Genomic DNA, 57,671 nt, shown 5'->3' with positions numbered 1-57,671 from the left:
CCCGGTCAGGCGCCCCGGGGTGAACTCACCGGCATGGCCGAGACCGAGTCCCGGGACCTCGAGGATGCCCCGGCCGCGCACCGGGCCGATGCCGTCAACCGGCATCGACTCGGCGTCCGCGTCCGTCCCCGGATGGGCGTCGTGTGCCGAGGACATCAGCGATTCCGACCCTGGACCCAAGCTTCGACCTCGGCGCGGGTGCGTGGGAAGTCCGCGGAGAGATTCTCCACACCCTCGGCAGTCACGAGGACATCGTCCTCGATGCGCACACCGATGCCGCGGAACTCCTCGGGCAGAAGCAGGTCGTCGGCCTTGAAGTACAGACCGGGTTCGATCGTGAAGACCATGCCCGGTTCGATCGTGGCATCGAGGTACATCTCGGCTCGCGCCTGCGCACAGTCGTGGACGTCGAGTCCGAGGTGGTGGCTGGTGCCGTGGACCATCCAGCGGCGGTGCTGCTGCCCCTCGGGGGAGAGCGACTCGGCGGCCGAGACCGGCAGGACTCCGAAGCGCTCGAGACGTTCGGCAATGACTTCCATTGCCGCCTCGTGGACCTCACGGAATCTCACGGGACGGTTGACGTGATCGGCGGCGACGGCGAATGCCGCGTCCGAGGCCGCGAGCACGGCATCATAGATCTTCGCCTGCACCTCGGTGAAGGTCCCCGACACCGGCAGGGTGCGGGTGATGTCAGCGGTGTAGAGCGAATCGGCTTCGGCACCGGCGTCGACGAGGACGAGGTCGCCGTCTCTGACCTGACCGTCGTTGCGGATCCAGTGCAGGGTGCAGGCATTGTTGCCCGATGCTGCGATCGTGTCATAGCCGACCCCATTGCCGTCGGAACGTGCCGCGGTCTCGAAAGCGGTTTCGATGACGCGCTCACCGCGTCGGTGTCCCAGGGCCTGCGGCAGCGCGCCGACGACATTGTCGAAGCCGGCTCGCGTGATCGCGACGGCCTCGCGGAGGGCCGCGACCTCATGGTCATCCTTGATCAGTCGCAGCTCGGAGAGCAGCTGAGCCAGTTCCGCATCGCCGGCCTCGGAGGTCTCGAGATCGGCCTGGACCTGGGTGCGGGCGAGGTCGATGACTGCGTCGATGCGGGTGTCGGCCTGGCGCACGAGACGTACGGAGATCGCCCCGAGGTCCTTCGTGATGACGTCATCGACGATGGCGGAGTTCGCCGTGGCGATGCCGGTCATCGTCGACATGGCCTCGAGGTCTGCGCGAGGACCGACCCAGTATTCGCCGTAGCGGGAGTCGGAGAAGAACTCTTCCGTGTCCGCACCGGCGCGGGGACGGAAGTACAGGGTCACCTCATGACCATCGTCCTCGGGCTCGAAGACGAGGACGGCATCGGGTTCCGAATCGGTCTCCAACCCGGTGAGGTGGATGAACGCCGAGTGCGCACGGAAGCGGTAGTCGGTGTCGTTCGAGCGGACCTTGAGTCCGCCGGCAGGGACGACGAGGCGCTCACCGGGGAAAGCGGCCGAGACCTGTGCCCGGCGTGCTGGGGTGAAGCCCGCAGCGGCCAACGCCTCGGCGTCGAGCGGGGTGCGGTCCCAGCCGGAGGCGACGAAATCGCGGAAGGCCTGGGAATTGGGGCGATGCGAGCGGTTGTTGACGCGGTCGGAAAGGGCCTGAGACGTGTCTGGTGAATCTGAATTCTGCTCTGTCATGCCACCCAGTCTATGCGTCGGGGCTGACATCGTCGGCACATGTGGAAGAGGGAACGACAGTTGCAGATAGACTGTGATCATGGTCATCGATCTCCATGTGCACACCGCATTCTCGGACGGGACCCAAACTCCTTCCGAACTCATCTCCGAAGCCTCGATGGAGGGCATCGACGTCGTCGGCATCACCGACCACGACACCACCGCGGGCTGGACCCTGGCCGAGGACGCCGCACGCGTCTACGGGCTCGGGCTGGTTCGGGGAATGGAGATCTCCTGTCGTTACGAAGGCATCAGTGTGCACCTGCTGTCCTACCTTCATGACCCGTACAACACAGGACTGGCCGAAGTCGTGCAGGAGACCAGGCGGGCACGTCTGCACCGCACGCACCTCATCATCGAGCGCCTTGCCGAGGACTATCCCATCGACATGGACGCAGTCCTCTCGGTCTCCGGCGAAGACGCGACGATCGGGCGACCGCACATCGCCGATGCCCTCGTGGCCGCCGGTGTCGTGGAGAACCGCACTGAAGCGTTCTCCTCCATCCTGTCCAGCCGCGGCAAATACCATGTGGCGCTGCCGACGATCGACCCGATCACCGCGATCGGTCTCATCCGCGAAGCCGGAGGAGTCTCGGTCTTCGCCCATCCTCGTGCCGCCATGCGCGGACGGGTCGTGCCCGATTCAGCGATGACCGAGTTCATCGCCGCCGGTCTCGACGGGCTCGAAGTCGACCATCGGGACAACCCGCCTCAGGAACGGGAGGCGATGCGTCGACTCGCCCATGAGAACGACCTCATCATCACCGGGTCGAGCGACTACCACGGCACGGGCAAACCCAACCGCCTCGGCGAACACGTCACCTCCGACCACATGCTCACCAGACTCCTCGACCGCGCCGCCTCACGACCCGGCGGCGTCGACTACATCCAAGGCTGAGCTCAGCCGAGGATTCGCCGCAGCCGCAGCCGTCCCCACGCAAAGCTCAGCGCATAGGACACGGCGGCCATGGCGGCAAGGAAACCGAGGTACTGGATGACGAGGACGACCGGTCCGGCCTCGACATCGTAGAGGCGTTCGAAGAAGAGTTCGAGGAAGAACACATGGACGAGGAACGCGCCGAACGACGCTGACGCCAGACGCGCGAAGATCTTCTTCGTGCGGGTGCCGAGGCGCAAGCGGGAGACGAGGAGGATCACGCTGATCGCCAGCCCCACGATGAGCGGATTCGCGTTCTCGATCGGATAGGACTTCTGCGACTCCCACCAGAGGACACCGAGCGCCGAGGCGGCGAAGAGCAGACACAGCGTCCAGATCGGCGGACGCAGCTCCCCGGCGTGCTGGATGACGAAGGCACCGATGACGAAGTAGACGACCTGATAGGTGGCGAATCCCCATTTCCAGGCGTCCTGATCGGAGCCGACGAGGTCGAGCAGAAACGGCGCCCACACCGTCGATCCGGCCAGCACCAGGGCGAGAGCCGCGAGCCTCCACGGGCGCTCGTTCCTCCAGAACAGGACGAGCGTGCCGAAGACGAGGATGAGCGGAATGTACGCGTAGAGATACCACAGGTGGAAGCCGGGGCGACCGGCTTCGAGGAAGCTGCGCACGAGGTCATGGCGGACATTCACCTCGTCGGTGTCGAAGAGGTTGAATCCCAGGACGAAGATGACCGACCACGAGGCGAGGGGAACCAGGTGGCGCACGATCCGGTCCCACATCTTGGCTTCTGTGCGCGGGGGCGCACCGGCGAGCACGGCCCACCCGGCGATCATGAAGAACATGGGCACGGCCCAGGGATTGACAGCCTCGGCGAGATGACCGAGCCACCAGGCGTCGGAGCCTTCCTCGCTGCGGCCGATGAGCACACCGCCGGAGTGGCCGATCATCACGGTCAGTCCGGCGAGGACGCGCATGACATCGACATCGTGCCGGTGGCGCCTGCCGGTGCGGGTGCCGGGGGAGGTGGCCGCGTCCGAGGCGCGGTCGGACGCTGACGACTCGGAAGCCGGGTCCAGACCGGCCGCGAGCTCCTGACTCTTCGGGGAGAGATCGGAGACCCCGGCAGGTGCTGCGGGGGAGGGGGCATCCACACGGCGTGAACTGAACAATGAATCGCTCTCGTTCGTCATCGGAGACAGGGCGTCAGAACAGTCTTGACCACCGAATTGAACGCCTTCGGAGATCAGGTTGAACGCAGAGTGAACGAGGCTCCGTGATCCGGACACGGGACGGCGAAGGGGCCCCAACCGAGCACGGTTGGGGCCCCTTCAACGAAGTCTGTGCGCCGTCGCCGGCGTCAGTTCAGTCCTCGCTGGCGTCGGTGGCCGAGTGCCCACCCTGGCCGGCATGGCCGCGGTTGACCGGTTTGCCGCCGCGGGTGCGCCGACGATTGCGCTGGCGGCGCGGCTTGCGGCCTTCCTCACCGGCACCGGAAGAGGAGCCGCGACGGTCGGAGGAGCCGCCTCGGCGGTCATCGGAGCCGCCACGGCCGGAGCCGCGACGGTCGGACCCGCGACGCTCGGACCCGCGGTTCTTCTCCCCGCCGGTCTCGTCCTCACCTTCGGGGTGCTGGCGCGGCAGGCGACCCTTGGTGCCCTTCGGGATGTCGAGGTCGGCGAAGAAGTGCGGAGACGTCGAATAAGTCTCGGCCGGTTCGTCGAAGTCGAGGCCGAGGGCCTTGTTGATCAGTCGCCAACGGGGCATGTCGTCCCAGTCGACAAGGGTCACGGCCACACCCGAGTGACCCGCGCGGCCGGTGCGACCGATGCGGTGGACGTAGGTCTTCTCGTCTTCGGGGCACTGGTAGTTGACAACATGGGTGACATCGTCGATGTCGATTCCGCGGGCGGCGACATCGGTGGCCACGAGCACATCGACCTTGCCGTCGCGGAAGGACTTCAGCGCCTTCTCCCGCTGCGACTGACCGAGGTCGCCGTGCAGAGCCTTGACGTCGAAGCCGCGGTCGCCGAGTTCGGCCGCGAGCTTGTCGGCGGTCCGTTTGGTGCGGGTGAAGATGATCGTGCGGCCCCGGCCCTCGGCCTGGAGCATGCGAGCGACGAGTTCGGACTTGTCCATCGAATGGGCGCGATAGACGAACTGAGTCGTGTTCTTGCCCAGCATGGACAGGTCCTCGTGGTCCTGGGCCCGGATGTGCGTGGGCTGGCTCATGTACCGACGGGCCAGTGTGATGACGGCACCCGGCATGGTCGCCGAGAACAACATCGTCTGCCGGTGTGCGGGCACGGCGTTGATGATCTTCTCCACATCGGGCAGGAACCCGAGGTCGAGCATCTCATCGGCCTCGTCGAGGACGACGGTGCGCACGCGGTGAAGGCGGAGGATCTTGCGTCCGTAGAGGTCGAGGAGGCGGCCGGGGGTGCCGACGACGACATCGACACCGGCCTTGAGCCGGTTGATCTGCGGGTCGAAGTCCATGCCGCCGTAGATCGTCATGATGTCGATGTCACGCTGCACCGAGGCGGTCACGAGATCGGCTGCGACCTGCTTGGCCAGTTCACGGGTGGGCACGACGACGAGGGCCTGCGGCAGACGCGGTTCCTTGGAGTCGTTGACGCTGTCGGGAGTCGCCTCGGGGTGGGTGGTCACCGAGGAGTCCTCGGTCTTGCCGACGACGCGCTGGAGCAGGGGGATTCCGAATCCCAGGGTCTTTCCGGTGCCCGTCTTGGCCTGTCCGATGATGTCGGCACCTGACAGCGCCACGGGCAGCGTCAGTGCCTGAATCGGGAAGGGGTGGGTGATTCCTGCTGAGGCCAGTGAGGCCACGATCGGTCCGGCGACTCCCAGCTCTGCGAAATCCGGTTCTGTCTCCGCCATATTCCAAACTCCTTTTAGCGCATTCGCGCTTGTCATGGCCCAGAACCGGTAGTCTTGAACTATGCCCGATTCTGTCCCATTGGCCGGTAATGATGCTGCAACGCTCGCTCTTCTTGCGTTCGGCGAGCTGACCGGTTTCGAACGTATGGCCACCAACGCGACGACCGCAGCGGATCTGGATGACAAGGTCATCCTGGCGCGGTTGGCCTCTCAGTCCTTCGCGAACTTCGAGCAGCTCTCACAGCACATCGATCAGATGGGCCAGGATGTGATCGAGCTCTGTCAGCACTTCGAGCCGACCTTCAACACGCTGGCTGAAAGGACTCGTCCTCGCGACTGGTACGAAAGCCTCATGAAGGGATTCGTCTTCGACGGAATCATGAATGATTTCTACCGCACGGCGGTGGACGAACTCGCGGAGCCCGGATACAGCCTGGCTATTGCAATTCTCGATGATACACGTGCCAGTGAATATGCGCGCAATCGTCTGACATCCGAAGTGGCCGTCGACACGCAGTTGGCGTCGCGTTTGGCGCTGTGGGGCCGCAAGCTCGTCGCCGAGACCCTCGGGCGGGCACGCAGCCTGCTCACCGATCCCTTCCTCGGCCTCGACGAGGACATGGTCGTCGAGCTGATCCCGGCGGTGACCTCGAACCATTCGAAGCGGATGTCCGCGCTCGGCCTCGTCGCCTGAGAGAGTGAATGCGGATGGGCCCCGGTCATTGCGACCGGGGCCCATCTGTCAGTTCCGCATTCATGCGCTTCAGTGTGCTCAGGCGCTGAAGCCCACGCGGCGCGCGGTTTCCGTGCCGAGTTCGAGGTAGCCCAGCGAAGCGGCGGGAACGAAGATCTGGCGACCCTTCGTGTCCGTGAACGTCAGCAGTCCATCGGACTGGATCTTCTCCTCGACGCGGGCGGCCAGCGCCTTCGAGTCTTCGTCGGTTTCGAGGGTGATCTCGCGCTGGGTCTGCTTGACGCCGATCTTGATTTCCATAGTGCTCCTTGTGCCGATCTGGGTGGCGGATGATGGATTGGACTGTGTCCAGCTTAACGTCAGCGGGGGAGGGTTTCTTCCCGCCGGATTCCGCTGTGGGCTGACGAACCGTGAGGCGCGAGCCGCTGTGCCCGTACCCGGTGTCCGGATGCCCGGTGCCTGAGCGTAACGGTCAGCGTTCGGCGAACGACTTCAAGCCTCCCCAGCTCATCTGCGTGAGCAGAGAGACGGCGGAATCGACGTCGATGCCGCGCTGGGAGTCGAGCTGTTTGACGACGACCTCGGCGGTGCCGATGAGAGCACGACACAGGAATCGCGCTTCATCATCGCGCAGCCGGGCGAAATCCTGCAGTGCGGCGACGACGCGGGAGGCCGAACTCTCACGAAGGGCGCGAAGCTTCTGCTCCGCCTTCGGCTCGTAGACATCCGAATTGAAGATGATGACGAACTCTTCGCGGTGCGAAACGACGAAGTCGAAGTAGGCGCGGTAGGTGGCCCGGATCTTCTCATGCGGGTCGTTCGTCGATTCCAGCGCTGCAGCGAGCCGGGAATCCAGGTGCGCGGCCGAGGAGTCGATGAGCGCGAGGTAGAGGTCCTGCTTCGAGTCGAAGTGCTGGTAGAGCACGGGCTTGGACACCCCGGCAGCCTCGGCGATCATGTCCATGGAGGTCGTTCGGTATCCACGGGTGGCGAAGACGGAGCGTGCGACACCTACCAATTGGTCGCGGCGTTGGTCACGGGGCAATCTCTGTTGTGGACTCGACATTCTTCAATGCTACGCGAAGTCCACCCTCTCCCCAGGCATCAGGTCGGCATCGGCGACGCGCGAGCCGCCCGTTCGGCGACGCGCCGGTTCCAGCTTCGGGAACCTCGTGTCAGCGGCTCGTGATGGAATACGAGTATGGATGAGATGACCCAGCAGATGGGCGGCGCTCTGCTCTCGGGCCGCTGCCTGAACATCATCGGCCGACCGGGCACCGGGAAGACGACGCTGCTCGAATCCGTCTACGCGGATCTGGTCACACGGATCGACCCGGCCGCGGTCCTCGTCCTCACCCCCGACCGCGATCACGCCGATGTTCTGCGCAACCGGCTGCAGCCGCCCGCCGATGCGGTCCTCACCGGCGCCGCCGCCCGCAGCCTCGCCTCCTACGCCTACGGAATCGCCCGTGCCGCACACACGACACGCACAGGCGAAGACCTCGAGTTCATCTCCGGAGCCGACCAGGACGTGTTCCTGGCCGACCTGCTGGCAGGGCATGAGCTCGGTCACTCCCGTGGACCGCTGTGGCCCTCGGAACTCACCGCCGAGGTGCGCTCGACCTCGGCTTTCCGCACCGAGGTCCGCGATGCACTCAACCGAGTGATGGAGTTCGACTTCGGGATCCGCACGCCCGAACCGTCATCGACCGTCACCGGCCCGAGCGAGCACATCTTCGACTTCGGTCGCACCGCTCTCGGCCGCGTCCTCGCCCGGTGCCCCGATCCGCGGTGGGAAGCGATCGCCGAGATCCTCGACGAATACCTCGGCATCCTGTCGATGCCCGGTTACGGCGGTGTCGATTCCGCCACCGTGCTCGCTCTGGCGGCGTTCGAGATCTTCCGTGAACCCGCCGAGGCGACCGCCGGCAGAACATGGTCGTTCGCTCCCGATCGGGTGCCGACGGTGGTCCTCGCCGATGGTGTGCAGGATTTCCCGGCGGCCAGCTGGGGCATCCTCGAACAGCTGCGTGACCGCGGCAGCGCGATCGCCCTGTTCGGAACTCCGGAGACGGTGACCGGGCGCTTCCACGGTGCGGACGCCTCGATCATCGACCGGGCCACCGCGGACACGGGATTCGACACCATCGTCCTCAACGAACTGTGGGACGTCGACCCCGCTCTGGCCGAGACCATCGACGGCTTCGGTGCCCGAATCACGACCCGGTGGTCACTGGGCCATATGCCCCGACCACGCCCCACAGCAGCACCCGCCGCCGATTCCTCCGCGGACTCGTCCTTCGACTCCGCTGGTGGTTTGGGCGACGAGTCGGCGGCGAACACACGAGCACCTGCCGAGGTCCCCGCGGAGTCGGTGTCTCCGGAGACGGCACTGGACGCGCATCTGGAGACTCACGTGTTCGAGGGCAGCGCTTCGGGCACCCGGTATCTGGCCCGGCGGATCACGAACTTCGTCGAAGATGGACACTCCTGGTCGGATGTGGCCCTCATCTGCAGAAACGCGAACAGCGCGCGGTCGATCGCCAATGAGCTGCGGGCCTCCGGTGTCTCCATCGCCACTCTGATGCAGCCGCTCAACGTCGACCCGGCCACAGCTCCGCTCCTGGAGCTGCTGTCGACGACGCCTGATTTCGACGACGATGAGTCCATCGCCGAACTCGCCCTGTCCCTGGCCGGCAGCATCTACGTTCGGCTCGACCCCGTGCAGATCCGCCGCTTCCGCCGCACCGTGCGCCGCCGGTTCCCCGCGCCCAGCAGCACCGCCTCTCTCGCGCTGGCGCTGCGCAGCCCCATCGACGATTCGTCCCCGCAGGCACTGGCGACGATCTCGCGCATGCTCCACGCCGCCGCTGCGGTCGGCACCGACGACCCCCACCAAGCACTGTGGACGATCTGGGAAGCCGCCGGTGTCGCGCAGAAGTGGCAGAACGAAGCCCTGCAGGACCCCGAGTCCGTGACCAACGGCTACCTCGACTCGGTGCTGCGCCTGTTCGCGTTGGCCGAGAAGATCGCCGACCGCGGCGGCTTCACCGCACGATCCTTCGCGGGGATCGTCGCCGAACAGGACATCGCTCAGGACTCCCTGGCCGACACTGCGGGATTCGCCGACCATGTTCGCGTCGGCACGCCCTCATCGTTGGCTCATGTGCGCGTGCCGCTGGTCATCATCGCCGAAGTCAACGAGGGAGTGTGGCCGAACCCGAAGCTGCGCGGCGGCATCCTCGGACTGACCGACCTCGCGTCCGTGCTGACGAGCGGAGAGACCGTGACAGCCGACCCTGGATATCACGCTCATGCGAAGAAGACGAACCTGCGGGAAGAGGGCGAGCTCTTCTACACCGCGCTCAGCCGTGCCCAGCAGAAGGTCATCGTCACCGCAGTCACCGATGCCGAGACCGAACCCTCCCCTTTCTTCGACGTGCTGGCGGCGGGAACCGCCAAGGGCACCGAGGTCGCCGACGGCTATGCGATCACCCATGAAGACGAGCTGCCGCCGCTGACTCTGCCGGAGATGGCAGCACACGCCCGAGCCCATCTGCTGCAGACCGCGGCAGCCCAGCAGGCAGACGCTCCGGATTCCGAGACCCTGAGCTGGGCGCAGCTGATGCGGGCGTTCTCCGCGGCCAGCCCGGCAGTCGAAGACCCGAGCCGCTGGCGTGAATCCGAAGACATCACTTCGTTCGATCCGCTGTACACCGATTCCGACACTGTCCGTGTCTCGCCGTCCCAGGTCGAAGCCTTCACCGATTGCTCTCTGCGCTGGTTCCTCACTCGCAATGGCGGCGATCGCGCGAGTTCGACCGCACAGAACCTGGGCACCATCATCCACGCAGCCGCCGAGAACTACCCCGAAGGACCGACCTCAGCGATCCGCGACTTCGTCGCAGGCGAATTCTCCTCTCTCGAATTCGATGCCGAGTGGGAACGCGAACGGGAACTCGATGTGGCGATGAAGATGGCCGACCGCCTCGGCGAATACATTGAGAACGCTCCCGGCAGCCTCATCGGAGTCGAAGCGCAGGTCTATGCCGCCGGCGTCGATGACGCAGGGCGCCGGTGGAAGGTGACCGGTCGCCTCGATCGGGTCGAGGAGGTCTCCGGGGGACTGCGCATCGTCGACTTCAAAACCGGCCGCAACGTCGTCGCCGGAAAGGAGATGGACCGCCACGCGCAACTCGGGGTGTATCAGGAGGCGATCAACTCCGGCACCATCCGGATCGGCGAGGATGAGGAACTCGACGCTGAAGCCTTCGGGGCCGAGCTCGTCTTCCTCCGCAAGTCCTCCCGCACCGTCCGGGAGCAGCCGGCACTCGAGATCGACGAGAACCCGAAGTGGGCACGCGAGCTCATCGACGACGTGTCCGGCCGGATGCGGGCGGCGAGCTTCCCTGCCCGAGTCGAGCAGCAGAAATGCAAGTCCTGCCCCGTGCGATCGTCCTGCCCGGCGATCGGTCCGAAGATGTTGGAGGATGACTGATGCGCTACAGCGCCGAGCAGCTGGCCCGTCTGACCGCGGCCGAGCCCGCGCAGGCTTTCCCACCGAGCCCCGAGCAGCGGGTCATCATCGAAGCCGACCCGGCGCAGTCGATGAAAGTCACTGCCGGTGCCGGATCGGGCAAGACCACGGTCATCTCCCAACGTGTGGTGTGGCTCGTGGCCAACGGCCACGTGTCCCCGGAGGAGATCCTCGGCCTCACCTTCACCCGCAAGGCCGTCGGCGAGCTCGGCGGCCGCATCCGGGTCCTCCTGTCCCGACTGCGTCACAACCTCGGCATGGGACAGGAGCTCTCCCTGCCGGGACTGGACAATCCGACGGTGTCGACCTACAACTCCTACGCCGCCTCAATCGTCAGCGAACACGCAGTGAGCATCGGCATCGAACCCGAAACAGTGCTCCTCGACGATGCCACCGCACACACCATCGCCGGAGACCTCATCGACGCCACCCCGCCGGATGAGATCCCCGGAAACTTCTCCCGCGAGACGATGATCTCCGATGTCATCGCATTCGCCGGCGCGATGAACGACCACGGTCGCGATGTCGGTGAAGTCACCGAATACCTCGAACAGTGTCTGGCCGCCCTCGTGTCGAGCAAAGGCAGACCTGTCGACCCCAACGGGCGACGGGCGAAGCTCGAAGCGAAGATCCGGACAGCGCGACTGGCCGACGCCTATATGCGCGAGAAACGACGCAACCTGGCGATGGACTTCTCCGACCAGGTGCGGTTCGCCCAACGCATCATCGATCAGGTGCCGGCAGCGGCCGCCGCCGAACGGGCGCGGTGGAAGATCGTCCTCCTCGACGAATTCCAAGACACCTCGGTCGCCCAGCTCACACTGCTGCGCGACCTCTTCCACTCCACCGCTGTGACCGCGGTCGGCGATCCGAGGCAGGCCATCTACGGCTGGCGCGGCGCCAGTGCCGACAATATGATCCGCTTCTCCTCCGACTTCCACAACGTCGAATCGCTGACCCTGAGCACAAGTTGGAGGAACGACCGAACCATTCTCCAGGTTGCCAACCGCATCGCCGACGGGCTCACCGACAGCAGCGAACCCCCACTGTCGGCCAGGGACGGGGCCGGCGATGGTGAGGTGAGTGTCGAGGTCAGCTCGGGCGCTCATGACCCGGACTATCTGACCAACGGTCTGAGAGCAGTCACCGACTGGTTCGCCACCATCCCCGAGGGTGCGACGAAGGCCGTGCTGTGCCGAAAACGCGCACACTTCGCGCCGGTGGCCGCCGCGCTCGAAGCCGCCGGGTTCGCCGTCCACGTGCATGGATCCTCCGGGCTCCTCAGTGACCCCTTCGTCGCCGACCTGCGGTCGGTGCTCACCGCCGCGATCGATCCCATGGCCGGAGACGAACTCATGCGGCTCATCAGCGGCCGCATGCTCGGCCTCGGCGCCGCCGACATCGCCGGGCTGCAGGCCTTCACCCGCCGGCAGACCGAACGACGCCAGGCAGAGCGCGCCGAGACCGCTGCCGATCCCGCCGAGGTCATCGTCGAAGCCATCGATCAGGCGACGATCGTCGAAGGTCTCGACGAACTCGTCGAAGTGGACCGAGCACTCGACCACGGTCCGCGCTCGGCGACCGACAAAGCGCTGCTGTCTGACTACCGCAGCTCTGGTCTGAGCACCGAAGCGCTGCAGCGGCTGGTCCGTCTTGCCCGTGCCCTGCGCACCACTCGATCAGGCACCGGCACGATCTCCTCGATCATCCGAACCGCTATGACGGAGACCGGAATCGACTCCGACGTCTGGGGGTTGAGCGATTCGCTGCGCAATCTGCATCGGTCGGCCCTCGATGCGTTCCTGTCCGCAGCCAGCCAGTATTCGGCCGCCGACGACCGCCCTTCGATTCCCGGGTTCCTGTCATGGCTGAGCCTCATGGAGGCCCATGATGCGCTGAGCACGGCCGAACCGACGGCCGCCGCTGAGGCGATCAACATCATGACCGTTCACGCTTCGAAGGGGCTCGAATTCGATGCTGTGGCCGTGCCGTCGCTGGTGGTCAAGGACTTCCCGACCGAACCGCGTGACAAGGAGGGGTGGATGGACCGCACCGCACTGCCGTATCCGCTGCGCGGAGACCGCGCACACCTCGTCGACTTCGACCTGCGGGAAGCACAGTTCGACACGAAGAAGGCACTCGACGAATGGATCGGAGACTTCATCCGCCCACATATCGCCGATGCACATGTGGCCGAAGAGAGACGGCTGGCATATGTCGCCTTCACTCGTGCCAAACGCCACCTGTGGCTCGGCGCGGAACTGATGGGATCGCGGACGGAACCCGACGAGCTGTCCCCATTCCTCACCGAAGCGGTCGAAGCGTTGGGACTGACGGTCGACATTCCAGAGCCGGCCGATGAATCCGGAGAAGACAGGATCGAGACCACCGAATGGCCGGTGCCGCGCACCCGGCAGGTCGCCGCGGCGCAACAGGCAGCATCATGGGTCGAAGCCAGTCCCGAGGTGAGTCTGGAGACGCTGGCTGACGTTCACGGGGACGTCGGCCGGTACGCCGCTCAAGCACTGCGGGTCGGTGCCCGGCCGGGGGCGGCAGCGACGGCCGGCATGCCCGACCGCCTGTCCGCAACCGCTCTCGTCTCGTGGCGACGGGATCCGCAGGGATTCCGCACACAGGTGCTGCGACCGATTCCGACGCCACCGAGTCGGGCGGCTGAGATCGGCACGAACTTCCACTCCTGGGTCGAACAGCACTTCGGCCAGTCGAGCATCGACATCGGCGAGGACGAAGCCGTCCGCCCGATCGATGCCGCCACGATCAAACGGCTGCAGTCGACCTTCCTCGCCTCAGAGTTCGCCACCCGACGGGCCGACCATGTCGAGATGTCGTTCGAGCTCGTCCTCGGTCGGTTCCGGGTGCCCGGAAAGATCGATGCGGTCTTCATCACCGACGGCCATGCCGAGGTCGTCGACTGGAAGACGTCGAAGAAGCCCGACACTCAGGTGCTCGAGGTGATGAAGTGGCAGCTGGCGCTGTACCGATTCGCGATTCTGCGTGCACATCCGGAGATCACCGAGGTTACGGGCACGTTCTACTTCGTCGGCAGCGACGAGGTCGTCCGCTTCACGGAACTGCCCGACGAGGACGACGTCATCCAGTGGCTCGACGCCAACGACCTCGGCTGAACGCCTCTGTTCCACCGATCGCCCGCGTGGCGCCCCGGGCAGGTTCGATTCGCTTCAGGGGCGGATCGGAAGCCTGGGGGCAGAACCCGTGAGTTCAGGGACGATCCGGCCGTGAGATCGGACCGGTTTCGTCACCGTCGACCGCGTCCGGAGTGGGTTCGGTGGTGACACCGGATCCGGGTTCGGAATCGAGGTCGGAAGTGCCGTCGGACGCAGTGTCGGTCGGCCGTGCCCGGGGAATGAACACATCGGAGGGATCGTTCTCGGTGATGGCGGCTTCGACGTCCGGTTCTGCCCTGTCACCGGCCGATTGCGACGCTTCGGCAGGGTTCGAGTTCCCAGTGTCCGCTTCAGCAGAGGCCGCCGAAGCCTGATCCGTCTGTGCATCGGCGGAGCCGGCGAAGAGCACGTCGTTGAACGAGGTCAGCAGATCGGCGGCATCGTTGATCGCAGATTCGTCGCCGGAGTCGACGGCTTCGAGCAGCCAGTCGACGACCGCGAATTCGGCGAGCAGCTCGGCACGTGCAATGACGTGCTCATCGGCTCGGGGGCGCGCGCTGCGGTATTCCTCGTAGAACGTCGGCAGCGCGGCCGGATCGATGAGCGCCGAGGCTGCGGCCAGATCGATGGCAGGATCGGCGACACGCAGTCTGCCGATCTCGGACAGGGCCAGCACTCGCTCCTGATCGGTGTAGACGCTGGTCTCATCGATGGACCCATGGATCGGCGTGGCGAGGAAATGCCAGAGAGCGACCTTCTCGAACTCCTCTTCCCAATGCTGGAGCAGCGCTGAGGGCACCCGTCCGGTGCTCGCTGCCTGATCGAGTCGTTCGAGGATGAGGAACTGGGATCGGGACGGGTCTTCGACGGGGAACCCGGCTTCGGACACCGGTTCGGGGGCTGCCGAATGCACGGTTGCCAGCGCCTGCGCGAAGGAACTGGCCCGGGCCGTATCGGCGATGGGCACATCGCCGAGCGGTGCACCCGGCAGGGGATCGACCAGGGTGACCGCCGTCGGCGTGGAGGTCTCGAAGTACTCGGCATCCACCTCGGTGATGGCGCGCAGATGCGGCCAGGTGAAGTCCGCGTGCGGGTACATGGAATCGTAGATCCGACCCGCCTCGGCAGCGGATCCGATGTCCGCGGTGCGATCGAGCTGGGTCTGGGCCGTCGCGACAAGCTCCTGCCGGTCATCGCCGAGAAGTACTCGGACTCCGGCGTCGAGGGGCGGCAGGGGTGTCCATTTCGTCGGTGCGAAGCCGTCGAGCATCGTCGCCGCGATCGCAGTCAACTTGAGCGCCTTGGTATCCACCTTCCCCAATCTACCGTCTGCCTTGCGCTGAGACACGGGACTCGCCGTCGAGCGTGTCTGGAGGCTGCCTCGCTCGGGCCCGCCTGCGTCAGGGGCTTAAGTTATCGTGGAAGACATGAAGCCATTGCCTCCCGTGCAGCCGATCAGTCTCGCCCGTCATGGAATCGATCGTGACCATCTCACCCGTGGTCAGGACGGCGACCTGTCTGAGATCTGGGCCGCGGGGGCCGTGCCTGTCTTCGAACATCGCGGGACGCTGCTCGTCTCCGCCGGCGGTCTCTTCCTCAGCGATCGCAGTCTGGTGCCGGACGGGCAGACGGAGATCTATCTCGGTCGGGATCGTCTGGGCACCCGGTACATCGGAGTCTCCCTCGATGACGAGGGGCGCAGCCACCTCGATTCCGCTCTCGACGTCTCCCGCGCACGTGATGCCAGCGATCTGCTCACCGCTCCGGGGGAGGGCATCGAAAGCTCCGAACCCGTTTGGCTGCCGCTGCGGCATTTGGCCGAGGCTCTCGACGATGTGCAGGTGTCGCTTGCTGTCGAAGTCGTCGGCGTCGGGAACTGGCACCGGGCCCACCGGTTCTCTCCGCGTACCGGAGCTCCGACCACACCGGTTCTCGGCGGGTGGGTGCGCCGCGACCCGGAGACCGGCAGCGAGCACTTTCCCCGCACGGACCCCGCCGTCATCGTCGTCATCGTCAACACGGATGAGGACGGAGTCGAACGCGTGCTGCTGGGCAACAACGCCGCTTGGGAAGCCGACCGGTATTCCCTTCTGGCCGGATTCGTCGAACCGGGCGAGACTCTCGAACATGCGGTGATCCGCGAGATCTGGGAGGAAGCCCACCTCGAGGTCACGAACCCGCAGTACCTCGGTTCCCAACCCTGGCCCTTCCCCTGTTCGCTCATGCTGGGGTTCTCTGCAGAGGCACCGAACCGGGAATTCGCCGCGGACAGGTCCGAGATCGCTTCACTGCGCTGGTTCACCCGCGACGAGCTTCGCACAGCCATAGCCGAGAAGGCCGTTCGCGCCCCGTCGACGATCTCGATCGCCGGTCAGCTTCTCTGCAGCTGGTTGGACAACGCGTGAACGCTTCGGCCACGGCCCTGCTGGAGGCCCTGGACGAGGAGCAGCGCGAAGTCGCGACTCACTTCGACTCCCCGGTGATCGTCCTCGCCGGAGCCGGCACCGGCAAGACACGCGCCATGACACACCGCATCGCCTATGGAATCGCCACCGAAGTGTTTCCTCCCAACCATGTTCTGGCCCTGACATTCACTGCAAAGGCGGCCGGTGAGATGCGGTCGCGGCTGCGGGGCCTCGGCGTGCCCGCCGTGCAGGCTCGGACCTTCCACTCGGCGGCTCTGCGCCAGCTGCGCTTCTTCTGGGACCGATTCGCCGAAGGCGATTTTCCCCGCATCATCGAGAACAAGGCCGGAATCATCGGATCGGTCATGCAGAGTCTCGGTCTGGAGACCAGCCGGGAGCTGACCCGAGACGTCGCCTCGGAGATCGAATTCGCCGCTGCCTCGCTGCTCGGCGTCGACGACTATGCGACGAAGGCGGCGGCGCGTGATCTGCCCGGACAGTTGGGTGTCGATGACATGGTCCGCATCTTCGAAGCCTATGGGGAGGCGAAGACACGCGGGCGCCTGCTCGACTTCGACGATGTGCTGCTCGTGCTCTCGGGCGTCCTCGCCGAATACCCGGCCATCGCTGCAGAGATCCGCGAACAGTACCGACACTTCGTCGTCGACGAGTTCCAGGACGTCTCTCCGCTGCAGTTCGATGTGCTCTCTCGGTGGCTGGGCCCACGCGACAATCTCTGCGTCGTCGGCGACCCCGCACAGACCATCTACTCCTTCGCCGGAGCCGACGCGAGTCTGCTCGGTTCTCTGGGCACTGCGATGCCCGAAGCCAGAACGGTCCGGCTGGTGCGCAACTACAGGTCTTCGCAGTCGATCGTGACCACAGCGAACAATCTGCTCCGGTACACGGCAAAGACCGCCTTGACCCTGCGTACCGACAATGCCGAAGGCAAGCCCCCGAGCATGGCCGAATACCCGAGCGACGAAGCAGAGGCGAACGGTGTCGTCCAAGCGATCTCGGCTGAGATCCGGGCGGGGCGTCGTCCCCGCAACATTGCGGTGCTCTTCCGCACGAACGGGCAGAGTCCCGCCTATGAGCAGGCACTGGCCGCTGCGGGGATCCCTTATGTGCTGCGTGGGGGTGAACGCTTCTTCGCACGCAAGGAGGTCAAGGAAGCGGTCCTCATGCTCAAGGCTGCGCGTGCGACCTCGAGCGGGCAGCGGCTGCCCGATGCCGTGATGGAGGTGCTCGGGTCTCTCGGCTTCACACGCGAACCGCCCGGTCCCGGAGCAAGCCGGCAGCGGTGGGAATCGCTCAAAGCGCTCGTGGACCTCGCCGAGGAGCATCAAACGGGTCAGGAACTGCCTGTGCCGATGGGAGCCTTCCTCGATGATCTGGCCGACCGGGCCGAACACCAGTTCGCTCCCGACATCGAAGGTGTCACCTTGGCGTCGTTCCACGCTGCCAAAGGTCTGGAATGGGACAGCGTCCATCTTGTGGGCCTGAGCGAAGGACTCCTGCCGATCAGCTATGCGCAGACGCCCCGCGCGATTGCCGAAGAACGGCGCCTGTTCTACGTTGCGCTGACCCGTGCCGGCAAGGAGCTGGCGATGAGCTGGTCGCTGGCCCGCTTCGAGTCGAAGCAGAAACCACGCAAGGCTTCCCGGTTCCTCTCGGAACTCGGACAGGTCGGCCACGCGAGGGGCGGAGGGCGAAAGCCTGCGAATACGGCGAGCCTCAACCGCTGTCGCGGATGCGGACGAGCGTTGGTCTCGCAAGTCGACAGGGCTGTGGGGCGCTGCTCCGAATGCCCCGCAGACATCGACTTCGATCTCCTCGACCGACTTCGGCGTTGGAGGGTTCGAGTAGGTATGGAACAGGGGCTTCCGCCCTACCTGGTGCTCACCGACACGTCCCTGTCCGTCATCGCCGAGGTCCGTCCACGTGATTTCGAGGAGCTTGCACGCGTGCCCGGGGTCGGGGCGACGAAGCTCGAGCTGTACGGAAAGAGTCTATTGAGCCTGCTCTCCGAGTGAACCGAAATCGGGCACGGGCGCCCGACATCGACATCGCTCGTGGAAGGTCGGCCCGTGGTCGTCCACACCTCCTGACTCGAGCGAGATGCTCCGGGCGACGAGAGCGAGTTCGGGACGCAGGAGAGCCTGCCGGAGCAGCTGAGCGACATGTGCCGAGCCGAGGATGCGCGCGGCGGGATCGCACAGAGTCTCGCGATCGGCAAGGGCCCGCAGGCGAGGATACTGCTCGAGCCATCCGGAATCGCTGTCCTTGCGATGCAGGCACTGACACATCGTGCACGGAGTCCGCCCGGGACGGATGAGCCCTGTGATCTCCACGGCATGTTCACCGAGCACCACCTGGCAATGGTCGATCTCACGGTCGTTCAGCCATATGGCCGCATGCAGGTCCGGAACCAGATGGGAACTCGCAACGACGATGGGAGCGCTCATCAGGTTCAGCTCGTCAATGCGACGGGCTGAGGAGATCGCAAAGCCGAGTGCAGCGAGCTGCCCTTCTGCCTGCGCCCGCAGCGGACCGGTGACCAGCACGGGACGAGCACCGAGGATCTGTGAGACTCGGTCGGGAGCCAGACCGAAGGAACGTGCGGCGGCGAAGACGGGCGAGCCTTTCCGAACGGCTCCCGAGTCCGGACCTTCAGGAACCAGCACGCCGGCCTCGCCGAGCAGCGTGATGAGGGAGCTGGCCCGACTGAGATCTGCCCCGAGCTCCTGAGCGCGCGCATAGAACTGGGAAGAGCCGATGCCCAGCCGCAGATCCTCGATGAGACTGACATCGGCCGGAAGCAGCCCGTCGATGAGCACAGGATCATCGGCACCGAACTGGACGCACGACGACGAACGCCATGTGATGGGAACACTGGGAAAGATCCTGAACATCTCGGCACCTTCGCCTCGGCAGCTCTGAGACTTCCACGGTAGTGAACCGGAGGGCGAATAGCCATGGGCCGCAGCGAACTGTGGATAACCCTGTGGGAAACGGTTGAGGACAAGCCGGAAGACATGTTCGGGCTTGCCCTCAACCGCATCATGCCCCAGGCGCTCGCGAAGACTCGTGCGGCTTCCCCTTCCGCACGTATCTCCGGGTTTTCCGGGGTCAAGCATAGAACTTATTCCGCATTCGCCGCCGCGTCAATGCACCGTCATGCACAGACACGTCAACAGCCTGTGGATAAGCTGTGGGAATCGCTGGTAGGGCTGTGGAGGGAAGGCGGCTCGTACGCGGTCGAATCTGTTGATAAGCCATCCATCAGTCGGTGCCAACACCACTTCGAGGCGGTTTCCGATCGCCGAGGCGGCTGTGGACGACCGGATCGAGGACGAAAGAACCGTGATACTCAGGAAACTCACAAGTTGGGGAGCGGTGATGGAGATCTCCCGGCGATGTCAGTGCCGTTTCCTATGATGGTGCAGTGACCAGAGGACAGCGGTGGACCGAAGAGGAAGTGCTGCGAGCGATCGCCCGCGGTGAGATCGAAGTGCGCCGATCGGCCAGGCGGAAGAAGACCGTGGCCGTGTCGAAGGAGATTGAGACCTATGTCCTGCGCACACCTGTGCGTTACAGCGTCGAGCACAACATCAGGTCGCTGACAGATCTGTTCAATCGTCTCTCCGCCCGCGATCATTCCTCCGCCGCCGATCTCGTCGAACTGGCCGAGGAGATGAGCCGCCGCTATTTCGCTGGGCGGCTGTGCCCTGCCTCGATCAGGTGGGTGACGAACCAGAACCTCAGCAGGTGGGCGTCGACGACGACCTCGACGGGCGACATCCGCATCTCCCACCGGCTTCAGGCCGTCCCCCGGTGGGTGCTTGAGACAGTGGTCGTCCATGAACTCGTTCATCTGCAGATCGGCCCGCATTCGAAGGAATTCCACGCCTTGGCGAACCGGCACCCCAGGCAGGCGGATGCGAAGCTCTACCTCGAAGGCTTCAGTGATGGTGAGCGGTTCGGCCGGGGGAGCTGACTGACCGGAGGGCGTCGGTTGCGGGTGTTGAGAGCCCGGAGCCCGTCAGCGATGAGCATCGGACGAGCGGAGAGCTGCAGCGTAGAGCCCCGGCAGGCGTGCCGGCAGGTCCGGCATGAGCGCTGCGGGCAGATCTCGCATCGAAAACCACGCCACGTCGAGTGATTCCGCGGATACGCTCGGCGATTCCGTCACCGAGGCGTAGGCCGCGAACACGACGTCGAAGTGCCGCGTGCAGCTGCCGAACGACGATGACAGGTCATGCACGTGCAGGTCGACGGGGGCGGGGGAGACGTGGAGGAGCTGCATGCCGCTCTCCTCCTCGGCCTCTCTGCGGGCGGCAGCATGCAGAGAGAGGTCCTCGGGTTCGAGATGACCGCCGAACTGCCCCCACAGTCCGGCTTTGCGATGGTGATTGAGCAGGACCGACTCCGTATCGGGGTCGACGACCAGACAGCTCGCGGTGACGTGGTGAGCTCCGCCGTCACGTCGCAGAGAATCCGCTCCCTGCAGGCCGAAGAGTTCGACGAAGTCCTCGAGGAACGGTCCGGCAGGGGCCAGGTCGATCTCCCGACGGGCCGTTTCGAGCTCGATCATTCAGCGATCGTCACTCGCGTCCGTGTCATCCTCGTCCGAGTCCGAGTCCGAGTCCGAGTCCGAGTCCGAGTCCGAGTCCGTCGAGGCGTCGGCGGAGGAGTCTGCGTCGGAGTCCGAAGCCTGAGGAGTTTCGTCTCCGGTGCCGCCGGCGCCGTCGAGTCCTTCAGCGAGGATGCGGCTGAGGGCCTCGTCGATGCTCGATTCGTTGGTCCATTCGGCCTGACGGCGCTCCGAATATCCGAGTGGGTCATCGAGGTCCTGAGTCGTCGGCAGCAGGTCTGGGTGAGAGAACACCTGGTCCCTGGCTTCGGCCCCGCCCTGCGTCTCGAGGTAAGCGAACAGTGCAGCGGCATCGCGCAGGCGGCGCGGGTTGAGCTGCAGGCCGACCAGCGTGGAGAAGGTCTTCTCGGCCGGTCCAGCAGTCGCTCGGCGACGGCGCAGCGCTTCACGAACCTGGTCGCGACCGGGCAGATGTTTGCATGCCTCGTAGACGACGACGTCGGCCCAGCCTGCGATGACGGCGAGAAGGTTCTCCAGGGATGTCAGAGCCTGCTTCTGGTCGTCCGTCGTCGGGGGGTTGAACAGGCCTTGACGGATGTTGTCGCTGAGGTCGGAGATGTTCGACGGATCGATATTCGACGCCATGTCCTCGATCTGCGAGGTGTCGACCTTGAGCCCCTGGGCATAGCGGGTCAGAGCGGTCTCGACCTGGGCGCTCAGCCACGGTGCACGTTCGAACAGTGCGAGATGGGCGAGCTCCTGAGCGGCAAGGTAGATCCGGACCTCGGAGGCGTCGATATCGATATCGGCGGCGAAGGACTCCACATTCGTCTCCACCAGGACGGCAGAGTCGTGGGGGAGCAGGGGAAGTCCGACCTCGGTGCCGGTGAGGACGCTTTCCGACAGCGCGCCCACGGCCTGGCCGATCTGCATGGCGAACATCGAATCGCTCATTGATCCGAACATCGACGATGCTCCCGCGAGGATGCCCTTCATCTCCGCCGGCACCTGTGACTCGAGCGTCTCGGTCAGCGCCGTCGACATGTTCTCCTTGATGGGCAGAACGAACTTCTGCCACCCGGGCATCGTCTCCTTCACCCAGTCGGTGCGGCGCAGCGGACGCGCAGAGCGATTGGCCACGGAGAATTCCGTCGCTTCGGCGAGCCACAGCTCCGCCAGACGGAAAGCATCGGTCGTCGCACGTTCGGCTTCATCGGTGACTGCGGGGTCAGGGGTCGGCACGGCCTTCTGCGCGATCGACACAGCCTGAGCCTGCGGATCGGCGCCCTGCCCGAACAGCCCCTGCATCTGGTTCATGATCGTCGCCATCATCGATGGATCGATCTGAAAACCCTGCGGCATGCCGGACTCGTTTTTGTCCTCGCCCTCACCGGAACCGGGGCCATTGGCGCCGAAGAGCATCCCAAAGATCTGCTCGAACGGATTCTGCTCATTGTTGTTGTCATCGGTCATTGTTCTACAGCCCCCAAGAATCGGTTTGACTCCCACGTTAACGGTTCCGAATGTGGGAAGCTTCCCAATTCGCCGAGGTTTCGCAGGATGTTCGCACCGGGCGAAAGGAGTCTGTGAAGCGGAGCCTCAGCTTTCAACTAGACTGGTGGGGCGGTGCAGCGAAAGGAATACATGACAGAGAACGCCCCTCGGGCCGTGCCGGTGTCTGCGGAACCACGTCGCGACACCAGACGCCGACAGACTCCGCGTCTGGCCACGACTTCGGGTGTCCTCACCTACGTCTTCATCGCGTTGGCCGTACTTCTGCCGGTCCCTTATATGCTTCAGCTGCCGGGACCGGTTTTCAACACCCTCGGTGATTACCAGGGCGACTCGATGATCAGTGTCTCCGGGGCGAAGACGTATCCCACCGACGGGCGCATCGACATGCTCACCGTCGCCGTCAGCGGCGGGCCCGGGCGTGATGTCTACGCTTCGCAGGCCTTGGGCGCGGTGCTCAACGGCAAGGAGACGGTGGTCCCGACCGAGGCCTACTACCCGCTGGACACGACTCGCGAAGACGTGACCGCGTCGAACGCCGTCGAGATGTCTTCGAGTCAGGACGTCGCGGTGGCCGCGGCCATGGGGCAGCTCGACAAACCCTATTCGGTGCACCTGCTCGTCGATGAGATCGTGGCGAAGTCGCCGTCCGAGGGCAAGCTGCGCAAAGGTGATCGTCTCACGTCGGTCAACGGCAAGAAGCTCGACTCCGATCCGGACGCCGCCCAGACCATGAGCGAAACGGTGCAGTCGACAAACGAAGTCGACCTCGTCGTCGACCGTGATGGGAAGTCCGAGGACATCACCCTGACCCCGGCCGACATCGACGGTCGCAAGGCCATCGGCATCACGATGAAGCAGGACTTCGAATTCCCCGTCGACGTGAAGTTCAACGTCGACGGCGTCGGAGGGCCTTCGGCAGGAACGATGTTCGCCCTCGCTATCGTCGACGAACTGACCCCAGGAGCCATGACCGGCGGCAAACACGTCGCCGGCACCGGAGAGATCACTCCATCGGGTACGGTTCGACCCATCGGCGGTGCCCGCCAGAAGGTGGCGGCAGCGACCGAGAACGGTGCAACGCTGTTCCTCTCGCCTGCAGACAACTGCGCCGAGGTCCTGACCGCTGCAGACCAGTCCAAGATCACGGTGGCGCGCATCGATACCCTCGATGACGCGCGGACCGCCGTGGAGCAGTACGCCGCCGGCAACACTTCCGATCTGCCGAAGTGTTCCGCCGACGGTGCCGACAACAATGAGAAAGGGCAGTAGTGAGCTCTTCGTCCTCACCCACCTCCGCACGCATGCCGGCGAATCGGCCCAGACGTTCGCCGCTGCTGCTCACCCTCGTATCCGTGGCGATTCTGCTGATCGCCTTCATCGCCTTCACCCAGGTCTATACCGAGGTGCTGTGGTTCCGTCAGATCGAGGCCGCCCAGGTCTTCCGCACCATGTGGGTCACTCGCGGACTGGCATTCATCGGCGGGTTCATCCTCATGGCCGTGCCCGTCTGGCTGAGCCTGCATCTGGCCTACCGCAATCGCCCGGTCTATGCTCCGACGACACCGCGCCAGGAGAACCTCGACCGCTACCGTGAGGCCATCGAACCTCTGCGCAAGGTCGCCACGATCGCGATTCCCGCTGTCGTCGGTGCGCTTGCCGGCATCACCGCCTCGGCGAATTGGAACACGATCCTCGAATGGATCAACTCCACGTCCTTCGGCTCGACCGATCCGCAGTTCGGACTCGACAACTCCTTCTTCGTCTTCGTTCTGCCGGGACTGCGTCTCATCGGCAACCAGCTCGGCATGGTCCTGCTGCTTTCGCTCATCGCCGCGCTCGTCGCTCACTATCTCTTCGGCGGAATCCGCCCGGGGGAGCAGAAGGGCGTGATCCTGACGAAGACGGCGCAGTGGCAGCTGGGCATCACGGTGGCCCTGCTCGTCATCGTTCAGGCGGGACGCCTCTGGCTGGCCCGCTACGATCGGCTGACCGCGACCGGAGGAGTCGTTCCCGGCGTCACTTACGTTGACGACCGTGCAGCACTTCCGGCGATGGCGATCGTCGCGATCGCGGCTGTGCTCGTGGCACTGCTGTTCGTGTACACCGCGTGGAAGGGCAACTGGCGGATCTCGATCATCGCGACCCTCACGCTCATCGTCCTCGGCGGAGTCTCGATCATCGCCTACCCGGCGATGATCCAGCAGTTCCAGGTCAATCCCTCGCAGCAGAGCCTGGAGTCGAAGTACATCCAGCACAACATCGACGCGACCCGCGATGCCTTCGACTTCGACGACATCGAGGTGACTCCCTATGAGCCGAGCACCAGCGGTAAGAAGGGCGCCCTGCGCAAGGACGCCGAGACCGCTGCCTCGATCCGCCTGCTCGACCCGAATCTCGTCTCCGACACGTTCCGGCAGCTGCAGCAGGTGCGACCCTACTACTCGTTCGTGCAGAAGCTCGATGTCGATCGCTACGACATCGACGGCGACATGCGCGACACCGTCATCGCGGTGCGTGAGCTGGCTCCGAGCTCGGTGAATAACCAGAGCTGGTTCAACCGGGCGATCGTCTACACTCACGGTTTCGGTGTGGTGGCCGCCAACGGCAACCAGCGCAATTCCGACGGCGAACCGACGTTCATGGAGTCGGACATCCCTCCGAAGGGCGAGTTCCCGGAGTACGAACCGCGTATCTACTTCGGCGAGTCCTCTCCTGACTATTCGATCGTCGGTGCCCCGAAGGGAGCGACCCCGCGCGAGCTCGATTATCCCTCGGATGAGAAGGGCGGCGCCGGCCAGGTCAACAACACCTTCACCGGTGACGGCGGGCCCTCGGTGGGCGGTGTGTTCAATCGCCTGGCCTACGCACTGAAATTCCAGGACGAGCAGATCCTGCTCTCCGATGCGCTCAATGAGAAGTCGCAGATCCTCTACGAGCGCCACCCGCGTGAGCGCGTGGAGAAGCTCGCTCCGTTCCTCAAGATCGACGGTGATCCGTACCCGGCCGTCGTCGATGGGAAGATCAAGTGGATTCTCGACGGCTACACCACCGCCGAGGACTATCCCTATTCGACACCGCAGCCGCTGCAGCAGGCCACCGAGGACTCGACTACGGCGACTGCCCCGAACGCTGTGGCGACACTGCCGGATGATGAGGTCAACTACATCCGGAACTCCGTGAAGATCACCGTCGATGCCTATGACGGTTCGGTCGACATGTATCAGTGGGACAAGGACGACCCGGTCCTCAAGACCTGGATGAAGGTCTTCCCAGGACTCATCAAATCCTCCTCGGAGATGTCCGGTGACCTGATGAGCCACGTCCGCTACCCGGAGGACATGTTCAAGGTTCAGCGCGACCTGCTCGCGAAGTATCACGTGAGCACGGCCAGCGAGTTCTATACCGGACAGGACTTCTGGACCCTGCCGACGGACCCGACGAAGAAGGCCAGCAGCGGACTGACGCAGCCTCCCTTCTACATGACGCTGCAGATGCCCGGTCAGGAGTCACCGTCGTTCTCGTTGACGAGCTCGTACATCCCGGCTCGGTCGTCTGAGGGACAATCGCGCAACAACCTCACCGGATTCCTCTCGGCCGATGCCGACGCAGGCAGCAAGAAGGGCGAGACTGCCGAAGGCTACGGCAAGCTCCGGCTGCTGCAGCTGCCGCGCAACACGACCGTGCCCGGACCGGGTCAGGCGCAGAACAACTTCAACACCGCGCCCGACGTCCAGCGCAGCCTGAACCTGCTGCGTCAGGGTGAGTCCGAGGTGGAGAACGGCAACCTGCTGACTCTGCCCATCGGCGGCGGTCTGCTCTACGTGCAGCCGGTCTACGTCCGGTCCGCCGGCGAGACCTCCTACCCGCTGCTCCAGCACGTGCTCGTGGCCTTCGGCGAGGACATCGGCTTCGCGCCGACCCTCGACGAGGCTCTCGACCAGGTGTTCGGCGGCGACTCCGGTGCGACCGCGGGAGACGCCGGCACCGAGGAGAGTGAAGAGGGCCAGTCCGGTTCCTCGTCCGGTTCGGACGACGACTCGAAGCCCGCTTCGCCGGACAAGGCGCTCAACGATGCGCTGCAGCAGGCGAAGAAGGCCATGGAAGACTCCGACGCTGCGCTGAAGAAGGGTGACTTCGAGGAGTACGGAAAGGCTCAGGACCGCCTGAAGAACGCGATTGAGGATGCGGTGGCCGCCGATCCTTCGATCGCGGAGGACGGAGCGAAGAGCGATTCCTCCGCCCCGGCTTCGGAGCCTGCCGACAGTGGAGGCGACTCGGGCAATTGAGTCCCGCCGCCTGACGCGAACGCCGCGAGGATCGATCGGCGGGTTCACGTGCTCGTCGCAACCTCTCATCGAGAGTGTTGTGACGAGCCGTGAACCCGCCTTTTTTGGTGGGCAGGGGCTTCTACGAGGTTGAGCAAGCAGCGCGATGCTTCGGTGCTCGACGGATTCCTCAGCGAGGACCGGACGAGCACCGGTGACGGCTAGGGGAATCGTTTTTGTCCTTGAGGATTGAAGGGATCTCATCCGCCACGAGCTCTCTCAGTCTTCTGGGCGGTTCCCGCGTTTGACCAGGGCCCGGTCCGTGTCGATGTCAGCGCAACCCGCTGCCGCAAAGCCCGCTGAACGGCGCAGACTTCCCCACAGCCACCGCAATCTGGCAATTCTGGCTCAAGACCACAGATAGCTTTGTCGGGTATGCCTTTTGGCAGGACAGGCGATAGCCGCGCAGCAGTCGTCGTGTCGAGACGGATATCGGGGCGCTGGAGAAGGAGTCGAATGAGCAGAAGGAGTGCGTATGGGCGTGGTTGGGGCCCGATTCTATGAGCAGAGGGTACACGGTAGTCGCCGCTCGCCGATCAGGACGGATTCACGACGTTCTTCTGCGTGAGTCTGCGACGAGTTCAGGCGCGCCCGATCTCGATATGTATCTGTCCGTCGACTCGGATGGGCCGTTGGAACATCTGGAGTACTGCTTCGGTGCTGAATTCAGATACGCGGAGGTGCCCGAGCGGCGAAGATCTCAATTCAATGTCCGGGTCAGATGGATGCTGTCATCTCTCACCCGTGACAAGGAGGACCTCGTCACCGTCCTCAACGAGACGCTCAGCCTGCCCAACGTCAGTGATCTGGATCTGGTCTCTGTGCTCGACTGGTCGGTGGAAGGTGCGAGAAATGCTCTTGGCAGCGTCCACCAGCACAGATCCCGTGTCCCCGGCGACCAGATCGAGCGAGCGAAGACATTCCCTGTACGACCTCGCTCCGGGGCATTGGCGACGCAATCACTCGTCGACGACCTGACTCGAGTTGTCAGAAGTCATCCGGCATACAGATCCGCCACCGTCATCATCGGTGGGCCGGATTCACTCGGTGAAGTGCCCAACCTGCGCACACGGCTCGCCCGTGGTCTGGCCGCAGCGACGGGAAAGGACCTGGTGATTCTCCAATGGCCCGCGTGGCGGATCGCCGGGGGAGCGCTGAGGGCCAGTGCCCTTGAACGGCGTCTTCACGGCCCCTGCCTCGTCGTTGACGATATCTGGACCGACGGGGCGACGATGACGGCGATCGCCCGACTTGCTCGAGCCTCGGGAGCCGACCGTGTCTACGGACTTGCGGCCACCATGTCGCACCGAGATGAAGACGGCGTCTGATTCGTCTTCGTCCGCCTCATTACCAAGATCCTGCCTCATGACTGCCGTCATGGGTGCCGAATGAAGGAGTCAGAACATGCCACAGGAAGCAGCAATCACTGGAATCTGGGAGATCGACCCAGCGCATTCGCGGGTCGGGTTCTCAACCCGCCATGCCATGGTCTCGCGCGTTCGCGGGGCATTCAGCGATGTGTCGGGGGAGGCTCTGATCGACGGCGGAGACGTGGCTTCGTCGACAGTGAGCGTGGTGATCGGAACGGCCAGTGTCGACACCCGCAATGAGGGCAGAGACGAGCACCTGCGCAGCGCTGATTTCTTCAACGTCGAGGAATACCCGGAGATGCGATTCGAGGCCACGGGGATCGATGAAGTCGACGAGAACTCGTTCGTCGTCACCGGCCCTCTCACCATCCGCGGAGTGACGAAGACAGTGTCGCTGCCGCTTGAGCTCATCGGGATCAACACTGACCACATGGGGATGCTGCGTGCGGGTCTGGAGGGCACTCGACGCATTGACCGCAAGGACTGGGAGGTGTCGTGGAACAAGGCACTGGACTCGAGCGGCCTGCTCGTCAGCGACAAGATCACATTGGAGTTCGAACTCTCGCTCATCAAGTCGCAGGACCCGGAGGTACCGTCGAAATCGTCGCAGGACAAGCGGAGCAGCTGAGAAGGGCGGCCATGCTGGCCGGACCGAGCGAAGGATCAGTGATCGTCAGTCAAGCTTCGATTTTCGGCTCAGGTAGCTGGGCATCACGGCAGGTGACTCTGGGTGAAGGAGCCAGTGCTTTACGTAGGGCCACGTGGCCGTAGGGCCATGTGGCCGAGACCGCAGCATCATCGGCGTTGCCCAGTGTTACCCCAAAGTGAGCGATGTCGTGCACCAGCGCTTGTCCGGCTTCGACATTCCACTCATAGAGCTTCGAGTGCCCGCGCTGGGTCTTCGCCACAGTCGTCGACGTATCGTTGGAAACGAGGGGTTATGCGCCAGCAAGCTCGTCAAGAACGGCAGGACCAGCTCAGGCCGCACCAGGTGGCGTTGTAAAAGGCCTCGACGACCCAGTCCAAGACAGATATCACTCGGAAATCGCTGTTCCAGGCGTTTCTGAACTGGCTGCTCGGCAGCCATCGCCTGGCCGAACAGGCCCAGTCGATCGCGACGTTTCCTCGCCGCACCCGGTGATGCTGGAACGTGACTCCAAAGTGGCCCCCACCGAGGAGATCCATGACCAGATCACCGCGTCCTGGATCCAACGGTTGCCGAAAGTCACGACTCTCGACGAGGCCGCGGCGCGAGCGACGAGTGCCTTGGAAGGAGGCGCGGACAAAGCGATCAAGGACTTCCTCCGTGCTCATCGGGGCCCGTCGATCGAACACGCCCGCCGTGGTATCGATTGGTTGCTGTACCTGCAGACCCAGGCTCCCAGGAAACCGTGGTCTTTCGTCACCCCGCAGGCATGGGACAACGACCGTCAACGCCCCGCCATAGTCGATTCCGGAACAGGCAGAGACGAAACGAACCGACTGTATGGGACCGGGTTCAGCATCGAGGTCGGCAACGGAATCCAAAAGGGCTGGGGCGGTCGATCACGATGACATCAGTGTCCGTGACACGCCGCTGCTGTACACACATTTTGGCCTATAACCCTTAACCCCGGAGTCCCGAGGCCGAGGTGTGTGAATGAGAAGAACCCCCAGTCAGTTCAACTGACTGGGGGTTCTGCCACCTTGGTGGCGGGGGGAGGATTTGAACCTCCGACCTCCGGGTTATGAGCCCGGCGAGCTACCGAACTGCTCCACCCCGCGGCGTGTTCTTAACTCTACACGAGGGGTCACCTGGCGGCCAAACCGAGTACAGGTGACCTCCGACACATGGCCACTTGCCATTCACCCGAGGGGCTTGCGCATGATTGAAAGTTGAACTAAAGTCAGTCTTGTACTTCAAATTTCAACCAAAAGGAGACATGATGACTGCACTTCCTCAGGGACTCACCGCCGGAACCTGGAACATCGATCCCATCCACTCGGAGTTCACGTTCACCGCCCGCCACGCTGGCGTTTCGAAGGTCCGTGGCCTGTTCGAAGAGATCGGCGGCAGCGTCGATGTCGGCGAGACTCTCGAGAACAGCTCGGTCTCCGCCGAGGCACTCGTCGATTCGATCTCCACCCGCCAGGAGCAGCGCGACGGCCACCTCAAGAGCGGTGACTTCTTCCTTGCCGAAGAACATCCGAAACTGACCTTCACGTCCACCGCGATCAAGGCCTCTGACTCTGAAGAGTTCGAGACCGTCGGCGAGCTGACCATGCGCGGCGTGACCAAGGAGGTCGCCTTCAAGACAGAGTTCGGCGGCGCTGCCACCGATCCCAACGGAAACCAGGTCGCCGGTCTGTCGGCGACTGCCACGGTCAATCGCAAGGACTTCGGAATGTCCTTCGAAGCCGTGCTCGGCGGCGGCGAGCTCCTCGTCTCCGATAAGGTCAAGATCGAACTCGAACTCGAGCTCGTCAAGGCCTGATTCGGCCTTCACCATCGGCCCGGCAACAAGCTGGTATCGAGCAGAGAAGTCTCAGCGCCGGCCCGATCGGGCACTGACGATGGGAGGGGCGAACCGCTCAAAAGCGGTTCGCCCCTCCCATCGTTTTCGCAGCTGCTTCCTCAGGGCGCAGCCGAAAGGCTGCGGGAACGGATCAGCGTGAGCGGCGAAGCGCGTCGGGATGCTCCCGGAGGTGGGTGCCGAGTGCAATGAACAGCTGGGCTCCCTGGTCGACATCGGCAACCGACTTGCAGAACGAATACCGGATCGACGATCGGTAAGCGCTGTAGGCAGAACTGCCGGGTCGGCACAGGGCCGGAACGGGAATTCCGACCAGGCCGAACTCGCGGCCCAGCAGATCATTGAGCGCGAAGGCATCGAGCTCGGTCAGCGCCGAGAAATCCATCACGGTGAAGTACCCGGCCTGCGGTGTCGACACCATCGCTCCGGCAACGCTGCGACAAGCCGGGACGAGCACATCTGCGCGGGCACGCAGTGATGCGCGGTTCTCCGCGACGAACGTGGAGTTGCCTGAGAGCAGCTCGGCCATACCGATCTGCATCGGCCCACCGGCGGTGAAGGTGAGGAACTGTTTGACCGTCTGAATGGCTTTCAGGACAGTGGGCGAGGCGATGACCCAACCGATCTTCCATCCGGTCGTGTTCCAGGACTTGCCTGCCGAAGAGACCGTGACGACCCGCTCCGCATCCTCGATGGCCACAGCCGGTGGAATGTGTGCGGCCCCGGTGAGGACGAGCTGTTCGTAGACCTCATCGGTGATGATCCAGGCATCGACCGACTCGGCCGCGCGACCGATATGGGCGAGCTCTTCGGCAGAGAAGATGTGCCCGGTCGGATTGTGCGGGGTGTTGACAAGGATGATCGTCGGCCGCACCTGCGCGATCACGGAATCGAATTCCGCCCAGTCGGGCGCAAAGCCGCCCTGACCGTCGGGCAGAATCGCCACGGTGTGCAGGTTGCCGCCGGCCGCTGTGATCGCTGCCGGATAGGAGTCGTAAAACGGTTCGAATGACACGACTGTTCCGCCGCGGGGAAGGAGGGCGAGGATCGCGGCGGTCAGCCCTTCGGTGGCACCGGCGGTGTAGAACACCTCGGCGGGATCGACCCGTTGGCCGAAGTCGCGTTGCCGCTGCGCCGCAACAGCCTCCAGCAGCTGCGGGAAGCCCTGACCGGGAGCGTACTGGTTGAAACCGGCGCGCATCGCTTCCGCGGTGGCAGTGATGAGCTCATCGGGCGGTTCTGTCCCGGGCGCGCCCTGTCCGAGGTTGACGGCACCGAGGTCGGCGGCCAGCTTCGTCATCTGCCCGTAGATGGTCTCACCGATCGTTCCGTCGGGGTTGGTCAGTCCTGCGGCCTCGGCCATGTCATGCCACAGTCGGCTGCCTTGGATGTCCGGCATCATGCGATCGCCTCGGGGGAGACCCGACCGAAGTGATCGAGTGCGGTTTCGTGGAGATGGGAATTGCTGGCCACGGCATTGCCGCCGAAGGGGCCGGGGACTCCCGCGGTGTTGGTGAAGGTTCCTCCGGCTTCGAGCACGATCGGCACGAGCGCGCCCATGTCATAGAGAGCGAGCTCGGGCTCGCAGGCGAGATCGACAGCACCTTCGGCCACGAGCATGTACGAGTAGAAGTCGCCGTAGCCGCGTGTGCGCCACAGGGATTCGCAGAGTCCGAGGAATTCGTCGAGGATCCCCAGATCCTTCCACCCCATCAGTGAAGAATACGACAGCGATGCATCGGCGAGGCTCGCGACCTCGGACACGGAGATCGGCTTCGCCGGAGCCCCCAGCGCCGCGGCGAACGCCCCCTTGCCCGTCTCGGCCCACCAGCGTCGTCCGAGCGCCGGTGCCGAGACCATCCCGAGCAGCGGAGCCTCGCCGTCATAGAGGGAGATCAGGGTTGCCCACACAGGCACTCCGCGCACGAAGTTCTTCGTCCCGTCGATGGGATCGATGATCCATCGGCGGGAGGATTCGCCGTGGGAGCCGAACTCCTCACCGAGAACGCTGTCATCCGGGCGCACCTCGCCGAGGCGGTCCACGATCGCCCTCTCCACCGCACGGTCGCATTCGGTGACGGGAGTGAGATCCGGTTTGGTTTCGACGGAGAAATCCTGGTCCCGGAAGCGAGGATGGCTGATGGAATCGGCGAGATCGGCGAGCTCTCTCGCCAAGTCGAGGTCGTTCATGCTCCCAGCCTATCCAGTCGTGGGCAGCAGCCTGCGCAGCGACTCCAGACGTGAGATTCCGCCGGGGCCGCCTTTGCCTTCCGCGACCCAGTCGTCGAGGCGACAGCCGGGGGAATCGGCGAGGTGAGTGCATCCTCGAGGGCAGTCGGCTGTGGCGTCGACGAGTTCGGGGAACGCGGAGATGAGATTCTCCCGGTCGACATGCGCGAGACCGAAGCTGCGCACACCGGGGGTGTCGATGAGCCATCCGTCGTGTTCCAGCGGCAGGCAGACCGCGGAGGAGGAGGTGTGCCTGCCACGTCCCGTGACATCGTTGACGTGCCCGGTGGCGCGCTCGGCGGCGGGGACGAGGGCATTGGTCAGTGTGGATTTGCCGACGCCCGAATGTCCGACGAGGACGCTGATGCGCCCGCCGAGGCGGTCGAGGATCTCCGCATCCGACTCCACGGTGTCTGCATCCGGGTCGATCGCCGATTCGACGATGTCGACCCCGCTGGCGGAGAACCGCTGCCGGATCTCCGTGGCCGGATGCAGATCGGTCTTGGTGACGATGAGCAGGGCAGTGATCCCGGCATCGAAGGCCGCGACGAGAGCACGGTCGATGAGCCCGAAGGAGGGGTCCGGGTCGATCGTGGCCGTGACGATTCCGAGGACGTCGACGTTGGCGACGATGACGCGTTCGGTCGGGTCGGTGTCATCGGCGCTGCGTCTGAGCAAGGTCTTGCGGTCGGTGATCTCGACCAGTCGAGCCAGTGTCCCCTCATCGCCCGAGGTGTCTCCGACGAGTCTGACGACGTCGCCGGGTACGATCGCCTGACGGCGCAGATGAGAGGCCCGCACGGCCGTGACCGAGGCGGCCCGACGCCCCGATTTCCCCGCCGTCTTCTGCCGGTGGGCCGAAGACGGGAACTTCCCGTCGTCATCGGCGAGGATGACTCGGTACCGTCCTCGATCGACCTCGGTGACCAGTCCGGACACAGCGTCCTTGTGGTCGGGGCGGTTCTTCGTCCGGGGACGCGAGCCGCGTCGGTTCGGTCGGGGACGGTAGTCCTCGTCGCGGTAGATCTTCCCCATCTCAGGTTCCGGGTGTGAGCATGGCTTCCCACAGCTGAGTGAAGGCCGGCAGAGTCTTGGCCACGGTGCCTGCGTTTTCGATGATCATCCCATCGTTGCACGAGGCGAGGATGGCTCCGGCCATGACCATGCGGTGGTCGTGGTACGTGTGCCACAGTGCCGGACGCAGTTCGCGGGTGCCCGTGATCGTCAGGGCCTCGGCGTGCTCGACGACGTCGACGCCGAGGGCTGTGTACTCCCGGGTGAGGGCGGCCAGTCGGTCGGTTTCGTGACCACGCAGATGTCCGATGCCGCGCAGCTGCGAGGTGCCGTTCGCCAGGGCAGCCAGTGCCGAGACCACCGGTGTCAGCTCGCCGACGGCCGAGAGGTCGAGATCGACGGGGGAGATCTCCTCGGGGCCCGTGACGTGCAGACCGTCCCGGTCGAGCGAGACCTGCGCGCCGAAGGCTTCGGCGATGTTCCTGAACCCGTCGCCGGCCTGCGTGGTGTGCGCGGGCCAGTCAGCGATGGTCACGGTCCCGCCCGCGGCGATCGCGGCCGCGGCGAAGGCGGCGGCGTTCGACAGATCCGGTTCGACCTGGACGTCGAGCCCGCGCGGCTGCCCGGGTTCGATGATCCAGCGTTCGGACTCGGGTTCGCTGACGTCGACTCCGGCGTCTCGGAGGACCTCGATCGTCATGTCGACATGGGTGCGGCTGGGCACGGTCGTGCCGGTGTTGACGAGTTCGAGACCCAAGGGCATGACCGCACCGGTCAGCAGCAGACCCGAGACGAACTGGCTGGAGGCGCTGGCATCGATGTCGAGTTGGCCGCCGCGCACCTGCGAAGAGGCATGCACGGTCATCGGCAGCATGCCCTCGGTCGAGGTGATCTGCGCGCCGAGGCGGCGCAACGAATCCACGGTGACCGACATCGGGCGCACCCGTGCCTGTTCGTCCCCGTCGAGGACGACCTCACGACCGGTCAGCGCCGCCACCGGGGGGATGAAGCGCATGACGGTGCCGGCGAGACCGCAATCGATGGCAATCGGTCGGGCCTCCTCGGTGCCGGGGGCGCTGCCCGGACCGGTTCCGACGTCGGTGCCGGCCAGAGCGATGGGTTCGATGTGGAGCACATCGCCGTCTTCGTCGATGACGGCACCGAGGCGACGGAGTGCTTCGATCATGAGCATGGTGTCGCGACTGCGCAGCCAGCCCTTGAGCTCGGAGCCGGACTGGGCAAGGGCCGCGAGAATGAGATAGCGGTTCGTCAGGGATTTCGAACCGGGCACGGAGACGGTGGCTGTGATGCGGGAACCGGCGACCGGCGGTTGCCAATCGCCGGTCACCGGGGGAGTGTGCGTAGGGATGTCAGTCAACTCCGAGTGCGCTCAGTGCCTGTTTCGAGGTGTCTTCGACGCTCGACCACAGATCCTCGGCTGCGTGCTGGGTGCGCCACCACAGCCCGGGGCGACCGGCGGTGTCGACGCTGGCCAGCAGTGCACCGCCGAGCAGAGAGGTGCGCAGCACGGTGCGTTCGTTGCGTGCCTTCTTCTCTTCCTTCGTCGTCGCCTTCTCTGCAGACAGACGTTCGCCGACGGTGTCCAGAAGGTAGGTGCCGACGAGGATCGTGGCACTCACGCGGGGGAAACGGCCGATGGCCAGCAGAGAGCCTGCCGCCACCTGAGCGACACCGGTCGCTCGAGCGAGAGTGACGGCGTCGACGGGCACGTCGACCTGTTTGCGAGCCTGGTTGAGCAGCGGACCGACCGAAGCCGCGGCGGCCTCGGGCTTCAGCAGACGGTCGACGCCGTTGAGAATGTAGCCGGCGGCCAACATGGGCCGTGCGATGAGGCGAATGGGAGACACGGTGGTCCTTCCTTCAGTGGCGGGCATCTCAATGGCAAGCATAACCGCTGATCCGGGAATAGTGGGACCTCGGTCCGATGTTGAACACAGTGATGCTATTCGGCGGGTCGAACCCGTCGCGAATCGACAGGCAGAAGGGAAGGTCTATGAGCGCCACTGCCGTCCTGGAGAGAACGGGCGTACCATTGACTGCGATGACCGAATCAGTCAAAGAAGTCCCGGAAACCGCTGCGGAGAGGTCGCAGCGGTTCGAGCGGGATGCTCTGGAATATGTCAATCAGCTCTATGCGGCTGCGCTGCGCATGACCCGCAATCCGGCTGACGCCGAAGATCTCGTACAGGAAGCCTACGCGAAGGCGTACGCGGCTTTCCATCAGTACAAGCCCGGCACCAACCTCAAGGCCTGGCTGTACCGGATCCTGACGAACACCTTCATCAACAACTATCGGAAGAAGCAGCGTCAGCCGAAGGAACACGGCAGCGAGGACATCGAGGACTGGCAGATCGCCCAAGCGGACAGCCACTCGTCCTCGGGCGGTCGCTCCGCCGAACTCGAAGCGCTCGACCATCTGCCCGACAACGACGTGAAGGAAGCTCTCTCGGCGCTGCCTGAGGACTTCCGCATGGTCGTCTACTATGCCGATGTCGAGGGTCTGCCCTACAAGGAGATCGCCGAGATCATGGAGACCCCGATCGGCACAGTGATGTCGCGTCTGCACCGTGGGCGTCGCCAACTGCGGGAGATGCTCGCCGACTACGCCGCCGAACGTGGTTTCGTGAGTCCGGAGGGAGGTGCGAAATGAGAGACGAAGGATGTTGCGAAAGCGTCAGGGCCGAGTCTCTGATGCGCATCTACCATTATCTGGACGGCGAACTGACGACGACGGAGATCCGTGAGATCTCCATTCACCTCGATCAGTGTCCTTCATGCCACGACGAGTATGAGATCGAAGCGCTGCTCAAGGAGCTTGTTCGTCGTTCCTGCAGCCACGACCGGGCACCGATGGGGCTGCGGGAGAAGATCCGGCAGCGGATCGCGCTCGAACAGAACAGCTGGCCGGGAGTCTGAGCCGGATGGCTTGAGCCTGAAACGAGTAGAAGAGGGCGGGAAGAGAAACGAATCTCTTCCCGCCCTCGTCATTCACTGAGCGAATCAGTGAATCAGCTGTTCGGACGCTTGCCGTGGTTTGCTTTGTTACGGCGGCGATCGCGACGCTTGCGGCCACGCTTGCTCATGGTGATCTCCTTCAATAGACGGTTCATTATCTCATGATCGTCTGAGCAGGGCAAAGTCATCACGAAGTCGTTGACCTCGTCTTCGCCCCACCGCAGAGCGGACGGATTTCGAGTCTCAGCTGTCGCCGAGGACGTCCTGGACTCCCAGCCAGCCGAACCATCCGCGGTGCAGGACGAGCCAGGCCAGCAGACCGTACCCTTCCTGTGCCGGCAGATGCTCGCGCGAAGACGCGACCTCACGCTGCCAGACGGGATGGCCGAGAAGGGGAGTGAAGGTGTCGACATAGGTGATGCCGCGCCTCTTGGCCACATCGGAGAAGCTCGCATTGAGCTCGGCGATGCGGCGATTGCGGTCACCGTCGTGCTCAGGTGGGGGCCCGAGCACGAACGTCGAGACCTTGCGGGCCAGGGCCTCGTCGAGGATATTGGCCACATCGAGCCGGGCCCGGGCCACGGAACGTCCCGTATCGAGGTCACCGGACCCCAGGGCCAGGACAAGACGATTGTCTCCGTCGGGGGTGAACCGCAGCGAGGCCTCGGCGATGGTGCGGGCATGGAGGCCCGCAGAGTCCTCGGCGGGCACTGCCAGCGGATAGACCTTCAGCTCGGGCAGGCTCGGCAGGGTCCTGGCCGTGACCCTGCCGACCCATCCGAGACCACGACCATCACCGTGGCCGGCGACCAGAGGGCCGCCGACCACGGCGATGGTTGTGGAGACGTCGCTGCTCACCGGCTGAAGATCCGCTCGACGAGTTCCTTCTGCTGCACCTCATGGAAGTGCTTGAGTCCCGTCGACGTGGCGGCAGAGGCCGCACGCGAGATGACATTGACTTCGCGACCGCCGAGGAGCTGAGGCAGGTTGAGAGCCATGAACGGCCATGCGCCCTGGTTCTCCGGCTCCTCCTGCGCCCAGACGACCTCCGCATCGGCCGGGAAACGGTCGAGGACGGCGGTGATGGCGGCTTCGTCGAGCGGGTAGAGCTGCTCGAGACGCACGAGCGCCATCTTCGTGTCGTTGTCCTTGTCCCGCTTGGCCTTGAGCTCCCAGTAGAGCTTGCCGGAGACGAGGACGACGCGCTCGACCTGCGAAGCGTCGACATCCTTATCGTCGATGACGGTTTCGAACTTGCCCGAGGTGAATTCCTCCGGGGAGTTCGCCGCGGCCTTGAGCCGCAGCATCGACTTCGGAGTGAAGACGATGAGCGGACGCTTGTTCGTCGTCGCGGCGTGGCGACGCAGCAGGTGGAAGTACGAAGCACCGGACGACGGGTAGGCGACCGTCATATTCGACTCGGCGCACAGCTGCAGGTACCGCTCGATGCGGCCCGAGGAGTGGTCGGGTCCCTGTCCTTCGTATCCGTGGGGCAGCAGCATGATGACACCGGAGTTCTGCTGCCACTTCTGCTCGGAAGAGGAGATGAACTCGTCGATGACCGACTGCGCACCCTGTGCGAAGTCACCGAACTGAGCCTCCCACGCCACGAGGGCGTCCTTGCGCTGGACGGAGTAGCCGTACTCGAAGCCGACAGCCGCGTACTCACTGAGCAGGGAATCGTAGACCCAGAAGCGGGCCTGATCCTCGGTGAGGTTCTGCAGCGGAGTCCACTCGTTGCCGTTGACGGCGTCGATGAGCACTGAGTGGCGCTGGACGAAGGTTCCGCGGCGCGAATCCTGGCCGGCCAGACGCACGGGCACGCCGTCCATGAGCAGCGAACCGAAGGCGATGAGTTCGGCGAAGCCCCAGTCGATGCCACCGGTCAGCGACATCTCCTTGCGCTTCTCGAGCAGCGCCCGCAGCTTCTTGTGCACCGTGAAGCCCTCGGGCACTTCGGCGAAGGCCTCACCGATGCGTTGGAGCATCTCGGAGCTGATCGCCGTCTCGGCATCGTTGAAGGTCTCGATGTCGCTGGGCTCGTAGGGAGCGTTGAACGCTTCGCCCTCGTAGGGACCGGTCTCGGCCTCCTTGGTCTCGGCGAATGCCGATTCCAGCTTCGACTGGTAGTCCTTGAGCGCCTCGGCGGCTTCTTCGTCGGTGATGCACTTCCTGCCCACGAGCGACTCGGTGTAGAGCTTGCGCACCGAACCCTTCTTCTCGATGAGCGAGTACATCAGCGGCTGAGTCATCGACGGGTCGTCGCCCTCGTTGTGACCGCGGCGGCGGTAGCACACGAGGTCGATGACGACGTCCCGATTGAATTCCTGCCGGTATTCGAAGGCCAGTCGTGCGGCCCGAACGACCGCCTCGGGGTCATCTCCGTTGACGTGGAAGATCGGGGCGTTGATCGACTTGGCCACGTCCGTGCAGTAGAAGGATGATCGCGCCGAGGCGGGGGGAGTGGTGAACCCGACCTGGTTGTTGATGATGACGTGAACGGTTCCGCCGGTGCGATAGCCGCGCAGCTCCGAGAGGTTGAGCGTCTCGGTGACCACGCCCTGACCGGCGAAGGCGGCATCTCCGTGGACGAGAACCGGCAGCACGGAGAAGCCGGCCTCACCCTGGTCGATGAGGTCCTGCTTGGCGCGGACGATGCCTTCGAGGACCGGGTCGACGGTCTCGAGGTGGCTGGGGTTGGCCGCGACGTAGACGCCGGTGGTGTTGCCCGACGGCGAGGTGAAGGAACCCTGCGTGCCGAGGTGGTACTTGACGTCACCGGATCCCTGCACGCTGTCGGGGGACATGGTGCCGTCGAACTCCTGGAAGACCTGCGCGTAGCTCTTCCCGGCGATGTTCGTGAGCACGTTGAGGCGTCCGCGGTGGGCCATTCCGATCGCGACCTCGTCGAGCCCGGTGTCAGCGGACTGGTTGAGGATCTCGTCGAGCAGGACGATCGCGGACTCTCCGCCTTCGAGGCTGAACCGCTTCTGTCCGATGTACTTCGTCTGCAGGAAGGTCTCGAATGCCTCTGCAGCGTTGAGACGACCGAGGATGTGGCCCTGTTCCGACCGGGTCAGCTCCTGATGCGGAATCTCGATCTTCGACTGGAACCAGCGGCGCTGGACCGGGTCGGCGATGTGCATGTACTCGAAGCCGATGGTCCGGCAGTAGCTTTCGCGCAGCAGTCCGAGGATGCTGCGGAAGGGCATCATCGGTTTGGCGCCGAAGCCGCCGGTGGGGAACTCGCGTTCGAGGTCCCACAGGGTCAGACCGTGCTGGTTGATGTCGAGGTCCGGGTGCGAACGCTGACGGTAGACCAGCGGATCGATGTTGGCCATGAGATGACCGCGGGTGCGATAGGCATCGATGAGCTCGATGACACGCGCGGTCTTGTTGACGTCGTCCTGGTCTTCGGCCGAGACGTCGGGGACCCAGCGCACAGGCTCATACGGCAGGCGCAGGGACTCGAAGACGTCATCGTAGAATCCGTCCTCACCCAGCAGGTAGCTGTGCACGAGTTTGAGGAACTCACCGGAACCGGCGCCCTGGATGACGCGATGGTCATAGGTCGAGGTCAGGGTCAGCACCTTGGACACGGCCAGGGAGTTGATGGTCTGCTGGCTCGCGCCCTGGAACTCGGCCGGGTAGTCGAGTGCTCCGACGCCGATGATGCAGCCCTGGCCCTTGGTCAGACGCGGCACTGAGTGGACGGTGCCGATGCCGCCGGGGTTGGTCAGGGACACAGTGGTGCCGGCGAAGTCGTCGGCGGTCAGCTTGCCCTTGCGAGCCTTGTCGACGAGGCCGTCATAGGCATCGACGAACTGGCGGAAGGTCAAGGTCTCGGCCTTCTTGACGTTCGGCACCAGCAGGGTGCGCGAGCCGTCCTTCTTCGGCACGTCGATGGCCAGCCCGAAGTTGATGTGGGCCGGCGAGATCATCACGGGCTTGCCGTCGCGGACATCGTAGGAGACGTTCTGCGAAGGGAAGTTCTTCAGTGCCCGGATGACGGCGAAGCCGATCAGGTGGGTGAAGGAGACCTTGCCGCCGCGGGTGCGCTTGAGGTGTGAGTTGATGACGATGCGGTTGTCGATGAGCGCCTTGGCAGGCAGTGCCCGCACCGAGGTGGCGGTGGGCACCTCGATTGAGTCATCCATGTTCTTGGCGATGAGCTTGGCGGGGCCGCGCAGCGGAGTGATCGTCTCCTCCGGGGCGGGCTTGGGCTCGGTGTCTTTGGCCGAGACCTGGGGCACGGACTTCGTCTCGGCCTTCAGCGTCTCGGACTCGGCCGAAGACGGTGAGACCCCGCGAGAGGTCTCACGTGAGGTCGTCTGTGCCGCAGCGGGGGCAGAGGACTTCGCCTCCGACTTCTTCGCAGTCGGCTCCGCCTCCTGCTTCGCAGCGGACTTGTCAGCGGCCGGCTTCGCGCCGCCGCTGTTCTTCTCGTACTTGTCGAAGAACGGCCACCAGGACTTGTCGACGGAGTTCTTATCTGACTTGTACTGCTCATACAATTCCTCGACCAGCCACTCGTTCGACCCGAAGTCTTCAACGGTGCGGTTCGGAGTATTGACGGACACGGCGTTGATCGCCTACTTCCTGATTCAAGACTTGCTGCTTAACGACAACACCCAGCCTAACGCGATGTGCCCTGCAATGTGCACATAGGGGACAATAGTGTTATGCGTTTCATCTCAAATGACCCGAACAGCGATCTGACCTACTCCGATGTCTTCCTCGTCCCGAACTCGTCATCGTTGACGTCCCGGTTCGAAGTCGACCTCACCACGACCGATCCGACGGGGTCGACGACACCGCTCGTGGCCGCGAACATGACCGCTGTGTCCGGACGCCGGATGGCCGAGACGATGGCTCGCCGGGGCGGACTGGCTGTGCTGCCCCAGGACATTCCGCTCACCGCCGCGAAGGACACCATCTCCTGGGTCAAGAGCCGGGACCGGATCTTCGAATCGGCTCTGCGCTTCGCGCCGGAGGACACGGTGCTCAACGCCCTGCATGTGCTGGCGAAGCGTCCCCACGGATTCGGCGTCGTCGTCGACTCGGCCGGACGACTCGAAGGCATCATCAACGCCGCCGATCTGCGCGGCGTCGACCGGTTCACCTCGGTCGCCGAGCTCCTCGACTCCTCACCCCATGTCATCCGCGCCTCCGAGATCGACTGGTCCGATGATGCGCAGCTGGAGTCGCTGTTCGAATCGATGACCGACTCGCGGGCCGAATTCGCCGCTGTCGTCGATGATGCGAACACGGTATTGGGTTCGCTGACGCCGAAGTCGCTGCTGCGGTCGTCGATCTACACGCCGAACGTCGATGAGCGGGGCCGTCTCAAGATCGCCGTGGCCATCGGCGTCAACGGTGCTGCCGTCGAACGCGCGAGTGCCCTCGTCGAGGCCGGCGCCGACGTCCTCGTCGTCGACACCGCCCACGGCCACCAGGTGAAGATGCTCGACACGCTGTCTTCGATCGCCGAGGCGGACCTCGGGGTGCCGATCGTCGCCGGCAACGTCGTCACCGCCGACGGTGTCCGCGACCTCGTGGCGGCCGGGGCCCAGATCGTCAAGGTCGGTGTGGGGCCGGGTGCGATGTGTACGACACGCATGATGACAGCTGTCGGTCGCCCGCAGTTCTCCGCCGTACTCGAATGCGCCGAGGCGGCTCGGGAGCTCGGCGCCCACGTCTGGGCCGACGGGGGAGTGCGCTATCCCCGCGATGTCGCTCTCGCGTTGGCCGCCGGGGCCTCGCAGGTGATGGTCGGTTCCTGGTTCGCGGGTACGCACGAATCGCCGGGGGACCTCCTGGTCGACGGCGAAGGCAGGAAGTACAAGGAGAGCTTCGGCATGGCTTCGGCCCGAGCGGTGGCCAACCGCACTCGGTCGGAGACGGCGTTCGCACGGGCCCGGAAGGGGCTGTTCGAAGAGGGCATCTCGTCGTCAACCATGTACATCGATCCCGAGTCTCCCGGAGTCGAGGACCTGCTCGACGGAATCACGTCGGGAGTGCGCAGCTCCTTCACCTACGCCGGCGCCGGCGATCTCGCGGAATTCGCGCGGGTGGCCGCCGTCGGAGTCCAAAGCGCTGCCGGATACGAAGAGGGCCGCCCGCTGTCGGGAAGTTGGTAAGATCAGTTCATGCACAGTGACAGTCTCGGCCGGCGGGAAGCCGGCGCCCCAGATGATGATCCTCACCCCGTGAGGGTCCGTCACTTCACCTACTGTGATCTTCGGTCTGCACGGAGCGAGGACAGTCGCTGATGGAATGGCTGTTCCTTGCCCTTGCCCTGGTCCTCATCCTCGGCACCGGCCTCTTCGTCGCGGCCGAGTTCTCACTGCTCACCCTCGATCGTCATACGGCCGATAAGGCCGTTGACGAAGGCGTCGTCGGGGCCAAGACCCTGCGCGCCTCGATGACGCACCTGTCCACCCAGCTCTCGGCGGCGCAGGTCGGCATCACGATCACCACGCTGCTCACCGGCTACCTCATGGAACCGTCCCTGGGTCGACTGCTGGCTCCGGTCTTCGAAACGTGGGGAGTGGGCCCCGGGCTCTCCGCGTCCTTGGCGCTGACGATCGCTCTCATCTTCTCCACGGTGGCGTCGATGATCTTCGGTGAGCTCGTCCCGAAGAATCTTGCGATCGCAGTCCCTCTGGCCACCGGACGGATCGCCGCTCCGATCCAGTACGTCTTCTCGATCGTGTTCCGACCCGTCATCGCGTTCCTCAACGGCACGGCCAACAAGATCCTGCTCTCCATGGGCATCGAGCCGCAGGAGGAGGGGTCGGTCGGGCGGTCGCCGGAGGAGCTGACCTCCCTGGTGCGCCACTCCGCGGAGGAAGGCGTGCTCGATGAGCAGACGGCCGACCTGTTGGAACGGACGCTGAGCTTCTCGGAACGCACCGCCGAAGACGTCATGACTCCGCGGACCCGCATGTCGAGCGTGGAGAAGGACACCACGGCGCGAAGGATCATCGAGCAGGCACGAGACACCGGCTTCTCCCGGTTCCCGGTCGCCGCCGAGGACAAAGACCACATCGTCGGCGTCGTCCACGTCAAGCAGGCGTTCGCTGTTCCACCCGCAAACCGAGACGACGCCTACGCCGGGGGACTGATGACCGAGGTGCGTGAGATCCCAGAGACCCAGCGGCTCGATCCGCTCCTCATGGAACTGCGCGCCACGGGCCTGCAGATGGCGGTGGTCGTCGACGAATTCGGCGGCACCGCCGGAGTCGTCACCCTCGAAGACGTCGTCGAGGAACTCGTCGGTGAGGTCGCGGATGAGCATGACCGGATGCGGATCGCGGCGCGACCGGCCCGCGACGGGTCCTGGATCGTGCCCGGCCAGCTGCGCCCCGATGAGATCTCCTCGACGATCGGGATCACCATCCCCGAAGATTCTGACTATGAGACCTTGGCAGGTTTCGTGCTCAAGGAACTCGGGCGGATTCCCGAACCCGGGGACCACGTGCGCACCGATGATGCGCTCATCCGCGTCGAGCGGATGCACGGACGACGCATCGAGCGCCTGCGGGTGGTGTTGCGCGCTACCGACGCGAGCGCCTTCGAGACAGGAGGTGAGAGCCGATGAGCGCCGATTGGCTCGGATTGATCTGGCTGGTCGTCCTCCTGCTGGGCAACTCATTCTTCGTCGCCGCCGAATTCGCGGTGGTCGCTGCGAAGCGGTCCCAGATCGAACCGCGCGCCGCCGAAGGCTCGGCTGCCGCGAAGACCGCGCTCTACGCGATGGAGCATGTCTCGCTGATGCTGGCGATCTGTCAGCTCGGCATCACGGTGTGTTCCCTCCTCTTGGGCAATGTGGCCGAACCGGCCATCCACCACCTGCTCGCCGGTCCACTCGAGGGATTGGGGATCCCCGCCGGCCTGTCCTCGACGATCTCTTTCGTCCTGGCGCTCGGCGTCGTCACCTATCTGCACGTGGTCATCGGTGAGATGGTGCCGAAGAACCTCGCTCTGGCTGCATCCGGTCAGGCCGTGATGCTGCTGGCGACACCGCTGGTGTTCCTCGCCCGCGTCTTCGGCTTCGTCATCCGACCCCTCAATGGTCTGGCCAACGCGATCCTGCATCTGTTCAAGGTCGAGGCTCGGGACGAAGTCAATGAGGCGTTCACGATCGAACAGGTCGAATCGATCGTCGCCGAATCGAAGCGTGAGGGACTGCTCAGCGACGATACCGGGCTGCTCAAGGGCGCCCTGGAGTTCAGTGACAAGACCGCGGTCGACATCATGGTCCCGATGTCCGAACTCATCACGATCTCGGACAAGGTGACGCCGAACGAACTCGTCACGCTCGTGGGCAAAACCGGATTCTCACGGTATTTCGTCGTCGGCGACGACGGCTATCCGCAGGATTACCTCCACATCAAGGACGTCCTCTACGCCGACACCGATGATGCCTTCGACGCCCCGGTGCCGAGCAAACGGTTCCGACCGCTGTTCACCGTCACCGCCGCTGATGAGATTGAAGAGGCGCTGGCGCAGATGCAGAAGGTCGGCATCCACGTCGCCCGAGTCATCGACTCGGAGGCACGGGTCCTCGGTCTGCTCTTCCTCGAAGATGTGCTCGAGGAGCTCGTCGGTGAGGTCCAGGATGCGATGCAGCGGGGACGGTTCGATTTCCGCCGCTGAACCTGACGAAATGGCGGCCTCTCGCAGTCCCATCGTCTCGCTCGGAGTCCCGAAGCAGGCGCCGCCGGTCTTCGCGGGTGCGGATTTCTCATCTCCGGATCGGTCTTGCCGAATGCCCACAGAAGATGATAACGAATGATAACGAAGCGGTGACCGTCGTCACCGCACGCAGGTCATCTGTAGTGATCCGCAGGGAGCGTGTTTCAGCATATGTCCAGGTCACACACGGTGGATGAGGGTAACGTGACATTCTGTAACGATGTCGTTATAGTGTTGTGACATAAGCTTTTCGGGGTCCGGATCCGGGCCTTTCAGAACAACCGATGCCAACAGTATGGAGCATTATGTCGAGTGAGCTCTCGACCGTCGAGGCGTTGCCGGTTCGCCGACGCGATCTGCGCAGACAGAATTCCTCTGCTCAGGTTTCGACGATCTTCTCCAAGAAGCCCGTGACAACGCCGTCGCGAGGGCATGAAGACCCCACTCTGTCTCCGCGTCGCGCCGCCATGGCCGCAGAGGCCCGCGCCGCCGCCGGTTCACCGCGGCGGGCTGCGATGGCCAGAGAGGCCGCTCGGTCGGCATCCCAGCCGCTGACACCCGCAGGGCACAACTCGAGTCTGGCCGCTGCTCAGCTTGGCAGCCGCGGTTCCGATGGTTCGCTGCTGCGTTCGGTTCGCCGGCGCCAGGTCACGACCTTCTCCGCGCTGGCCACCGTGTCGGTCACGGGCACCGCGATCGCCGCCGTCATGGTCGCCGGCAATCTCAGCGGAAGCCAGGAAGTGAAGGTCGACGACACTGCCGCCGAATCCCAGCAGCGCGCGATCAACGCCGAATCCGTCTCCGCCGACATCAAGGTCGACGAAGACGACAAGACCTCGATGACCATCGGCGCCCCGAGTGCCAAACAGACGAAGGTCGATGCCGCTTCGCGCGCCATCACGAAGACCGTTCTGCCCGGTTGCGAGGGAGAAGCGCCGAAAGGCGAGGTGAGCAACGGTGAGTTGCCCAGTGATTGGCTGTGCGATATCGGTGTGGGCAACCACAAGCTGCGCGCCGACGCTGCTGTGGCCTTCGCGAAGATGAACGCCGCGTTCAAGAAGGACACCGGCAAGGACCTCGCGATCACCGACTCCTATCGTTCACTGGAATCGCAGGTCTCGGTCGCTGCCCGCAAGCCCGGCTTCGCCGCACGCCCCGGCACCTCGAACCACGGTTGGGGATTGGCGCTCGACCTCGGCGCCGGAACCTCGAGCGGCACCGGCGAACAGTACGACTGGCTGGTTGCCAACGCCGGCAAATACGGCTGGGAGAACCCGGACTGGGCCAAACGCAATTCCTACGAGCTCTGGCACTGGGAATACGTCCCCGGGCGCAAGGACATGAAGGGCGCCTGAGCCCGCGAAACGCGCCGTCGCCACTGTGCCTTCCACCGCGTGCAATCGAGACTCGATTGCACGCGGTGTCTTTTTGTGAGGTGGTGCCCGACGGTGATAGAGTTGCACCCGTTGCCCGCGTAGCTCAGTGGATAGAGCGTCTGCCTCCGGAGCAGAAGGTCGTAGGTTCGAATCCTGTCGCGGGCACCATGTAAGGCCTCTGATCAGCGAATACGTTGATCAGGGGCCTTTCTTTTATTGTGGCGATCCCGGAGAGTACGCACTGAAGTACGCATTAGAGCTCTCGGCAGGCAGCCCGGGGGAGTGGGGGTTCGAACGCCTTCGCCTGAACTCAGGATGACGCGGCATATTCCCTGGATCCGCTCAGCGCCTTGTACAGGGCCTGGCGGGTGATCTGTTGGTAATGGAACCTCCTTGGCCTTCGACTAGCCTTCTGGGCCCCGCTGCGGGGCTACTGAGACCTGTTCGGCGTCGAGCCTTAGGATCGCGGTTGTAAGTCAGCGCCGCATGAGAAGATCGAGTCAACGGCGAATAAGGAGTCAAAGGTGGCCAAAGGCTTGAGCATTAACAAGCGAGCGATAGCGAAGATGCAGAAGGACATTCAACGGGAGTTCGACAAGCGACCTGTCGAGGTGCCAATAAAGGCTGATCCGACAACGGGTTCCGGTGCGTCACAGCAACCGACGGTCAATCATTATCACGCGCCCGTCGTGACAGTGAACGGCGACCAAGCTCAGGTCGCATGGGGCGACGGCACGATCAATCAACAGCAAGAGAATGTTCGCCAAGTCGCGGATGGCTATCAGGACCTGGCTCGTATTGTGGCCGACATTCTCGCGAAGTTGGACAACTTGCCGCTCACTGACGAGGATAACCAGTACGCGCGAGAGAACGCCGAGGCGCTCATGGGCGAAGTCGTGAAGGCCGATCCTGACAAGGGCGTCGTACGGCGTGGTGTGATATTGCTCAAGGGTTTACTCGCTTCAATCACGACAGGCGCTAACCAGGCCGTGACCGCAGAGAGCGCTGAATTCGCTCGCGAAGCAATCGAAGGTCTCGGGAAAGCCGTAGGGTCCTGACTCACCGCACAGCTCTACCGGTTCTTGCTCTCCAACGGCCGGCGGACAGGAAGTAGATGTTAAGTCTCCAGCCCGGGCATGTCTACTAGTGCGATATCAGATCGGCGTATTTCCCCGATCCGTTCAGCGCTGAGTATAGCGTCTGGCGCGAAACGCCCAAGTCGCGGGCCACCTTCGCCTTCGGCACGCCTTCTGAGACCCGCCGACGGGCATCCGCGATCTGCTCAGGGGTGAGCTTCGGCTTACGCTCGTACACGCCCTTCTTTTTCGCGAGAGCGATCCCCTCGGCCTGGCGTTCGCGGATGGTGGCCCGTTCCAGCTGAGCAACCGCAGCGAGGATGGTCAGCATGAACTCGCCTTGCGGCGTGTCCGTGTTAAGCGCGGGGTTGTCGATGAACTCCACGGCGACGCCTTTGGCCTGGAGCTGTTCGACGAGGTCGAGGAGGTCCCGGGTCGACCGCGCCAGCCGATCCGGGGACTTCACCCGCACGATGTCGCCTTCGCGGACGTAGGCGATCATCTCGGCCAGCTGAGCACGGTCATCGACGTTCTTACCCGAGACCTTCTCGGAGAACAGGCGGTCGATGTCTCCGATCGCTTCGACCTGTCGTGCTTCGTTCTGATCGGCCGCGCTAACGCGAACGTAGCCGACCGTCTGTCCGCGATGTTCAGTCACGACTTCTCGGTGGCCTTCTTGTACGCCGCCCTGACTTCGTCGACCTTCGCCACGACTTCCGGGGAGGCGCGGAAAACGATGAGGTGGCGCTTGGTCCCTTCCCGCTGCTCCTTGGTCTCCCTCACCTCGCTGCATCCGCGAAGAATCTCGATAGCGTCCTTGCGCCGATCCTTGCCGTGGAAAGTGCCGAGGTTACGCAGCTCGACGCCCTCTGAGCCGCTACGGACGATCTGGTCGTAGAGACCCGCCGCGCTCGTGTAGCCCTTCCTGACCCAGGGCCTGGGGTCGCCCGGCGGTTCCAGTGCCGCCGGGAGCTCTACGCTCTCGACGACGTCGTCGAAGGCGACCTGCTCCGGAGAGCGCTTGGCACGCTGCTCCCACTGCACTGAGAGGATATGCGGCGAAACGTTGTTCATTGTTCTGTCTCCTTCTAGTGTCCAACGGCATCTTGAGTTGCCGTCTGATGTGTCCAATGATACCACTTGCAACCTCGTTAGACTGTGAGCTTCAGCGATAAATGGCGGTGTTCTTTCAGCGCTCTGTGACGGTCGTTCACTTCTCTATACGCAAGCCGGAACTTCCAATGAGTACCCGCTATGGTCGATGGTTCTCAATGCGTAAGAATGGGCCCATGAACGAATTCGAGCCATCTGCACCGGTTAACCGTTATGAAGCGAGTGACGCTTGGCGCACGGTCGATAGGTACTTCACGTCGACTCTTGTCGGGGAAGACAGTGCCCTAGTCGTGGCGCGTGATTCGGGCGACGAGACAACAATGCCGAATGCCGAAGTCGCAGCTAATCAGGGTGCGTTCCTAGAGTTGTTGGCCCAGATCGCTGGTGCTCGACGTGTACTTGAATTTGGCACGCTAGCAGGATATTCAACGATCTGGCTCGCACGGGCAGTCGGCGAGCAGGGACAAGTGGTCACGCTCGAACTAGAACCACAGAACGCTGCAGTCGCTGAGGAAAATTTTCATATCGCTGGCGTTTCACATCGAATCGAGACGATCGTCGGACGAGCAACGGAATCGGCAGAGCGGCTGATCCATGATGGTGCCGAACCTTTCGACTTCGTATTCATCGATGCCGACAAGCCAAACAACCCCGCCTACCTCGCGGCTGCACTAAAGCTCACACGTTCCGGTGCAGTCATCGTCATCGACAACGTCGTTCGTAACGGAGCTGTCGCTGACGCTGCCAGCGCTGACCCTAGGGTTCAAGGGGTACGTGCTGTCGCGGAAGATATTGCAGCCCATCCCGACCTGGACGGCACGGCACTCCAGACAGTAGGCGAAAAGGGATGGGACGGACTCATTATCGCCCGGCGACGCTAAACCAGCCGTAGCCCAATCGCAGAAATGCTCAACATGGCCTACCCAAATGGATACTTCCCCAATGTGCGCTCCATCCTGTCTTCTAATGAGGTGCGATTTGTGAGTTTTAGCGAGGCGGTGCCTTTCCATTGCACAGTGGTGGTCCAGACGCTTTAGGGGCTCGGCATGTCCTGGTAGGTTGCGAGCATGAGTGATCGGCAGCATGAGCGTTGGCAACGAGGCAACAGAATCTTCTGGACTTACCGCGACCCAGACTTCCCCGATCTCGTGGATCAACGGCCGGTAACTGTAATCGCTGATGATGATCAACACCTTGCAGTGTGGATGGCCGCGGGGACTCGAATGCTCTATCAGGTCAGCAATGATGGGCAAGATCTGCGCTCCCTCAGCGGGACAGATCGCTTCACCGCCCCGCGGGCCCAAGCAGTCAGAAACTGGGTAGGCTCCGGGATACTTGCAGTCTTCCAGGCAAACACCATGTACTCCGTCTGGTTCTTCGAGACGAAGCCGGGAGTCCGTAACTCTTATTACGTGAACATCGAAGAAGAATTCACACGGTCTGATTCCGGTATCGAGACTTCAGACCTCGTGCTCGACGTTCTGGTGAGTCCTGATCGCATCTGCACTTTCAAAGACGAGGATGAACTTGAGCTCGCCCACCGCGCTGGGGTGTTCTCGACAGCTAAGGTGGAGCAGATCAGACAAGTGGCACAGCAAGCCGTGAAAGATGTCGAGCATTGGGAATTCCCGTTCAACGCCGGATACGAGGGCTTCCAGCCGGACCCGGATTGGACGGTGCCTACTTTGCCCACTGATGCCGACTGGGAGTTTGAGGATGTCGCAGGGAGAGGCTAAGTGGGAGACTGTCGATCGGCTCCTGGTTCACGAAGGGCGTGTGGTGCTTTTCGACCACACGGTCACTCTCCCCGATGGCTCGCCAACTCACTACGAAGTTGACGAGAGCATTCCATTTGCAGCCGCGGCACTCGTCTTCATCGACGATCACGTGTTGGTCACTCGGCAATACCGCTACCCGATTGATCGCTGGATCTTCGATCTGCCCGCGGGTGGGGCCGAAGATGGTGAAGAGCCGGTAGACACGGCCCGTCGCGAACTTGAGGAAGAAGCGGGGATTGTGCCGGTGAGCTTGGTTCCCCTCCACACTTTCTTCTTGAACCCTGGCCGGACAAGCTGGCCCGTGCACGTGTTCTTCTCTTCAGGAGTAGCGACAACGGGGACCGCAGCCCGGGATGATCCCGCGGAGCAAGTCAGCGCTGTTTGGCTTCGAGTAGAAGAGTTGGACTCGTTGATTGCAAGAGGTGAAATCGTCGATCCGACGCTGATCATTGCGCGAACGATGGCCGCAAGCCGCGGACTTATGCCGCCTCCTAAACCTTTAGTTTTATGAGACGACGAACTCGTTCGGTGGTGACAACTCCGTGAGTCGCAGCGGTGAGTGGCGTGGTTTTTCGCAGTGTCTAGTGGCCAATGACGAGGATGCTGTAGAGATGCCACCAACTTTGTACATATCGCCGAATACATTGGTTAAGAAGTCGCCGCCTGCCTAGTTCGACAGTCGGTGCCGGAGGAGGCAGAACTCGTTGCCTTCTGGGTCAGCAAGGACTTGCCAAGATTCTTCGCCCGTCTGGCCGACGTTCGTTGGGCAGGCACCCAGCGCTAGCAGACGGTCCAACTCGGCGTCCTGGTCGCGATCCACCGGGTTCACATCAAGGTGTAGGCGCAAGGGTGCTGCCTTCTTCTCGGCCACGGGCGCGAACACGATGGTCGGTGCCAGACCGCCAAATCCCGATTCCGGGCCGATCTCGATGTCACCGCCGTCGCGGCCCAGCTCGACATATCCGAGCACTTCGCACCAGAAGCGGGACAGCATCTCGGGGTCGTGACAGTTCAACACAAGTTCGGAAAGGCGACAGCTCATGTGTCGAACCTAGACATAGGCAGCCGGTATGGCAACCACCCGATTGAATACTTGCATACATTTTCCCGAGAGCGAGTAGGTGTGTAATCTGCCCGGACAGGTCGAAACAAGATCGACATCTCTACAGGTGCCGGCAGTTGTTTCGTCGGTGATGGCTCGGCTAATACTTTGGATCTGTGGCGACGAGCTCGACCTTGAACCGCTCGGCGTTGTCTAAGAATGCGGCGTAGTGCTCATCGCCGCCTGCCCACGGGTGACGATCGACATAGAGCTGATTCCAGCCATGCTGCGGTGCCGCCTTCCACAGGCGATCTACGTCCCGTGTTGTACCCGCGTGGAAAGCGAGGTGGTTGAGTCCGGCAACACGGCGATCATGGGTGCCGTCTCGGGGAGCGTTGGCGAGCACGATGTATGTCGAGCCGTGCCGCCAGCTGCGTCCACCACTCCACTCTTGGTAAGGCGTGTACCCGAGGACGTCGAACATCCATGCCCAGGGGCCGACGGATGCCTCAAGATTCGAGACTTGTAGCTCAACGTGATGCAGCAATCCGAAGTCACCCATCCCGCTATCTTCCTTGGAAGTAGGCCCGTCAGCAACAAGAGTGGCCTTTTTATCACTGCGAGGTTGAAGTCGGTGTCGACTAGATGACTGCTCTACCATCCCAGTTCCTTGGTAGTGGGACACCGAAGACGAGCAACCTCATCGATCGGGCCAGAGCCTGAATTTCCGTCCCATAAGTAAGGCCCAGATCAACGTCCCATCTATTCCGTGCAGACACGAATATTGGTACGCTGGGCGCATGGAGTTGGGATACGCGCGGGTTTCGACGGTCAAACAAGACCTGGATCGACAGATCGATGCTCTGACCCAGACCGGAATCGCGGCCGAACGGATCTATGTGGACAAGAAGTCTGGGTCCACGGTCGACCGCCCCGGACTGCGCGCAGTCATGGATTACGCCCGCGACGGTGACGTGATCGTCGTCCACACCCTCGATCGGCTCGGGCGAACCGTTCGCGATACTCTGAACCTGATCCATGACCTCTCCAAACGCAACATCGGCGTACGCAACCTCGCCGACCCGATCAGGGTGGACTCGTCGAACCCCGATGATCCAATGGCGCAGCTGTCGGTAGTGCTACTGGCATTGTTCGGACAGATGGAACGCACATACACCCTGGAGCGTGCCGCCCACGCTCGAGCGGTAGCGACCGCGAAGGGCCGACGCATCGGACGGCCCTCCGTGGTGGATCCGGACAAACTGGCCTACGCCGAGCACCTACGCACGACCGGACACACCATCGCCGAGATCGTGGCCAAAACCGGGATCACTCGCACCAGCCTGTATCGCCACCTACCACCGCGGCCTCCCGAAGCAGTGACAGTCGCGCCGGAAACTGCCGCCGATCCCGGTCCCGAGACCTAATCCTGGACTGGTGATCGTCATGGCGCAGAGAACCCCACAAGAGAGGCTCGCTCTGATGCGCCAACACGATGACGGTGTCCCCTGGACACAGATCGCGACCGAATCAGGCGTGCCAGTGCGAACATTGGCACGCTGGGCCGCGAAGTATCGCGCTATCCCGACGTCCAATGGCCTTCAACGCCTCCGGCGAGCTGACAACGGTACCAGGCGAATACTGCCCGAGATTGTGGAGATAATCGAAGCTCTCGCGCTTCGCCGCCCCGAGCCCACAGTCGCGTACGTTCATCGCCGAGTCAGCGGCATCGCTGCCGATCGCGGACTGCCCGCGCCAAGCTACTCCAGCGTCCGGGCGATCATTGGAGCTATCGACCCGGGCCTGCGCACACTCGCCCAACACGGCGATGCCGCCTACCGAGACCAGTTCGAACTAGTTTTCCGCCGCACCACAGCGAACCCAAACGAACAATGGCAAGCCGACCACACACTCTTGGACGTTGCGGTACTCGACCAAGCTGGTGTGCCGGTTCGGCCGTGGTTGACGGTGCTGCTGGATGACTACTCCCGTGCCGTCGCCGGCTACACCCTCTTCCAGGGTGCCCCATCAGCCGAACAGACAGCCCTGGCACTACACCAAGCGGTCAATCAGAAGACAAATCCTGCCTGGCCGGTATGCGGCCTGCCAGATGTGCTCTATTCCGATCACGGCTCGGACTTCACCTCCGTCCGCCTCGAACGAGTTTGCCTGGACACACAGATACAGCTCATCCACTCACGGATCGGCGTTCCGCAAGGACGAGGGAAGATCGAGCGGTTCTATGGCTCCATCACCACCGAGGTCCTACCGCACCTACCCGGGTATATCCCGCACGGAACGAACGGAGAACCCCTCACGGACCCGACGCTCAGTCTTGAGCAACTCGACGCGATCCTGGAAAGATTCATCGTCACCGAATACAACCAGCGCCCCCACTCCGAAACCCACCAAGCGCCCGCCCACCGCTGGGCAACCTCCGGCTTCATCCCGCGCGCACCAGCACGACCGGAGGACTTGGACCTACTTCTGCTGACTGCGGCAGCTACAAGGAAGGTCCAACGCGACGGGATCCAGTTCGCCTCCACCCGGTATGTGTCCCCGGTACTGGCCGCCTACGTCGGTGAACAGGTCACCGTCCGGTTCGACCCGCGCGATGTCGGCGAGATCCGCGTCTATTTCAGCGATGACTACCTCTGCCGCGCGATCGCTCCCGAACTCGCCGCCGAGTCCGTCTCGCTACGAGAGCTGCAGGCTGCCCGGTCGCGACGTCGCCGTGACCTCAAGCGACAGCTGCGCCACCGCCGCAGCCTCGCCGACGCGCTGCCGATTGACAACCGTTACGTCCCGCCTGAACCACCCGAAGCGGAACCGGTCGGCGTCGAAGAAGTCCCACCACGACACGGATTGCGTCTCTATGCCACCGACTGACCCAAAACACAGTCTCCTCAGCAAGGACGATGACGGAAGCCGATTCCTTTTCGGCGATTTCGGGGAGATCAACTCCAGCGCCCCGCCACGGCCCGACTTGCCACCGTTCCAGACAACTCATGAGCATCGCCGCTTCGCCGAGTTCGCCAACGCGGTGCGCACCCATCGCTATATCGGCCTGTGCTGGGGGCCACCGGGAGTCGGCAAGACACTCTCCGCCCGGCACTACTCGGGTGTCGATGACTGGGAACAATGGGAATCTTTTTTCACCGACACCCTCGGCCCTGTGCCGGAACGCGTTCTCGAGGCCCGAACCGCGTTCTTCACCCCCACGGTCATGGCCACCCCGAAACAAATAGACCAGGGCCTGCCACGAGCATGCCAACGCATCTCCTTCGCCGTCGACTTCGCCGAGCACGGCATCGTCGACCCCTACGTCCATACCGAGTCCCGCTCCAGCGGACGCACCGAGCTGCTCATCATTGACGAAGCCGATCGTCTCAAGGCCACCGGCTTTGAACAAGTCCGTGACTACTTCGACCATCACCACATGGGCGTCATCCTCATCGGCATGCCCGGTATCGAGAAACGCCTCGCCCGCTACCCGCAGCTCTACAGTCGCATCGGCTTCGCCCACGAGTACCGCCAGCTGACCGCGGACGAACTCACCGCTGTCCTGGCCAGACGACTTCCTGCTGAAGGCGGCGCAACCGACGGCGGCGTCGCCCACGCAACTGCCATCGCCACTATCGTCCGGATCACCGCAGGCAACTTCCGCCTCGTGGACCGTTTACTCACCCAGATCGAGCGCGTGCAGACAGTGAACGACCTCAACGAGTTGACACCCGAGGTTGTAGAGGCGGCTCGGCAGGCTCTCCTCATCGGCCACTAAACGCCGCGAGAAGCGTGCCATTTACCGCTGCGACTCACATCGTTAGACACTAGATATAGCGACATTCCGATGTGTCTATTTGGGTACACCCAAATGGACACTGTTAGAAAAAGGTGAGTCGCGTTTGAGATTGAAATGGGCTGTCGACGATTAGCCACGGTTCGTCCCGTCTCCAATGAGAAGGTGGCCAGGATCGGGAGATCGGCCCCGAGCGAGGCTCAAGCGCGCAACATGGTCACGGGCGACCGCTGCTCAGTGTTTGTCGCATGCGCAGTTGTGGATCGTGCACTTAGTCACGGCGCTCCGCTACGACAAACCTTCCTTCGGATACGTTTCCACAAGCCAAGTCTCCATCTGGCCAGCCACTTCCTCGCTGATGAGTTCCCGAAGGGGGCCTTTCAGAAGTGGCCATATGCAGTACTTGATGATGCTGGGGTGCCGGTCTGGATCGGGGCAAGTAATCGCAGCAATGACGCGCAGGTGCAGCATCACGCCCTTCTCGATGGGTGCCATGGCTGATTTTCTTGCGGCCTCCAGCAGCTTCAGAATTACTTGTTGCAAGAAGTCTCTTTCCCCGTCCAGCAGGGTGAACGAATCGTCTCGGTCACGATTGAGACGCTTCTTTCCCCTGCCTTTGGGCTTTTCAACTGTGCGAGGGTATGGCTCAGGTGAGTCATCTTTCGGATTCTTCACAGACAACTCGATAAGACCGACGATGATCTCCGCCAATTCTTCATTTGTCTTGCTCGCGCAGTCGTTCAGTGTCGCGTAGACCTGACATACCGCCGCTAAAACCACGCAGAAGAAGTGGTCTGCTCTCTTATTTTTTCTGCCCTGAGGGCCACCCGAGCGAAGATGCCCTTCTATATCCGACAGAACTTTGCCGGCAATGGTCTCTGACAGTTGTTGCACTGTAGCGAGCTCCGTATCGGAGAGATCTACCGAATCAACACTCTGCTTGTCGCCTTTGTCAATCGCAATTTTGTGCTCAATTAGCCCGATGATGAATTCGTTGACTATATGAGCCCCGGCTCGAACGTCAGTGTTGTCGTTTGGATAGGCGCTGGGCTGGGTCTTGCTGTCACCATCGGCCGGTCCGCCGTTTCCATGTGAGGGTCTTATCCACCGCTGCTTCTTCGCTTTCTTACGAGACTCATCGCGCAGCTTCTCAACTTCCGCAGTGTCGTGCTGGTGCACGGCCTCTGCCACCACCCCTTGAGTCTTTACTGTTCCATGCATCGTGTTTCCGCAGGCACATGTGCACGTTGTACCGCTTGCGTCACGGCATCGCCAATGGTGGGTCATCGCTGATCAGCCCCTTCTGGATGACGCGGTGATATTTCTCTGAGTGTAACAAGGGGTGTGATGTTAACCACGTCGCGGCTGTGGATATAAGGCACTTCTGCCTCCTCCCTGCCCATGAGCCTGAAACAGCGTGCCAAATAGCGCTATTCTTCAAGTATGGGCAGAGGCAGAGTCGACTTTGACCGAGGACTGGCACGCCTGTCTGCCTATGCCAGAGAGCACGGCCACGCGAACCCCAAAGCACACGAAGAGTGGCTTACCTGGAGAGTCGGCCTGTGGGTTTCAAGCCTTCGAGAAAAATATCGCAAGGGCAGGCTGACAGATGAGCAGATCGCAGCAGCAGAAGCCATAGGAGTGCGATTCGTCCCGCCTTATCGCGATCCGAGGCCCAAGCCTCCGACACGTGCTGAACTAAGAGAAGGCGAGCTCCTCCGACGACTCGATTGGCTCGACGACTACTTTCAAGAGCACGGTCACATCAACGTCCCACAGCTTCGCGGCACCAGCACGTGGCCCGGCGCAGGCCGTTGGATTGCCCGCCTACGCTCCCTGCTTCGCGAGGAGAAGCTCCCTCAGTCAGTTGTCATTAGAGCCGAGAGTATGAACATTGTGTGGAACCCGGGTCCAGGCTGTCGATCCTATTGATGCTTGAAAACGCTAGAGGCGCG

General features: G+C 63.6%; 49 protein-coding genes and 2 tRNA genes (1 of these 51 cut by a window edge). 28 read left to right on the top strand and 23 right to left on the bottom strand.

Features of this window, described 5'->3' with window-relative positions:
* On the bottom strand, window positions 1-156 hold the 5' end (the start) of the coding sequence (locus EB836_RS06755; protein WP_240689680.1) for a P1 family peptidase. The gene continues 993 nt to the left of window position 1, outside the view; 156 of the gene's 1,149 nt are visible here — the first part of the coding sequence; it begins with the start codon at window positions 154-156; the stop codon falls past the left edge of the window.
* A complete protein-coding gene (locus tag EB836_RS06750; RefSeq protein WP_135538776.1) occupies window positions 156-1,676 on the bottom strand; it encodes an aminopeptidase P family protein in 1,521 nt (506 codons plus the stop codon). Before EB836_RS06750 ends, EB836_RS06755 begins: the two co-directional genes overlap by 1 nt.
* 79 nt (window positions 1,677-1,755) lie before the next feature.
* On the opposite strand from EB836_RS06750, the gene EB836_RS06745 reads away from it, so the two are divergent.
* Window positions 1,756-2,613 carry a PHP domain-containing protein gene (locus tag EB836_RS06745; protein ID WP_135538774.1) on the top strand — a complete coding sequence of 286 codons (858 nt, stop codon included), beginning with the start codon at window positions 1,756-1,758 and terminating at the stop codon, window positions 2,611-2,613.
* Between the two features lie 2 nt (window positions 2,614-2,615).
* Here EB836_RS06745 and EB836_RS06740 read toward each other — a convergent pair whose 3' ends face one another.
* Together EB836_RS06740 and EB836_RS06735 are read right to left on the bottom strand one after the other, a co-directional pair.
* Window positions 2,616-3,767, bottom strand: a complete 1,152-nt coding sequence (locus EB836_RS06740) for an acyltransferase (RefSeq protein WP_167854376.1) — start codon at window positions 3,765-3,767, stop codon at window positions 2,616-2,618.
* A 211-nt stretch (window positions 3,768-3,978) separates the two neighbouring features.
* The gene (locus EB836_RS06735) at window positions 3,979-5,511 is read right to left on the bottom strand and encodes a DEAD/DEAH box helicase (protein ID WP_135538770.1); all 1,533 of its coding nucleotides are present in this window, start codon (window positions 5,509-5,511) and stop codon (window positions 3,979-3,981) included.
* Window positions 5,512-5,572: 61 nt separating this feature from the next.
* Here EB836_RS06735 and EB836_RS06730 point away from each other — a divergent pair, with 61 nt between their 5' ends.
* Window positions 5,573-6,205, top strand: a complete 633-nt coding sequence (locus EB836_RS06730; protein ID WP_135538768.1) for a ferritin-like fold-containing protein — start codon at window positions 5,573-5,575, stop codon at window positions 6,203-6,205.
* A 78-nt stretch (window positions 6,206-6,283) separates the two neighbouring features.
* Here the strand turns inward: EB836_RS06730 and EB836_RS06725 are convergent, their stop codons facing one another.
* Window positions 6,284-6,505: a DUF3107 domain-containing protein gene (locus EB836_RS06725; RefSeq protein ID WP_135538766.1), complete on the bottom strand. Its 222-nt coding sequence runs from the start codon at window positions 6,503-6,505 to the stop codon at window positions 6,284-6,286.
* Between the two features lie 172 nt (window positions 6,506-6,677).
* Window positions 6,678-7,271 (bottom strand): TetR/AcrR family transcriptional regulator, encoded by a 594-nt coding sequence (locus EB836_RS06720; protein ID WP_135538765.1) that lies wholly within the window; start codon window positions 7,269-7,271, stop codon window positions 6,678-6,680.
* Window positions 7,272-7,406: 135 nt separating this feature from the next.
* On the opposite strand from EB836_RS06720, the gene EB836_RS06715 reads away from it, so the two are divergent.
* Both EB836_RS06715 and EB836_RS06710 read left to right on the top strand, forming a co-directional pair.
* Window positions 7,407-10,703: a UrvD/REP family ATP-dependent DNA helicase gene (locus tag EB836_RS06715; RefSeq protein ID WP_135538763.1), complete on the top strand. Its 3,297-nt coding sequence runs from the start codon at window positions 7,407-7,409 to the stop codon at window positions 10,701-10,703.
* On the top strand, window positions 10,703-13,888 hold the full coding sequence (locus tag EB836_RS06710) for an ATP-dependent DNA helicase (RefSeq protein ID WP_135538761.1): 3,186 nt from the start codon (window positions 10,703-10,705) through the stop codon (window positions 13,886-13,888). The genes EB836_RS06715 and EB836_RS06710 overlap by 1 nt, the downstream gene beginning before the upstream one ends.
* A 94-nt stretch (window positions 13,889-13,982) precedes the next feature.
* Here EB836_RS06710 and EB836_RS06705 read toward each other — a convergent pair whose 3' ends face one another.
* A complete protein-coding gene (locus EB836_RS06705; protein WP_240689678.1) occupies window positions 13,983-15,200 on the bottom strand; it encodes an aminoglycoside phosphotransferase in 1,218 nt (405 codons plus the stop codon).
* A gap of 115 nt (window positions 15,201-15,315) precedes the next feature.
* Here EB836_RS06705 and nudC point away from each other — a divergent pair, with 115 nt between their 5' ends.
* Window positions 15,316-16,293 (top strand): NAD(+) diphosphatase, encoded by a 978-nt coding sequence (nudC, locus tag EB836_RS06700; protein WP_135538759.1) that lies wholly within the window; start codon window positions 15,316-15,318, stop codon window positions 16,291-16,293.
* Window positions 16,290-18,329, top strand: a complete 2,040-nt coding sequence (locus EB836_RS06695; RefSeq protein WP_135538757.1) for an ATP-dependent DNA helicase UvrD2 — start codon at window positions 16,290-16,292, stop codon at window positions 18,327-18,329. The genes nudC and EB836_RS06695 overlap by 4 nt, the downstream gene beginning before the upstream one ends.
* Here the strand turns inward: EB836_RS06695 and EB836_RS06690 are convergent.
* A complete protein-coding gene (locus tag EB836_RS06690) occupies window positions 18,306-19,208 on the bottom strand; it encodes a hypothetical protein (RefSeq protein WP_135538755.1) in 903 nt (300 codons plus the stop codon). The two genes, EB836_RS06695 and EB836_RS06690, sit on opposite strands and share 24 nt — an antisense overlap.
* A 63-nt stretch (window positions 19,209-19,271) precedes the next feature.
* Between EB836_RS06690 and EB836_RS06685 the strand changes: the two genes are divergently transcribed.
* Window positions 19,272-19,745 carry a hypothetical protein gene (locus EB836_RS06685; protein ID WP_135538753.1) on the top strand — a complete coding sequence of 158 codons (474 nt, stop codon included), beginning with the start codon at window positions 19,272-19,274 and terminating at the stop codon, window positions 19,743-19,745.
* Window positions 19,742-20,293, top strand: coding sequence for a M48 family metallopeptidase (locus EB836_RS06680; protein WP_240689676.1), 552 nt, complete (start codon window positions 19,742-19,744; stop codon window positions 20,291-20,293). Before EB836_RS06685 ends, EB836_RS06680 begins: the two co-directional genes overlap by 4 nt.
* A 45-nt stretch (window positions 20,294-20,338) precedes the next feature.
* Here EB836_RS06680 and EB836_RS06675 read toward each other — a convergent pair whose 3' ends face one another.
* Window positions 20,339-20,890, bottom strand: coding sequence for an NUDIX domain-containing protein (locus EB836_RS06675; protein ID WP_135538751.1), 552 nt, complete (start codon window positions 20,888-20,890; stop codon window positions 20,339-20,341).
* On the bottom strand, window positions 20,891-22,363 hold the full coding sequence (locus EB836_RS06670) for a zinc-dependent metalloprotease (RefSeq protein WP_135538749.1): 1,473 nt from the start codon (window positions 22,361-22,363) through the stop codon (window positions 20,891-20,893). It lies immediately after the preceding gene.
* Window positions 22,364-22,534: 171 nt separating this feature from the next.
* Between EB836_RS06670 and EB836_RS06665 the strand changes: the two genes are divergently transcribed.
* The 5 genes from EB836_RS06665 (at window position 22,535) to EB836_RS06645 (ending at window position 29,654) form a co-directional block, all read left to right on the top strand.
* A complete protein-coding gene (locus EB836_RS06665; RefSeq protein ID WP_135538747.1) occupies window positions 22,535-23,674 on the top strand; it encodes a S16 family serine protease in 1,140 nt (379 codons plus the stop codon).
* Window positions 23,674-26,691 (top strand): UPF0182 family protein, encoded by a 3,018-nt coding sequence (locus tag EB836_RS06660; protein WP_135538745.1) that lies wholly within the window; start codon window positions 23,674-23,676, stop codon window positions 26,689-26,691. The genes EB836_RS06665 and EB836_RS06660 overlap by 1 nt, the downstream gene beginning before the upstream one ends.
* Before the next feature lie 764 nt (window positions 26,692-27,455).
* A complete protein-coding gene (locus EB836_RS06655; RefSeq protein ID WP_135538743.1) occupies window positions 27,456-28,058 on the top strand; it encodes a hypothetical protein in 603 nt (200 codons plus the stop codon).
* 76 nt (window positions 28,059-28,134) lie between these two features.
* The gene (locus EB836_RS06650; protein ID WP_135538741.1) at window positions 28,135-28,728 is read left to right on the top strand and encodes a YceI family protein; all 594 of its coding nucleotides are present in this window, start codon (window positions 28,135-28,137) and stop codon (window positions 28,726-28,728) included.
* 509 nt (window positions 28,729-29,237) lie between these two features.
* Complete coding sequence (locus EB836_RS06645) at window positions 29,238-29,654, top strand: hypothetical protein (protein WP_135538739.1); 417 nt, start codon at window positions 29,238-29,240, stop codon at window positions 29,652-29,654.
* 133 nt (window positions 29,655-29,787) lie between these two features.
* On the opposite strand, the gene EB836_RS06640 is transcribed toward EB836_RS06645, so the two are convergent.
* Window positions 29,788-29,864 (bottom strand) — tRNA-Met (locus tag EB836_RS06640).
* A gap of 161 nt (window positions 29,865-30,025) precedes the next feature.
* Between EB836_RS06640 and EB836_RS06635 the strand changes: the two genes are divergently transcribed.
* Window positions 30,026-30,574 (top strand): YceI family protein, encoded by a 549-nt coding sequence (locus tag EB836_RS06635; protein WP_135538857.1) that lies wholly within the window; start codon window positions 30,026-30,028, stop codon window positions 30,572-30,574.
* Window positions 30,575-30,746: 172 nt separating this feature from the next.
* Here the strand turns inward: EB836_RS06635 and EB836_RS06630 are convergent, their stop codons facing one another.
* Genes EB836_RS06630 through EB836_RS06610 form a run of 5 tightly spaced genes read right to left on the bottom strand, consistent with a single transcriptional unit; the run spans window position 30,747 to window position 35,724 of the window.
* A complete protein-coding gene (locus tag EB836_RS06630; RefSeq protein ID WP_240689674.1) occupies window positions 30,747-32,015 on the bottom strand; it encodes an aminotransferase class I/II-fold pyridoxal phosphate-dependent enzyme in 1,269 nt (422 codons plus the stop codon).
* The gene (hisN, locus tag EB836_RS06625) at window positions 32,012-32,803 is read right to left on the bottom strand and encodes a histidinol-phosphatase (RefSeq protein ID WP_135538737.1); all 792 of its coding nucleotides are present in this window, start codon (window positions 32,801-32,803) and stop codon (window positions 32,012-32,014) included. The genes EB836_RS06630 and hisN overlap by 4 nt, the downstream gene beginning before the upstream one ends.
* A 9-nt stretch (window positions 32,804-32,812) precedes the next feature.
* The gene (gene rsgA, locus EB836_RS06620) at window positions 32,813-33,877 is read right to left on the bottom strand and encodes a ribosome small subunit-dependent GTPase A (RefSeq protein ID WP_135538735.1); all 1,065 of its coding nucleotides are present in this window, start codon (window positions 33,875-33,877) and stop codon (window positions 32,813-32,815) included.
* Between the two features lies 1 nt (window position 33,878).
* Window positions 33,879-35,204, bottom strand: coding sequence for a 3-phosphoshikimate 1-carboxyvinyltransferase (gene aroA / locus EB836_RS06615; protein ID WP_240689672.1), 1,326 nt, complete (start codon window positions 35,202-35,204; stop codon window positions 33,879-33,881).
* A gap of 22 nt (window positions 35,205-35,226) precedes the next feature.
* Complete coding sequence (locus EB836_RS06610) at window positions 35,227-35,724, bottom strand: DoxX family membrane protein (RefSeq protein ID WP_135538731.1); 498 nt, start codon at window positions 35,722-35,724, stop codon at window positions 35,227-35,229.
* A gap of 194 nt (window positions 35,725-35,918) precedes the next feature.
* On the opposite strand from EB836_RS06610, the gene EB836_RS06605 reads away from it, so the two are divergent.
* Window positions 35,919-36,527, top strand: a complete 609-nt coding sequence (locus tag EB836_RS06605; RefSeq protein ID WP_135538729.1) for a sigma-70 family RNA polymerase sigma factor — start codon at window positions 35,919-35,921, stop codon at window positions 36,525-36,527.
* The gene (gene rsrA / locus EB836_RS06600) at window positions 36,524-36,793 is read left to right on the top strand and encodes a mycothiol system anti-sigma-R factor (RefSeq protein ID WP_135538727.1); all 270 of its coding nucleotides are present in this window, start codon (window positions 36,524-36,526) and stop codon (window positions 36,791-36,793) included. Before EB836_RS06605 ends, rsrA begins: the two co-directional genes overlap by 4 nt.
* A gap of 282 nt (window positions 36,794-37,075) precedes the next feature.
* On the opposite strand, the gene EB836_RS06590 is transcribed toward rsrA, so the two are convergent.
* Together EB836_RS06590 and EB836_RS06585 are read right to left on the bottom strand one after the other, a co-directional pair.
* Window positions 37,076-37,690 (bottom strand): GDSL-type esterase/lipase family protein, encoded by a 615-nt coding sequence (locus EB836_RS06590; protein ID WP_135538725.1) that lies wholly within the window; start codon window positions 37,688-37,690, stop codon window positions 37,076-37,078.
* Window positions 37,687-41,412, bottom strand: coding sequence for a multifunctional oxoglutarate decarboxylase/oxoglutarate dehydrogenase thiamine pyrophosphate-binding subunit/dihydrolipoyllysine-residue succinyltransferase subunit (locus EB836_RS06585; protein WP_135538723.1), 3,726 nt, complete (start codon window positions 41,410-41,412; stop codon window positions 37,687-37,689). Before EB836_RS06585 ends, EB836_RS06590 begins: the two co-directional genes overlap by 4 nt.
* A gap of 102 nt (window positions 41,413-41,514) precedes the next feature.
* On the opposite strand from EB836_RS06585, the gene EB836_RS06580 reads away from it, so the two are divergent.
* From EB836_RS06580 to EB836_RS06555, 6 genes are all read left to right on the top strand, one after another.
* On the top strand, window positions 41,515-42,972 hold the full coding sequence (locus EB836_RS06580) for a GuaB1 family IMP dehydrogenase-related protein (RefSeq protein WP_135538721.1): 1,458 nt from the start codon (window positions 41,515-41,517) through the stop codon (window positions 42,970-42,972).
* Window positions 42,973-43,103: 131 nt separating this feature from the next.
* On the top strand, window positions 43,104-44,435 hold the full coding sequence (locus EB836_RS06575) for a hemolysin family protein (RefSeq protein WP_135538719.1): 1,332 nt from the start codon (window positions 43,104-43,106) through the stop codon (window positions 44,433-44,435).
* Window positions 44,432-45,493: a hemolysin family protein gene (locus tag EB836_RS06570; protein WP_135538717.1), complete on the top strand. Its 1,062-nt coding sequence runs from the start codon at window positions 44,432-44,434 to the stop codon at window positions 45,491-45,493. The genes EB836_RS06575 and EB836_RS06570 overlap by 4 nt, the downstream gene beginning before the upstream one ends.
* Before the next feature lie 344 nt (window positions 45,494-45,837).
* Complete coding sequence (locus EB836_RS06565; protein ID WP_135538715.1) at window positions 45,838-46,887, top strand: M15 family metallopeptidase; 1,050 nt, start codon at window positions 45,838-45,840, stop codon at window positions 46,885-46,887.
* 113 nt (window positions 46,888-47,000) lie between these two features.
* A tRNA-Arg gene (locus EB836_RS06560) sits at window positions 47,001-47,076 on the top strand.
* 356 nt (window positions 47,077-47,432) lie between these two features.
* On the top strand, window positions 47,433-47,966 hold the full coding sequence (locus EB836_RS06555; protein WP_135538713.1) for a hypothetical protein: 534 nt from the start codon (window positions 47,433-47,435) through the stop codon (window positions 47,964-47,966).
* Window positions 47,967-48,051: 85 nt separating this feature from the next.
* On the opposite strand, the gene EB836_RS06550 is transcribed toward EB836_RS06555, so the two are convergent.
* Entirely contained in the window at window positions 48,052-48,642 is a 591-nt protein-coding gene (locus EB836_RS06550) for a recombinase family protein (RefSeq protein WP_240689670.1), read from the bottom strand.
* Window positions 48,639-49,058: a hypothetical protein gene (locus tag EB836_RS18425; protein ID WP_240689668.1), complete on the bottom strand. Its 420-nt coding sequence runs from the start codon at window positions 49,056-49,058 to the stop codon at window positions 48,639-48,641. The genes EB836_RS06550 and EB836_RS18425 overlap by 4 nt, the downstream gene beginning before the upstream one ends.
* 215 nt (window positions 49,059-49,273) lie before the next feature.
* Between EB836_RS18425 and EB836_RS06545 the strand changes: the two genes are divergently transcribed.
* From EB836_RS06545 to EB836_RS06535, 3 genes are all read left to right on the top strand, one after another.
* Window positions 49,274-49,978: an O-methyltransferase gene (locus tag EB836_RS06545; protein ID WP_167854374.1), complete on the top strand. Its 705-nt coding sequence runs from the start codon at window positions 49,274-49,276 to the stop codon at window positions 49,976-49,978.
* Window positions 49,979-50,164: 186 nt separating this feature from the next.
* Window positions 50,165-50,833, top strand: a complete 669-nt coding sequence (locus EB836_RS06540; RefSeq protein WP_135538709.1) for a DUF402 domain-containing protein — start codon at window positions 50,165-50,167, stop codon at window positions 50,831-50,833.
* 40 nt (window positions 50,834-50,873) lie between these two features.
* The gene (locus EB836_RS06535; RefSeq protein WP_240689666.1) at window positions 50,874-51,386 is read left to right on the top strand and encodes an NUDIX hydrolase; all 513 of its coding nucleotides are present in this window, start codon (window positions 50,874-50,876) and stop codon (window positions 51,384-51,386) included.
* A gap of 156 nt (window positions 51,387-51,542) precedes the next feature.
* Here the strand turns inward: EB836_RS06535 and EB836_RS06530 are convergent, their stop codons facing one another.
* Entirely contained in the window at window positions 51,543-51,917 is a 375-nt protein-coding gene (locus tag EB836_RS06530; protein WP_101596698.1) for a VOC family protein, read from the bottom strand.
* A 160-nt stretch (window positions 51,918-52,077) separates the two neighbouring features.
* A complete protein-coding gene (locus EB836_RS06525; protein ID WP_101596696.1) occupies window positions 52,078-52,479 on the bottom strand; it encodes a VOC family protein in 402 nt (133 codons plus the stop codon).
* A gap of 238 nt (window positions 52,480-52,717) precedes the next feature.
* On the opposite strand from EB836_RS06525, the gene EB836_RS06520 reads away from it, so the two are divergent.
* Genes EB836_RS06520 through EB836_RS06510 form a run of 3 tightly spaced genes read left to right on the top strand, consistent with a single transcriptional unit; the run spans window position 52,718 to window position 55,698 of the window.
* Window positions 52,718-53,344: a recombinase family protein gene (locus tag EB836_RS06520; RefSeq protein ID WP_135538707.1), complete on the top strand. Its 627-nt coding sequence runs from the start codon at window positions 52,718-52,720 to the stop codon at window positions 53,342-53,344.
* A gap of 19 nt (window positions 53,345-53,363) precedes the next feature.
* Window positions 53,364-54,806 carry a Mu transposase C-terminal domain-containing protein gene (locus EB836_RS06515; RefSeq protein WP_226842207.1) on the top strand — a complete coding sequence of 481 codons (1,443 nt, stop codon included), beginning with the start codon at window positions 53,364-53,366 and terminating at the stop codon, window positions 54,804-54,806.
* Window positions 54,793-55,698, top strand: a complete 906-nt coding sequence (locus tag EB836_RS06510; protein WP_101596691.1) for an ATP-binding protein — start codon at window positions 54,793-54,795, stop codon at window positions 55,696-55,698. Before EB836_RS06515 ends, EB836_RS06510 begins: the two co-directional genes overlap by 14 nt.
* Before the next feature lie 306 nt (window positions 55,699-56,004).
* Here EB836_RS06510 and EB836_RS06505 read toward each other — a convergent pair whose 3' ends face one another.
* Window positions 56,005-56,907, bottom strand: coding sequence for a hypothetical protein (locus EB836_RS06505; RefSeq protein WP_135538705.1), 903 nt, complete (start codon window positions 56,905-56,907; stop codon window positions 56,005-56,007).
* Window positions 56,908-57,671 lie beyond the last annotated feature (764 nt).

This window comes from Brevibacterium sp. S111, from assembly GCF_004745075.1.
Taxonomy (GTDB): domain Bacteria; phylum Actinomycetota; class Actinomycetes; order Actinomycetales; family Brevibacteriaceae; genus Brevibacterium.
This window is presented reverse-complemented; position numbering and strand designations above follow the sequence as displayed.

Excerpts from the sequence above, each read along its gene's own strand:
- EB836_RS06540 (WP_135538709.1), top strand. The coding sequence starts at position 50,165 with ATGAGTGATCGGCAGCATGAGCGTTGGCAACGAGGCAACAGAATCTTC.
- EB836_RS06605 (WP_135538729.1), top strand. The coding sequence starts at position 35,919 with ATGACCGAATCAGTCAAAGAAGTCCCGGAAACCGCTGCGGAGAGGTCG.
- EB836_RS06520 (WP_135538707.1), top strand. The coding sequence starts at position 52,718 with ATGGAGTTGGGATACGCGCGGGTTTCGACGGTCAAACAAGACCTGGAT.
- EB836_RS06745 (WP_135538774.1), top strand. The coding sequence starts at position 1,756 with ATGGTCATCGATCTCCATGTGCACACCGCATTCTCGGACGGGACCCAA.
- EB836_RS06735 (WP_135538770.1), bottom strand. The coding sequence starts at position 5,511 with ATGGCGGAGACAGAACCGGATTTCGCAGAGCTGGGAGTCGCCGGACCG.
- EB836_RS06690 (WP_135538755.1), bottom strand. The coding sequence starts at position 19,208 with ATGTTCAGGATCTTTCCCAGTGTTCCCATCACATGGCGTTCGTCGTCG.
- EB836_RS06510 (WP_101596691.1), top strand. The coding sequence starts at position 54,793 with ATGCCACCGACTGACCCAAAACACAGTCTCCTCAGCAAGGACGATGAC.
- EB836_RS06575 (WP_135538719.1), top strand. The coding sequence starts at position 43,104 with ATGGAATGGCTGTTCCTTGCCCTTGCCCTGGTCCTCATCCTCGGCACC.
- EB836_RS06720 (WP_135538765.1), bottom strand. The coding sequence starts at position 7,271 with ATGTCGAGTCCACAACAGAGATTGCCCCGTGACCAACGCCGCGACCAA.
- EB836_RS06525 (WP_101596696.1), bottom strand. The coding sequence starts at position 52,479 with ATGGGTGACTTCGGATTGCTGCATCACGTTGAGCTACAAGTCTCGAAT.
- EB836_RS06530 (WP_101596698.1), bottom strand. The coding sequence starts at position 51,917 with ATGAGCTGTCGCCTTTCCGAACTTGTGTTGAACTGTCACGACCCCGAG.
- EB836_RS06630 (WP_240689674.1), bottom strand. The coding sequence starts at position 32,015 with ATGATGCCGGACATCCAAGGCAGCCGACTGTGGCATGACATGGCCGAG.
- EB836_RS06650 (WP_135538741.1), top strand. The coding sequence starts at position 28,135 with ATGCCACAGGAAGCAGCAATCACTGGAATCTGGGAGATCGACCCAGCG.
- EB836_RS06725 (WP_135538766.1), bottom strand. The coding sequence starts at position 6,505 with ATGGAAATCAAGATCGGCGTCAAGCAGACCCAGCGCGAGATCACCCTC.
- EB836_RS06545 (WP_167854374.1), top strand. The coding sequence starts at position 49,274 with ATGAACGAATTCGAGCCATCTGCACCGGTTAACCGTTATGAAGCGAGT.
- EB836_RS18425 (WP_240689668.1), bottom strand. The coding sequence starts at position 49,058 with ATGAACAACGTTTCGCCGCATATCCTCTCAGTGCAGTGGGAGCAGCGT.
- EB836_RS06685 (WP_135538753.1), top strand. The coding sequence starts at position 19,272 with ATGGGCCGCAGCGAACTGTGGATAACCCTGTGGGAAACGGTTGAGGAC.
- EB836_RS06635 (WP_135538857.1), top strand. The coding sequence starts at position 30,026 with ATGACTGCACTTCCTCAGGGACTCACCGCCGGAACCTGGAACATCGAT.
- EB836_RS06580 (WP_135538721.1), top strand. The coding sequence starts at position 41,515 with ATGCGTTTCATCTCAAATGACCCGAACAGCGATCTGACCTACTCCGAT.
- hisN (WP_135538737.1), bottom strand. The coding sequence starts at position 32,803 with ATGAACGACCTCGACTTGGCGAGAGAGCTCGCCGATCTCGCCGATTCC.
- EB836_RS06750 (WP_135538776.1), bottom strand. The coding sequence starts at position 1,676 with ATGACAGAGCAGAATTCAGATTCACCAGACACGTCTCAGGCCCTTTCC.
- rsrA (WP_135538727.1), top strand. The coding sequence starts at position 36,524 with ATGAGAGACGAAGGATGTTGCGAAAGCGTCAGGGCCGAGTCTCTGATG.
- nudC (WP_135538759.1), top strand. The coding sequence starts at position 15,316 with ATGAAGCCATTGCCTCCCGTGCAGCCGATCAGTCTCGCCCGTCATGGA.
- EB836_RS06715 (WP_135538763.1), top strand. The coding sequence starts at position 7,407 with ATGGATGAGATGACCCAGCAGATGGGCGGCGCTCTGCTCTCGGGCCGC.
- EB836_RS06665 (WP_135538747.1), top strand. The coding sequence starts at position 22,535 with ATGACAGAGAACGCCCCTCGGGCCGTGCCGGTGTCTGCGGAACCACGT.
- EB836_RS06675 (WP_135538751.1), bottom strand. The coding sequence starts at position 20,890 with ATGATCGAGCTCGAAACGGCCCGTCGGGAGATCGACCTGGCCCCTGCC.
- EB836_RS06730 (WP_135538768.1), top strand. The coding sequence starts at position 5,573 with ATGCCCGATTCTGTCCCATTGGCCGGTAATGATGCTGCAACGCTCGCT.
- EB836_RS06710 (WP_135538761.1), top strand. The coding sequence starts at position 10,703 with ATGCGCTACAGCGCCGAGCAGCTGGCCCGTCTGACCGCGGCCGAGCCC.
- rsgA (WP_135538735.1), bottom strand. The coding sequence starts at position 33,877 with ATGGGGAAGATCTACCGCGACGAGGACTACCGTCCCCGACCGAACCGA.
- EB836_RS06515 (WP_226842207.1), top strand. The coding sequence starts at position 53,364 with ATGGCGCAGAGAACCCCACAAGAGAGGCTCGCTCTGATGCGCCAACAC.
- EB836_RS06655 (WP_135538743.1), top strand. The coding sequence starts at position 27,456 with ATGCTGTCATCTCTCACCCGTGACAAGGAGGACCTCGTCACCGTCCTC.
- EB836_RS06565 (WP_135538715.1), top strand. The coding sequence starts at position 45,838 with ATGTCGAGTGAGCTCTCGACCGTCGAGGCGTTGCCGGTTCGCCGACGC.
- EB836_RS06670 (WP_135538749.1), bottom strand. The coding sequence starts at position 22,363 with ATGACCGATGACAACAACAATGAGCAGAATCCGTTCGAGCAGATCTTT.
- EB836_RS06570 (WP_135538717.1), top strand. The coding sequence starts at position 44,432 with ATGAGCGCCGATTGGCTCGGATTGATCTGGCTGGTCGTCCTCCTGCTG.